Source organism: Pseudomonas sp. SJZ078 (genome assembly GCF_007828255.1).
Taxonomy (GTDB): domain Bacteria; phylum Pseudomonadota; class Gammaproteobacteria; order Pseudomonadales; family Pseudomonadaceae; genus Aquipseudomonas.
The window spans coordinates 1-56,827 of sequence record NZ_VIUG01000018.1; the positions used below are offsets into that span (position 1 = coordinate 1).

At 63.1% G+C, this 56,827-nt stretch carries 51 protein-coding genes (1 of these 51 cut by a window edge); 33 read left to right on the forward strand and 18 right to left on the reverse strand.

The genetic code is table 11. From position 1 onward, the window contains the following. Positions 1 to 166: 166 nt before the first annotated feature. Positions 167 to 2,032, forward strand: a complete 1,866-nt coding sequence (exaA, locus tag FBY02_RS16615; protein ID WP_371921425.1) for a quinoprotein ethanol dehydrogenase — start codon at positions 167 to 169, stop codon at positions 2,030 to 2,032. Between the two features lie 141 nt (positions 2,033 to 2,173). Next, positions 2,174 to 2,815, forward strand: a complete 642-nt coding sequence (locus FBY02_RS16620; protein ID WP_144929312.1) for a pentapeptide repeat-containing protein — start codon at positions 2,174 to 2,176, stop codon at positions 2,813 to 2,815. 80 nt (positions 2,816 to 2,895) lie between these two features. Here the strand turns inward: FBY02_RS16620 and FBY02_RS16625 are convergent, their stop codons facing one another. Together FBY02_RS16625 and FBY02_RS16630 are read right to left on the reverse strand one after the other, a co-directional pair. After that, positions 2,896 to 3,534: a response regulator transcription factor gene (locus FBY02_RS16625; protein ID WP_144929314.1), complete on the reverse strand. Its 639-nt coding sequence runs from the start codon at positions 3,532 to 3,534 to the stop codon at positions 2,896 to 2,898. Beyond that, complete coding sequence (locus FBY02_RS16630) at positions 3,531 to 4,790, reverse strand: histidine kinase (protein WP_144929316.1); 1,260 nt, start codon at positions 4,788 to 4,790, stop codon at positions 3,531 to 3,533. The genes FBY02_RS16625 and FBY02_RS16630 overlap by 4 nt, the downstream gene beginning before the upstream one ends. Positions 4,791 to 5,200: 410 nt before the next feature. Between FBY02_RS16630 and FBY02_RS16640 the strand changes: the two genes are divergently transcribed. From FBY02_RS16640 to FBY02_RS16665, 6 genes are all read left to right on the forward strand, one after another. Further along, entirely contained in the window at positions 5,201 to 6,367 is a 1,167-nt protein-coding gene (locus FBY02_RS16640; protein ID WP_144929320.1) for an ABC transporter substrate-binding protein, read from the forward strand. Positions 6,368 to 6,394: 27 nt separating this feature from the next. After that, complete coding sequence (locus tag FBY02_RS16645; RefSeq protein ID WP_144929322.1) at positions 6,395 to 7,384, forward strand: YVTN family beta-propeller repeat protein; 990 nt, start codon at positions 6,395 to 6,397, stop codon at positions 7,382 to 7,384. Further along, positions 7,381 to 8,112, forward strand: coding sequence for an ABC transporter ATP-binding protein (locus tag FBY02_RS16650; RefSeq protein WP_144929324.1), 732 nt, complete (start codon positions 7,381 to 7,383; stop codon positions 8,110 to 8,112). The genes FBY02_RS16645 and FBY02_RS16650 overlap by 4 nt, the downstream gene beginning before the upstream one ends. Beyond that, the gene (locus FBY02_RS16655; protein ID WP_144929326.1) at positions 8,109 to 8,900 is read left to right on the forward strand and encodes an ABC transporter permease; all 792 of its coding nucleotides are present in this window, start codon (positions 8,109 to 8,111) and stop codon (positions 8,898 to 8,900) included. The genes FBY02_RS16650 and FBY02_RS16655 overlap by 4 nt, the downstream gene beginning before the upstream one ends. A gap of 249 nt (positions 8,901 to 9,149) precedes the next feature. Continuing rightward, positions 9,150 to 9,683 (forward strand): PQQ-dependent catabolism-associated CXXCW motif protein, encoded by a 534-nt coding sequence (locus tag FBY02_RS16660; RefSeq protein ID WP_144929328.1) that lies wholly within the window; start codon positions 9,150 to 9,152, stop codon positions 9,681 to 9,683. 55 nt (positions 9,684 to 9,738) lie between these two features. Beyond that, positions 9,739 to 10,404, forward strand: a complete 666-nt coding sequence (locus FBY02_RS16665; RefSeq protein WP_144929330.1) for a response regulator transcription factor — start codon at positions 9,739 to 9,741, stop codon at positions 10,402 to 10,404. Between the two features lie 68 nt (positions 10,405 to 10,472). Here the strand turns inward: FBY02_RS16665 and nahK are convergent, their stop codons facing one another. From nahK to FBY02_RS16690, 5 genes are all read right to left on the reverse strand, one after another. After that, positions 10,473 to 13,115: a hybrid sensor histidine kinase/response regulator NahK/ErcS' gene (gene nahK, locus FBY02_RS16670; RefSeq protein WP_144929332.1), complete on the reverse strand. Its 2,643-nt coding sequence runs from the start codon at positions 13,113 to 13,115 to the stop codon at positions 10,473 to 10,475. Next, positions 13,045 to 14,208 carry a nitric oxide-sensing protein NosP gene (gene nosP / locus FBY02_RS16675; protein WP_144929459.1) on the reverse strand — a complete coding sequence of 388 codons (1,164 nt, stop codon included), beginning with the start codon at positions 14,206 to 14,208 and terminating at the stop codon, positions 13,045 to 13,047. Before nosP ends, nahK begins: the two co-directional genes overlap by 71 nt. 221 nt (positions 14,209 to 14,429) lie before the next feature. Next, positions 14,430 to 15,614, reverse strand: coding sequence for a porin (locus FBY02_RS16680; RefSeq protein WP_144929334.1), 1,185 nt, complete (start codon positions 15,612 to 15,614; stop codon positions 14,430 to 14,432). A gap of 252 nt (positions 15,615 to 15,866) precedes the next feature. Beyond that, the gene (locus FBY02_RS16685; protein ID WP_144929336.1) at positions 15,867 to 17,141 is read right to left on the reverse strand and encodes a glucarate dehydratase family protein; all 1,275 of its coding nucleotides are present in this window, start codon (positions 17,139 to 17,141) and stop codon (positions 15,867 to 15,869) included. Continuing rightward, positions 17,138 to 18,535 (reverse strand): MFS transporter, encoded by a 1,398-nt coding sequence (locus FBY02_RS16690; protein WP_144929338.1) that lies wholly within the window; start codon positions 18,533 to 18,535, stop codon positions 17,138 to 17,140. The genes FBY02_RS16685 and FBY02_RS16690 overlap by 4 nt, the downstream gene beginning before the upstream one ends. A 107-nt stretch (positions 18,536 to 18,642) precedes the next feature. Here FBY02_RS16690 and FBY02_RS16695 point away from each other — a divergent pair, with 107 nt between their 5' ends. Continuing rightward, the gene (locus FBY02_RS16695; RefSeq protein WP_144929340.1) at positions 18,643 to 19,539 is read left to right on the forward strand and encodes a LysR substrate-binding domain-containing protein; all 897 of its coding nucleotides are present in this window, start codon (positions 18,643 to 18,645) and stop codon (positions 19,537 to 19,539) included. A gap of 157 nt (positions 19,540 to 19,696) precedes the next feature. Continuing rightward, on the forward strand, positions 19,697 to 20,131 hold the full coding sequence (locus FBY02_RS16700; protein ID WP_144929342.1) for a nuclear transport factor 2 family protein: 435 nt from the start codon (positions 19,697 to 19,699) through the stop codon (positions 20,129 to 20,131). A 133-nt stretch (positions 20,132 to 20,264) separates the two neighbouring features. Here FBY02_RS16700 and FBY02_RS16705 read toward each other — a convergent pair whose 3' ends face one another. After that, positions 20,265 to 21,188 (reverse strand): LysR family transcriptional regulator, encoded by a 924-nt coding sequence (locus FBY02_RS16705; RefSeq protein ID WP_144929344.1) that lies wholly within the window; start codon positions 21,186 to 21,188, stop codon positions 20,265 to 20,267. A gap of 128 nt (positions 21,189 to 21,316) precedes the next feature. Here FBY02_RS16705 and FBY02_RS16710 point away from each other — a divergent pair, with 128 nt between their 5' ends. Next, entirely contained in the window at positions 21,317 to 21,523 is a 207-nt protein-coding gene (locus tag FBY02_RS16710; RefSeq protein ID WP_025213530.1) for a 4-oxalocrotonate tautomerase family protein, read from the forward strand. 302 nt (positions 21,524 to 21,825) lie between these two features. After that, on the forward strand, positions 21,826 to 22,560 hold the full coding sequence (locus FBY02_RS16715; protein WP_144929346.1) for an SDR family NAD(P)-dependent oxidoreductase: 735 nt from the start codon (positions 21,826 to 21,828) through the stop codon (positions 22,558 to 22,560). Between the two features lie 131 nt (positions 22,561 to 22,691). Here the strand turns inward: FBY02_RS16715 and FBY02_RS16725 are convergent, their stop codons facing one another. Further along, the gene (locus FBY02_RS16725) at positions 22,692 to 22,970 is read right to left on the reverse strand and encodes a hypothetical protein (RefSeq protein ID WP_144929348.1); all 279 of its coding nucleotides are present in this window, start codon (positions 22,968 to 22,970) and stop codon (positions 22,692 to 22,694) included. A 328-nt stretch (positions 22,971 to 23,298) separates the two neighbouring features. Next, positions 23,299 to 24,711, reverse strand: coding sequence for a PLP-dependent aminotransferase family protein (locus FBY02_RS16730; RefSeq protein ID WP_144929350.1), 1,413 nt, complete (start codon positions 24,709 to 24,711; stop codon positions 23,299 to 23,301). 135 nt (positions 24,712 to 24,846) lie between these two features. Here FBY02_RS16730 and FBY02_RS16735 point away from each other — a divergent pair, with 135 nt between their 5' ends. From FBY02_RS16735 to FBY02_RS16810, 16 genes are all read left to right on the forward strand, one after another. Then, on the forward strand, positions 24,847 to 26,013 hold the full coding sequence (locus FBY02_RS16735; RefSeq protein WP_144929352.1) for an MFS transporter: 1,167 nt from the start codon (positions 24,847 to 24,849) through the stop codon (positions 26,011 to 26,013). Between the two features lie 115 nt (positions 26,014 to 26,128). Next, entirely contained in the window at positions 26,129 to 26,800 is a 672-nt protein-coding gene (locus tag FBY02_RS16740) for a GntR family transcriptional regulator (RefSeq protein WP_144929354.1), read from the forward strand. Between the two features lie 139 nt (positions 26,801 to 26,939). Further along, positions 26,940 to 27,851 (forward strand): hypothetical protein, encoded by a 912-nt coding sequence (locus tag FBY02_RS16745; protein WP_144929356.1) that lies wholly within the window; start codon positions 26,940 to 26,942, stop codon positions 27,849 to 27,851. A 115-nt stretch (positions 27,852 to 27,966) separates the two neighbouring features. After that, positions 27,967 to 28,899 carry a 4-hydroxyproline epimerase gene (locus FBY02_RS16750; protein ID WP_144929358.1) on the forward strand — a complete coding sequence of 311 codons (933 nt, stop codon included), beginning with the start codon at positions 27,967 to 27,969 and terminating at the stop codon, positions 28,897 to 28,899. Further along, on the forward strand, positions 28,896 to 30,014 hold the full coding sequence (locus FBY02_RS16755; RefSeq protein WP_144929360.1) for an FAD-binding oxidoreductase: 1,119 nt from the start codon (positions 28,896 to 28,898) through the stop codon (positions 30,012 to 30,014). The genes FBY02_RS16750 and FBY02_RS16755 overlap by 4 nt, the downstream gene beginning before the upstream one ends. Before the next feature lie 35 nt (positions 30,015 to 30,049). Next, positions 30,050 to 30,286, forward strand: coding sequence for a 2Fe-2S iron-sulfur cluster-binding protein (locus tag FBY02_RS16760; RefSeq protein ID WP_144929361.1), 237 nt, complete (start codon positions 30,050 to 30,052; stop codon positions 30,284 to 30,286). After that, positions 30,283 to 31,539, forward strand: coding sequence for an FAD/NAD(P)-binding oxidoreductase (locus FBY02_RS16765; RefSeq protein ID WP_144929363.1), 1,257 nt, complete (start codon positions 30,283 to 30,285; stop codon positions 31,537 to 31,539). The genes FBY02_RS16760 and FBY02_RS16765 overlap by 4 nt, the downstream gene beginning before the upstream one ends. A 173-nt stretch (positions 31,540 to 31,712) precedes the next feature. Continuing rightward, positions 31,713 to 32,462: an AraC family transcriptional regulator gene (locus tag FBY02_RS16770; RefSeq protein ID WP_144929365.1), complete on the forward strand. Its 750-nt coding sequence runs from the start codon at positions 31,713 to 31,715 to the stop codon at positions 32,460 to 32,462. Positions 32,463 to 32,692: 230 nt separating this feature from the next. Further along, positions 32,693 to 33,511, forward strand: coding sequence for a transporter substrate-binding domain-containing protein (locus FBY02_RS16775; RefSeq protein WP_144929367.1), 819 nt, complete (start codon positions 32,693 to 32,695; stop codon positions 33,509 to 33,511). A 10-nt stretch (positions 33,512 to 33,521) separates the two neighbouring features. Beyond that, a complete protein-coding gene (locus tag FBY02_RS16780) occupies positions 33,522 to 35,300 on the forward strand; it encodes an aconitase X (RefSeq protein ID WP_144929369.1) in 1,779 nt (592 codons plus the stop codon). Then, a complete protein-coding gene (locus FBY02_RS16785) occupies positions 35,293 to 35,958 on the forward strand; it encodes an amino acid ABC transporter permease (RefSeq protein WP_041024839.1) in 666 nt (221 codons plus the stop codon). The genes FBY02_RS16780 and FBY02_RS16785 overlap by 8 nt, the downstream gene beginning before the upstream one ends. Before the next feature lie 9 nt (positions 35,959 to 35,967). Beyond that, entirely contained in the window at positions 35,968 to 36,618 is a 651-nt protein-coding gene (locus FBY02_RS16790; protein ID WP_144929371.1) for an amino acid ABC transporter permease, read from the forward strand. After that, on the forward strand, positions 36,611 to 37,333 hold the full coding sequence (locus tag FBY02_RS16795; protein WP_144929373.1) for an amino acid ABC transporter ATP-binding protein: 723 nt from the start codon (positions 36,611 to 36,613) through the stop codon (positions 37,331 to 37,333). Before FBY02_RS16790 ends, FBY02_RS16795 begins: the two co-directional genes overlap by 8 nt. 117 nt (positions 37,334 to 37,450) lie before the next feature. Continuing rightward, positions 37,451 to 38,479: a proline racemase family protein gene (locus tag FBY02_RS16800; protein WP_144929375.1), complete on the forward strand. Its 1,029-nt coding sequence runs from the start codon at positions 37,451 to 37,453 to the stop codon at positions 38,477 to 38,479. An 80-nt stretch (positions 38,480 to 38,559) separates the two neighbouring features. Continuing rightward, positions 38,560 to 39,477: a dihydrodipicolinate synthase family protein gene (locus FBY02_RS16805; RefSeq protein ID WP_144929377.1), complete on the forward strand. Its 918-nt coding sequence runs from the start codon at positions 38,560 to 38,562 to the stop codon at positions 39,475 to 39,477. 150 nt (positions 39,478 to 39,627) lie between these two features. After that, positions 39,628 to 40,185 (forward strand): DinB family protein, encoded by a 558-nt coding sequence (locus FBY02_RS16810; protein WP_144929379.1) that lies wholly within the window; start codon positions 39,628 to 39,630, stop codon positions 40,183 to 40,185. A gap of 63 nt (positions 40,186 to 40,248) precedes the next feature. Here FBY02_RS16810 and FBY02_RS16815 read toward each other — a convergent pair whose 3' ends face one another. The 5 genes from FBY02_RS16815 to FBY02_RS16835 form a co-directional block, all read right to left on the reverse strand. Then, positions 40,249 to 41,313, reverse strand: a complete 1,065-nt coding sequence (locus FBY02_RS16815) for a 2,3-butanediol dehydrogenase (RefSeq protein WP_256662518.1) — start codon at positions 41,311 to 41,313, stop codon at positions 40,249 to 40,251. 80 nt (positions 41,314 to 41,393) lie between these two features. Beyond that, positions 41,394 to 42,506 (reverse strand): acetoin dehydrogenase dihydrolipoyllysine-residue acetyltransferase subunit, encoded by a 1,113-nt coding sequence (locus FBY02_RS16820; RefSeq protein WP_144929383.1) that lies wholly within the window; start codon positions 42,504 to 42,506, stop codon positions 41,394 to 41,396. Beyond that, positions 42,506 to 43,522, reverse strand: a complete 1,017-nt coding sequence (locus FBY02_RS16825) for an alpha-ketoacid dehydrogenase subunit beta (protein WP_144929385.1) — start codon at positions 43,520 to 43,522, stop codon at positions 42,506 to 42,508. Before FBY02_RS16825 ends, FBY02_RS16820 begins: the two co-directional genes overlap by 1 nt. A 35-nt stretch (positions 43,523 to 43,557) precedes the next feature. Next, positions 43,558 to 44,535, reverse strand: a complete 978-nt coding sequence (locus FBY02_RS16830) for a thiamine pyrophosphate-dependent dehydrogenase E1 component subunit alpha (RefSeq protein ID WP_047702923.1) — start codon at positions 44,533 to 44,535, stop codon at positions 43,558 to 43,560. A 3-nt stretch (positions 44,536 to 44,538) separates the two neighbouring features. Next, on the reverse strand, positions 44,539 to 45,621 hold the full coding sequence (locus FBY02_RS16835; RefSeq protein WP_144929387.1) for an ATP-NAD kinase family protein: 1,083 nt from the start codon (positions 45,619 to 45,621) through the stop codon (positions 44,539 to 44,541). Between the two features lie 345 nt (positions 45,622 to 45,966). Here FBY02_RS16835 and FBY02_RS16840 point away from each other — a divergent pair, with 345 nt between their 5' ends. Next, a complete protein-coding gene (locus tag FBY02_RS16840) occupies positions 45,967 to 47,847 on the forward strand; it encodes a sigma-54-dependent Fis family transcriptional regulator (protein WP_144929389.1) in 1,881 nt (626 codons plus the stop codon). Between the two features lie 28 nt (positions 47,848 to 47,875). Here FBY02_RS16840 and FBY02_RS16845 read toward each other — a convergent pair whose 3' ends face one another. The 3 genes from FBY02_RS16845 to FBY02_RS16855 all read right to left on the reverse strand — a co-directional run bounded on the left by FBY02_RS16845 (position 47,876) and on the right by FBY02_RS16855 (position 49,930). Next, a complete protein-coding gene (locus tag FBY02_RS16845) occupies positions 47,876 to 48,205 on the reverse strand; it encodes a hypothetical protein (protein WP_144929391.1) in 330 nt (109 codons plus the stop codon). A gap of 123 nt (positions 48,206 to 48,328) precedes the next feature. Then, positions 48,329 to 49,567: a cytochrome c biogenesis protein DipZ gene (locus tag FBY02_RS16850; RefSeq protein WP_144929393.1), complete on the reverse strand. Its 1,239-nt coding sequence runs from the start codon at positions 49,565 to 49,567 to the stop codon at positions 48,329 to 48,331. A gap of 99 nt (positions 49,568 to 49,666) precedes the next feature. Further along, complete coding sequence (locus FBY02_RS16855; RefSeq protein ID WP_144929395.1) at positions 49,667 to 49,930, reverse strand: DUF2790 domain-containing protein; 264 nt, start codon at positions 49,928 to 49,930, stop codon at positions 49,667 to 49,669. Between the two features lie 232 nt (positions 49,931 to 50,162). On the opposite strand from FBY02_RS16855, the gene FBY02_RS16860 reads away from it, so the two are divergent. The 4 genes from FBY02_RS16860 to FBY02_RS16875 all read left to right on the forward strand — a co-directional run. Then, positions 50,163 to 50,903, forward strand: coding sequence for a response regulator (locus FBY02_RS16860; protein WP_144929407.1), 741 nt, complete (start codon positions 50,163 to 50,165; stop codon positions 50,901 to 50,903). Next, on the forward strand, positions 50,900 to 52,222 hold the full coding sequence (locus FBY02_RS16865) for an ATP-binding protein (protein WP_144929408.1): 1,323 nt from the start codon (positions 50,900 to 50,902) through the stop codon (positions 52,220 to 52,222). Before FBY02_RS16860 ends, FBY02_RS16865 begins: the two co-directional genes overlap by 4 nt. A 176-nt stretch (positions 52,223 to 52,398) precedes the next feature. Then, on the forward strand, positions 52,399 to 54,198 hold the full coding sequence (locus tag FBY02_RS16870; RefSeq protein ID WP_144929409.1) for a thiamine pyrophosphate-requiring protein: 1,800 nt from the start codon (positions 52,399 to 52,401) through the stop codon (positions 54,196 to 54,198). A gap of 143 nt (positions 54,199 to 54,341) precedes the next feature. Continuing rightward, positions 54,342 to 56,827: the 5' portion of an EAL domain-containing protein gene (locus FBY02_RS16875; RefSeq protein WP_144929410.1), read on the forward strand. The gene runs 88 nt beyond the window's last position; the window shows 2,486 of its 2,574 coding nt (coding positions 1-2,486); its start codon is at positions 54,342 to 54,344; its stop codon lies off the right edge, out of view.

Consider the following 56,827-nt stretch of genomic DNA (forward strand, 5'->3'; position numbering starts at 1 on the left):
AATGGGCATAAAAAATCCGATACCAGAGGACTGGTATCGGATTTTCTAGAAAGCCCGGCTTGGACTCAAATGCTTAAGTGAACAGCATTACGGCAAAGGCGGGACTTTTTCCGTATCGGCGGGCCCCGGCGCGATCCAACCTAGTCAGGCCAAAACCTCACTGGGAATGCCCACCATGACAATAAAAAATCCATCCGCCCTCTGCGCCCTTAACGCCGCCTTGCTGCTGGCCGGCGGCCTGTCGCTCAGCCCCTTGGCCAGCGCTGCCGTCACTTGGGAAGACATCGCCAACGACCACCTGACCACCCGGGACGTGCTGCAATACGGCATGGGCACCAACGCTCAGCGCTGGAGCCCGCTGGCCCAGGTCAACGACAAGAACGTGTTCAAGCTGACCCCGGCCTGGTCCTATTCATTCGGCGACGAGAAGCAGCGCGGCCAGGAATCCCAGGCCATCGTCAGCGACGGCGTGGTCTACGTCACCGGTTCCTACTCCCGGGTGTTCGCCCTCGACGCCAAGACCGGCAAGCGCTTGTGGACCTACAACCACCGCCTGCCGGACAACATTCGCCCGTGCTGCGACGTGGTCAATCGCGGCGCGGCCATCTATGGCGACAAGATCTACTTCGGCACCCTGGATGCACGCGTGGTCGCCCTGGACAAAAACACCGGCAAGGTCGTATGGAACAAGAAGTTCGGCGATCACGCCGGCGGCTACACCATGACCGGCGCCCCGGTGCTGATCAAGGACAAGACCAGCGGCAAGGTCCTGTTGATCCATGGCAGTTCCGGCGATGAATTCGGCGTGGTCGGGCAGTTGTTCGCCCGCGATCCCGACACGGGCGAGGAAGTCTGGATGCGTCCCTTCGTCGAGGGCCACATGGGCCGCCTCAACGGCAAGGACAGCACCCCCACGGGCGACGTGAAGGCGCCCTCCTGGCCCGACGACAAGACCACCGAGACGGGCAAGGTCGAAGCCTGGAGCCACGGCGGTGGCGCGCCCTGGCAGAGCGCCAGTTTCGACCCCGAGACCAACACCATCATCGTCGGCGCGGGCAACCCCGGCCCCTGGAACACCTGGGCCCGGACTGCCAAGGATGGCAACCCCCACGACTATGACAGCCTCTACACCTCCGGCCAGGTCGGCGTCGACCCGAGCACGAGCGAAGTGAAGTGGTTCTACCAGCACACACCCAACGATGCCTGGGATTTCTCCGGCAACAACGAGCTGGTGCTGTTCGACTACAAGGACAAGGACGGCAAGGTCATCAAGGCCACCGCCCATGCCGACCGCAACGGTTTCTTCTATGTCGTGGATCGCAACAACGGCAAGTTGCAGAACGCGTTTCCCTTCGTCGACAACATCACCTGGGCCAGCCACATCGATCTCAAGACCGGTCGCCCCGTGGAGAACCCCGGCCAGCGTCCGGCCAAGCCGTTGCCCGGCGAAACCAGGGGCAAGCCGGTGGAAGTCTCGCCGCCATTCCTGGGTGGCAAGAACTGGAATCCCATGGCGTACAGCCAGGACACCGGGTTGTTCTACGTCCCGGGGAACCAGTGGAAAGAGGAATACTGGACCGAAGAAGTGAACTACAAGAAGGGCTCGGCCTACCTCGGCATGGGGTTTCGCATCAAGCGCATGTACGACGATCACGTTGGCAGCCTGCGAGCGATGAACCCCACCACCGGCAAGGTGGTCTGGGAACACAAGGAGCCGTTGCCATTGTGGGCCGGCGTACTGGCAACCAAGGGCAACCTGGTGTTCACCGGCACCGGTGATGGCTTCTTCAAGGCGTTCGATGCCAAGACCGGCAAGGAGCTGTGGAAATTCCAGACCGGCAGCGGCATCGTCTCCCCACCCATCACCTGGGAACAGGACGGCGAGCAGTACATCGGCGTGACCGTCGGTTATGGCGGCGCCGTGCCGTTGTGGGGCGGCGACATGGCAGAGCTGACCAAGCCGGTGGCACAGGGCGGCTCGTTCTGGGTGTTCAAGATCCCGGGCTGGGACAAGGCCACGGCGCAGAAATAGCGCGCCTTCAAAACCTCAACCCAATTCCCCATTTGTGGGAGCGGGCTTGCTCGCGAAGGCGTCGGGTCAGCAACATCGATATTGACTGACCCGGCGCCTTCGCGAGCAAGCCCGCTCCCACAGTCGATCGAGTCTACTGCCATGAACTACCTGCCTCTGGCATGGGTGCTGCTCGTCTTCAACGCCCACGCCGACGACACCGAAGCCCCCCTGACCCTCAACGGCTGCGTCATCGCCGAATCCAGCCAATGCCCCGGTGCCGATTTGCGAGGTGCCCAACTGGCGAACCAGGACCTGCGCAAGATGAACCTCAGCGGCGCGGACCTGCGGGGTGCCGATCTGCGCCATGCGCGGCTGGACCTGGCGAATCTGGAGAAGGCCCGTCTGCAAGGCGCCAACCTGACCCGCGCCAGCCTGCAACAAAGCAACCTGCGCCTGGCCGACCTGACCAACACCACCCTCAAGGCTGTCCAGGCCTGGGGGCTGTTCGCCCAGGGCGCACAGTTCCAAGGCGCCGATCTGAGCGCCGCGTACCTGCAATTTTCCCGACTGTCCGGCGCGCGCCTGCATGATGCCAATCTGCAAGCCGCCGACCTGGAAATGGCTTGGCTGAGCAAGGCCGACCTCAAGGGCGCCGACCTGCGGGACGCCAACCTGCAGGAAGCCAAGCTGGGGGAAAGCAACCTGGAACAGGCCAACCTGAGCGGATCACGCCAGCATTATGGGAATTTCCAGGGTGCGAATATGCAGGGTTGCAAGGGATGCCCGGAATCCTGGGAATGATGAAGGACTTTCGCCAGACACAGTCCCCTCGCCACAAGGTATTCATATTCAGGGACCAAAGAGTGATGCCTATGAACCTCTCACCCCGCCACCCGCACCACCCCCAGATCAATCCCCAAATGCACCAATTCGGCATGGGAGCTGACCTGCAGCTTGCTCTTGAGCAGCGTCAGGTGGTTGGAGACGGTCTTGGCACTGATGCACAACTGCTCGGCGATCATGCGTGCAGGGGTGCCTTTGGCGAGCATGACGAAAATTTCCAGCTCGCGCTGAGTCATGCATTGCAGGCGCGGGTCGGCCTCGTGCCGGGAGCTGGCACAAGCCAGCTGGGTCGCCAGGGATTGTTCGATATAGGCGTGGCCGGCCAATACCCGTCGCACCGCCTCCACCAGTACCTGAGGTGCCGAGTTCTTGGTCAGGTAACCCGCGGCGCCGACGTCCAGGGCCTGGCGCACCAATGGCAATTCATCGTGCATGCTGAAGAACAGCACACGCAGTTGCGGCAGGCGTTGACGCAGGCGCCGGGTGGTTTCCAGGCCACTGATGCCGGGCAGGCCGAAATCCATGATCACCAGGTGCGGCACCTGTTCCTGCACCTGGCTCAGCGCCTCTTCGCCCGTGGCCGCTTCGCGGACTTGCAGATCAGGCATCAAGGCCCGTAGCAGGCTGGCGAAGCCCTGCCGGACCACTGCATGGTCATCCACCAACAAAATGTTCATCGTGCCTCCAGAGGGATATTCAAGGCCAACGCCCAGCCGGCACCGGGACGGCAGAGAACACGCAGCTCGCCGCCCAGGCTGCGAGCCCGTTCGGACATCGAATGCAGGCCGACACCCGGTCGGGGCGGCTGCGTCGCCCCCAGGCCGTTATCGCGCACCCACAGGTGCAAATGTCCGCCGTGCTGGCGCAGGCGGATCCGAACCCGGGTGGCGTTGGCATGCCGGGCAACATTGGTCAATGCCTCCTGGACCAGGCGATACAGCTGAGTCTTGTCTGGCCCTGACAACGGCGGCAAAGCGGAATCGATCCGCAACTCGCAGGCGATGCCATGGGTGTCCTGGCATTGGCGCGCCAACAATCCGATGGCTTCGTCCAGGGGCAAGTGCTGCAGTACCACCGGGTACAAGTCGTGTACCAGCGCCCGGAACCCCTGCTGCAAGTGCTCGCAGTGATCTTCGAGCTGGCTGACCGTCTGCTCCAGTACCGACGGCTGGTCAACCACCAAGCGTAACAGGCAGGCCCGGGCGCGTATGCCAGCCACGTATTGGCCCAGATCATCGTGCAGGGCCTGGGCCAAGTGCGTGCGCTCCTGTTCCTGGACAGCCAACAGCGCCTGGGTGAGTCGGGTGTTATCGGCCTGGGACCGGGCCAGGGCGGCGGTCATCCGGTTGAAGTGCCCGGCCAGTTGCCGCGCTTCCGGGATGCCTTCGGTAGGCAGGCACACCCGCAGATCGCCGGCCGAGACCTGGCGCAACGCTTCGAGCAGTTCATCCAGCAACCCCATGCCCCGGTGCACCGCCCAGCGAATCACCAACAGACTGGCCAACAGGGCCATGGCACAGACGCCCAGCAGTTGCACCAGCGAATCGAGGATTTCCTCGATTTCGTCCCGTGGGTCGACGGCAATCCAGGCCTGACGACCGTCCCGCAGGCCGACCACCTGAGGCGTCGGGCCATCGACGAGCAGTTGATGGCCGAGCCAGGCCTTCAGCCCACTGTCGACACCCGTCGGCAGGTGCTCCCCCGGCGCCAGCCAGCGCACCCGCACATGACGCAGGCTGCCGGTCAGGCGCTCCTGGAGGCTGGTCGGATCGTGCTCGGCGGTTTCACGCAGGTATTGCACCACGGAACCGGCCGATTGCAGCTCGCGCCTTACGTCGGTCATGGCCTGATGCAGCAACAGGCTTCCACAGGCCAGGGTGACCAGGCCGAAGAAGGCCACCACCCACAGATTGATCCGCCAAAGCGCCGACATGATTAGCGGCCTGTAGTCGGAGTGTGCGTGCAATCTGTATGCACGCCGTAGATCCCTTGTGGGAGCGGGCTTGCTCGCGAAAGCGGTGGGTCAGCTTGCATCGGTATCGACAGGTCTGCCGCCTTCGCGAGCAAGCCCGCTCCCACAGGAAATTGCGGATATTTGAAGGTTCTATACCTGGCAGAAAACCGATCCACCTCAATCAAGCTCAGTATCAGCAACAACGGCAGCAGCAAGGCCTTGAAAGTCTGCATGGTCTGTCCGCTCCCTGATGAATGACGATGGTCTGCATCCTAAAACCCCGACATCGACGGCGAGCTACTACCTTGGTACTGCCCCGGCGGTACTTTCTGCATATTTCCCCCTGACCAAGGGCTTCCTATGCTGGCGCTACCCGCAATGGAGGTGTTATGCGCCGGCTCGTCAGTTTCACCTTGATCGCTCTGATGGCAGCCACCACCGTCCAGGCCGAGGACGCGATGCCGTTGCAGGTGCGCATCGGTTACCTGGGGTACCGGCCCGATCCGGGGCCGCTGTTGTCCAACGTCATTGCCGAGCCCGCCGACGCAGGTTTGCGCGGCGCCGAACTGGCGATCATCGACAGCAACAGCACCGGACGTTTTCTCAAGCAGGATTACCGCCTGGAAAGCGCCAGCGTCGACAGCCCCGAAGCCTTGCTTGAGGCCGCCCGCGCGCAGCATGAACAAGGCCTGCGGCTGTTCGTGGTCAATGCCCCCGCCGCGAGCCTGCGCCAACTCAGCGCCGCCCTGCCCGACAGCCTGCTGTTCAATGCCGGCAGCCCCGACGACAGCCTGCGCACCACCGACTGCCTGGGCAACGTGCTGCACAGCCTGCCCGACCGGGCCATGCTCGCCGACGCCCTGGTGCAATTCAGCGTCGTGCGCCAATGGCAGAAAGCGTTGCTGATCATCGGGCGGACGCCCGAGGACCAGGCCTATGCCGGCGCCCTGCGCCGGGCCATGAAACGCTTCGGCATGAAGACCGTGGCCGAGAAGACCTGGCAGTTCGACAACGACCAGCGCCGCAGCGCCCAGGCCGACATGCCGCTGTTCACCCAGACTGCCGAATACGACGCGGTGCTGGTGGCCGATGAGCGTGGCGACTTCGGCGAGTACTTGCCCTACCAGACCTGGTACCCGCGCCCGGTGGCCGGCACCCAGGGGCTGACCCCCACCGGCTGGCACAAGGCCGTGGAAACTTACGGCGCGGCGCAATTGCAAAAACGCTTCGAAGCCTTGGCCGGACGCTGGATGAACGACCGTGACTTCGCCGCCTGGATCGCCGTGCGCAGCGTCGCCAGCGCGGTGAGCAAACTGCGCCAGGCCGACCCGTTCGCCATTCGCCAACTGGCCTTGAGCGATCAACTGCCGCTGGACGGCTTCAAGGGTCGCAAGCTCAGTTATCGCCCCTGGAACGGACAACTGCGCCAACCGATTCCCCTGGTCCAGCCACGGGCCCTGGTCAGCACCTCGCCCCAGGACGGCTTCCTGCACCCCACCAATGAAATGGACAGCCTGGGCTACGACCGGCCCGAAGTGAGCTGCCGCTACCCCTGATCGAAAACAACAATAAGGAAAACCGCCATGCGCCGCCCGCCGTTCCAATCGATCCTGCTGCGCCAGGTACTCGCCCTCGGCGCGGTGCTGCTCGCCACCGGCCCTGCCGCCGCCAGCACCGCCTGGGTTTCGAACGAGAAAGACAACAGCCTGAGCCTGATCGACATGCAGAGCCTGGAAGTAGTGGAAACCCTGCCGGTGGGCCAGCGTCCGCGGGGGCTGCTGCTGTCCCACGACAATCGTCTGCTGTACATCTGCGCCAGCGATTCGGACCGGGTCCAGGTGATGGACGTCGCCACCCGCAAGATCATCAAGGAACTGCCGTCCGGCAAGGACCCGGAGCAGTTTGCCCTGCACCCCAACGACCGTTGGCTCTACGTCTCCAACGAAGACGACGCCCTGGTGACCGTCATCGACACCCAGACCTCCGAAGTGCTGGGCCAGATCGGCGTCGGTGTCGAGCCCGAAGGCATGGCCGTCAGCCCCGACGGCAAGTGGACGGTCAATACCAGTGAAACCACCAACATGCTGCACTGGATCGACACCAGCACCCAGACCCTGGCCGACAGCACGCTGGTGGATCAGCGTCCGCGCTTCGTCGAGTTCAATCGCGACGGCAGCCAGCTCTGGGCCTCGGCGGAGATCGGCGGCACCGTGACGATTCTCGATGTCGCCACGCGCAAGGTGCTCAAGACCCTGAACTTCCAGATCAAGGGCGTTCATCCGGACAAGGTCCAGCCGGTAGGCATCAAGCTCAGCGCCGACGGCCAGTTGGCCTTTGTCGCCCTGGGCCCGGCCAACCATGTGGCGGTGATCGACGCAAAGACCTTCGAGATCCTGGATTACCTGCTGGTAGGGCGCCGGGTCTGGCAACTGGCATTTACCCCGGACCAGCGCCAGTTGCTGGCCACCAACGGCGTCAGCGGCGATGTCTCGGTGATCGACGTGCAGAGCCGCAAGGTGCTCAAATCGGTGAAGGTCGGGCGCTACCCCTGGGGCGTGGTGGTGACGCCATGAACGCCCTGGAGGTCAATGACCTGAGCTTTGCCTACGGGCCGCGCGAAGCCCTCAAGCAGATGAATTTCAGCCTCGCCGCCGGGCGCTTCGCCGCGCTGCTGGGCCCTAACGGCGCCGGCAAATCGACGCTGATCGCCCTGCTCACGCGTCTTTACGATGTGCAGCGTGGCGAGATCCGTGTCGGCGGCCATTCCTTGCAGCATTCGCCACGGCCGGCCCTGCAGCAGCTGGGCGTGGTGTTCCAGCAAAGCACCCTGGACCTGGACCTGAGTGTCGAACAGAACCTGCGTTATCACCTCGCCCTGCACGGTTTGTCGCGGCGCGAAGGGATGGCCCGGATCGACGCCGAACTGGCCCGGCAACAGTTGACCGAGCGACGCCATGAACGGGTCCGCGATCTGAACGGAGGGCATCGTCGCCGGGTGGAAATCGCCCGGGCGCTGTTGCACGAACCTCGCCTGTTGTTGCTGGACGAACCCAGCGTCGGCCTCGATCCGGCCAGCCGCCAGGCCCTGGGCCGGCACATTCGTCAACTGTGCGACGAACAGGGCATCAGCGTGCTCTGGACCACCCACCTGCTGGATGAAGTACAACCCTGCGACGATCTGCTGATCGTGCACCAGGGCCGCCTGGTCGCCAGCGGTCGCGCCGAGGCCGTGAGCCAGGAACATGGCGGCACCCTGGGCTCGGCCTTCACCCGCTTGACCACTTCGGGAGCCCAGGCATGAACGCGTATTGGCAATGTTTCAGCGGCATCGTCATGCGCGAATGGCTGCGCTTCGTATTGCAGCGCACACGGCTGCTGAGCGCCCTGGTGCGCCCGCTGCTGTGGCTGCTGGTATTCGCCGCCGGTTTTCGCGCGGCATTGGGTATCGCGATCATTGCGCCCTATGACACCTACATTCCCTACGAGGTGTACATCGTGCCTGGGCTGGCCTGCATGATCCTGCTGTTCAACGGCATGCAGGGTTCGCTCTCGATGGTCTACGACCGGGAAATGGGCAGCATGCGGGTGCTGCTGACCAGCCCCCTGCCCCGCGCCTTCCTGCTCGCGAGCAAACTGCTGGCGACCTCGTTGATCTCGTTGCTGCAGGTCTACGCCTTCCTCGCCATCGCCTGGCTGTATGGCGTCCAGCCGCCGGCCATAGGGTTGTTGTTGGCGCTGCCGGCTCTGCTGCTGGTGGCGCTGATGCTCAGCGCTCTGGGCTTGCTGCTGTCCAACGCGATCCGGCAACTGGAAAACTTCGCCGGGGTGATGAATTTCGTGATCTTCCCGATGTTCTTTCTGTCCTCGGCGCTGTATCCGCTGTGGAAGATGCTCGAGGCCAGCCCGTGGCTGTACTGGCTGTGCGCGGTGAATCCGTTCACCCACGGCGTGGAACTGGTGCGGTATGCCTTGTATGGACAGTTCAACCTGCTGGCGATGACGGTGTGCGTGGGGTTGACCCTGGTGTTCGCGCTGGCAGCGGTGTGGACTTTCAACCCGCAACATGCGGCGCTGCGCAAGACCGGATAATCCAGACAACTCGAATCCCGTTGTGGGAGCGGGCTTGCTCGCGAAAGCGTCGGGTCAGTCAATATCCATGTTGCTGCCCCACCGCTTTCGCGAGCAAGCCCGCTCCCACAAGGGGCCTCGTCCACTTCCAATGCGAAGTGAATTCAAATTGCAAATTACGACTTTAGTACTGGTTTTCCTGTCCATGGTCGCATTCCCAAGACCGCGACCCTGTCATGTAATGGACGCATAACAACAAGGATCAATCCCATGCTCCGTTTACTGGCGGTCGTCTTGCTGGGCCTGTCGATGAATGTCGCGCTGGCCGACACGGCACTGTTTTCCCCCCAGGGTTATCGCATCGACCGGTATCGCAGCCCCACTCCCGACGCCGTGGAAGGCGCCCGGACGATCGATACCCCGGCGTTGCAGCAATTGCTCGAACAGACACCCGTCCCGGTGCTGATCGACGTCTACCGTCGACCCTGGGTCCAGGGACGCTTCATCGACAACGAACCCCATGCCAATCTGCCCGGCAGCCTCTGGCTGGCCAATACCGGTGATGGCGAGCTCGACCCGACCTGGCAGGACTACCTCGCCTACCACCTGCGCCAGGCCACCGCCGGGCGCACGGAGCAACCGTTGGTCTTTTATTGCCGCTCCGATTGCTGGCTGAGCTGGAACGCGGTAAAACGCGCCGCAGCCATGGGCTATAAGCATCTGTATTGGTACCGCGACGGCGTCGATGCCTGGGAGGCTGCCCACCTGCCCGTACAAGCGGCGCGGCCTGAACCTTTTCCCTGATCTTGAACGTGCGTGCAACTGCTCCAGCCCCAACACAATAATGAGGTGAATGGCCATGTATAAAATCCTGATAGCCGACGATCACCCACTGTTTCGCGAAGCCATCCATAACGTCATCAGCGACGGTTTTCCTGGCAGCGAGATCATGGAAACCGCCGATCTGGACAGTGCCCTGGCCCTGACCGCCGAGCACGACGACCTGGACCTGATCCTGCTGGATCTGAACATGCCCGGCATGCACGGCCTCAATGGCCTGATCAACCTGCGCAACGAGGCCCCGACCATTCCCGTGGTGATCGTCTCCGCCGAGCAGGACAAACAGATTGTCCTGCAGGCCATCACCTACGGCGCGGTGGGGTTCATCACCAAGTCCTCGCCACGCTCGCAGATGACCGATGCCATCGAGCAGATCCTCAACGGCAATGTGTACCTGCCACCGGACATCATCCGTACCCAGAAGAACCCGGTAGGCCGCCGGCTGAACGAAACCCCGGCCTTCCCGCCCGAACTGCTCCAGGCCCTGACCCGCAAGCAACTGCTGGTGCTCGAACGCATGACCAAGGGCGAATCGAACAAACAGATCGCCTACACCCTCGACATCGCCGAAACCACAGTCAAGGCCCACGTCTCGGCGATTCTGCGCAAACTCAACGTGCACAACCGGGTGCAAGCGATCCTCAGTGCGGGGGATATTGATTTCGGGGCTTACCTGCGGCGTTGATGCGGTTCAAGTCAGGCCCATGGCCGTTGTGGCGAGGGAGCTTGCTCCCTCGCCACAACGGGTTCGGCTTAGTGGCTCTGGGGCCCGCCTAACAAATGACTCATCGCAATCTTCAGCTTCATCGGCCTTACCGGCTTGTGCATCAGGGTATGCCCGCGCTCGCGGATCTGCTGCTTGAGTTCGTTACTGTAGTTGGCGGTGATCAGCATGGCCGGGATCGCTGACTTGCGCCGGGCGTTGATCCGGGCCACGGCGTCGACGCCGTTCTGATCGTTGTCCAGGTGATAGTCGGCGATCAACAGGTCCACCTCGGCGTGGTCGTTGTCCACCTGGCGCGCCAGGTCCTGCTCCGACAGCGCAGTGACGACCCGACAGCCCCAGCCTTCCAGCAACGTGCGCATCCCCGCGCAGATCGCCGCGTCATTATCCAGCACCCAGATCCGCGCCCCGCGCAAGCGCTCGAGCATCGGCTCGCTCATGTCCACGCACGGCACCGGCTTGGGCGCAGTGGCGCTCAGCGGGACGTCGATGGCGAACATCGAGCCCTTGCCCGGCCACGAACGCACCTGGATCCGATGGCCGAGGATCCCGGCGATCTTCTCGACAATCGCCAGGCCCAGGCCCAACCCGCGATCCTGGTCGGGACGCTGCACATCGCCGCGCTTGAACTCCTGAAAAATTTCTTCCAGGCGCTCCTCAGCGATGCCGATACCGGAGTCCCAGACCTGGATCGACACTCGCTGCCCCTGGCGCCGGCACCCCAGCACCACCCGACCGCTGGGGGTATAGCGGATGGCATTGCTCAGCAGGTTGCGCAGAATCCGGGCGAGCAGCTGCATGTCACTGCGCACCAGCACCGAGCACGGCACGAAGCGCAGCGTCAGCCCTTCACTGCGGGCGACCTGGACGTACTCGGCGGCCAGGTTACCGAGCAGTTCGCTGAGGGCGAACGGCGCAATGTCCGCCTTGATCACCCCCGCATCGAGCTTGGAGATGTCCACCAGGGTACCCAGCAGGTTCTCCACGTCTTGCAAGGAATTGCTGACGTTGCGCACCAGGTGAGCATTCGCCACCGGCTCACGCCGTTCGAGCAAGGCACTGGTGAACAATCGCGCGGCGTTGAGCGGTTGCAGCAGATCGTGGCTGACCGCCGCCAGGAACTTGGTCTTCGACAGATTGGCCTGCTCGGCCTCGCGCTTGGCTTCGCGCAGGCGCAGTTCCACGCGGCTGCGTTCGTCGATCTCGCGCAGCAACTGTTCGTTGAGGGTGGTCAGTTCCGCCGTGCGCTCCTGAACCCGCTGTTCCAGGTTCTGGTAGGCCTGGTGCAACGCCTCGGCGGTGCGGCGCCGTTCGGTAATGTCGCGGATCAGCACGAAGATCCCCACCACCTCGCCATTGGCCAGGCGGTTCGGCACGTAGGAACGCAACATGTAGCGTTCCTGGTTGTTGATGTTGGTTTCGGCGAACTCGAACGTCACGCTCTCCCCGGCAAGAGCCCGGGCCACGTAAGCTTCCAGGCGCTGGTAATGCTGCTCGCTGTGGGCTTCGCGCAGGCTCTGGCCGAGCATCACGCCACGAGGCCAGCAATACCACTGTTCATAGACCTTGTTGGTGAATTCGTAGACCAGGTCGGCATTGAGGTAGGCGATCAGTGCCGGCACATGGTCGGTGATCAGGCGGATCCAGCGCTCGCTTTCGCTCAACGCCTCGGCGTGCTGATAGCGCTCGGTGATGTCGGTGAAGGTGTTGACGTAGCCGCCAGTGGGTAACGGATGGGTGCGGATTTCCAGGACCCGTCCGTCGGAGAGGCGCTGCTCGCGTTCATGAATCAATCGACCGTTGCTGTCGCGGCTGGCCGGGGTCAACAGTTGCAGTTCGCTGTCGGCAATCACTTCGTTGAACGGTCGGTGGGCCGCCACCGGGGCCAGGCCGCTGAGTTCCAGGAAGCGCCGGTTCCACAACTCCAGCACGCCCTGGGCGTTAACCATCGCCACGCCCTGGGAGAGGTTGTCCACCGCACGCTGCAACAGATGGGACTTCTGCGCGATGGCCTGCTCGCGGCGCACGGTTTCACTGAGCTTGACGTCGGTGATGTCGGTGAACAGGATCACCCGTCCACCCTCCTGGGTCGGCCGCTCACTGACCTGCAACCAGCGACCGTTCTGCAGGCGATACAGCACATGCTCATCATCCTGGCCGCGGTTTTCCTCGCTGAACAGTCCGTTGGCGGTCATCAGGCGCTTGACCTCGCCCAGGCGCATCCCGGCGATGATGCGCACCCGACTGTGGGCCCAGAATGCCTTGAAGCGGCTGTTGAACAGGACGATGCGCTGTTGCGCGTCGAACAGCACGAATGCATCGGAAATGCTCTCGATGGCGTCGATCAGGTGCCGATGGGCCGTTTCCGCCCGCAGCCGGGCCTCACCGAGCAAATGATTGCCGGCCTTGAGCTCGGCCATGGCCTGGTTCAACGCATCGGTGCGTTCGCGCACCTGCTCGGCCAGCACCACCGAATGCTGGAACGCCGCATACGGGTCGCTGCCCCGGGTCACACCGGACTCCACCCGCTCGATCAGCGCAGCATTGATGCGCCGCAGTTTGTGGTTTTCGTGCTGCAGTCCGGCAATCTGCGCCTGCAGATCAGCGATGGCCGGGGACGCGATGTCGGGCAATGGCAACTCCGGTAAAGGTCTGGTTGATGTGCATGCCATTGAACTGTTCTCCATAGGTGTTGAAACCCATCACCCGTTGTTTGCGCAAGAACTGGCCGATCTGCTCCAGGCCACCGCGGTCTTCCAGCTCCAGACGCCTGAGGAAACAGTCGCAGCCGATGGTCAGCAACAGATCGCCGAGACGCGCCTGCAAGCCGTCGAAGAGGTTTTCCAGGTTGTTTAGCAAGGGGCCCGGGGTCATGGCCGTGAGAACGATGCCGTTCTCCACCGCGCAGTAGAAACTCAGGCTCAGGTCCGGGTGCACCTGCTGGACGGCCCGCACGTAATACTGGTCGTTGATGCGCACCGCCAACGGATGGGCGGCGAACACCCGATAGTCGAGGGCGCTCACCGGCACGCCGATATGCCGTGCGTACTCCTCAGCGGCCGGTTCGGCGTTGAGCTCATAAACCCGGCGCGAAGTGCTGTCGGCGCCGGTCACCACCAGTTTCTCTTCCCGGGGCAGGACGTGATGGGTGGTGAACACTTCGAATTCCAACCAGGTATTGATCAGCACCACCACGGCCGCGCCGCTATGGAACTGGCCTTCGAAATACACGTGGGTGTGGGTCAGGTAGTTGTCGTCGCCGGCCGAACCGCCAAAATGCGGGATGTCGCCCAGGGCAGCGCTCAGCGCCGCGAGCACCATCTCTTCGCGGCTGGAGAGGCCATCGAGCAGGGTCAGTGCGAAGCTGTGGCCCTTGATCGGTGCCAGGGCATTACTGCGGCAGCCGCTCGCCAGGCGTTCGACCATCTGCTGGGCGTCGATCAGGCTGAAGTCGCCCATTTCGCCGATCAACTCGGCGGCAATGGAAAAGTGCCGGTGGTCGAACCCCACCGCACTCACGCAGTTGCGACCATAACCCTGGGCGGTGATTTCCCCGGCGCTGGTGCAACCCACCAGGCGAATCCCGCCGAAGCTCCGGGACAGTGCCTGGCCCAAGGCCGGCAGATCGTATTCGGCGGAACAGAAAAACAGCACGAAGCCCAGGTACGGATGCAGCAACTGCCGCGCCAGTTCCTGAGCCACTTGCTCGACATCCGTTGCCTGGGACATCGCGCTTACCACGCCTTCGCTCTGGGCCTGCTGCATCTTCGCCTCCGTGACAGGAGCCTTGAGTGTACGAAGCCGCGCCGCGCCCACGAATGCTACTTGGGTAGCGGGTGTGCGCTTCCATGGGATGAGAACGGTGGCGGCCCGGGCCGCGATGCGCACGGCTGGGGCCACCACAAAACATGCCTGAACCAGAACTGGAACACCCCTGTGGCGAGGGGATTTATCCCCTCGCCACAGGGGTTGTGTTGCCATAGGTACTACCAGGTCAACACAGCCCCCACCGCAAACGTATCGGTGTCTTCATTCTGCGCGCTGGTATCGTGGCCGTTGATTTCGAACTGGTTGTACTCGGCCACGAGCTTGAGGTTATCGTTGACGTCATGGAACAGCGCAATGCCGCGGGTTTCGTAATCGGCACCGCTGCCCACCACGCCGTTGCCGTCGTCATCGGTCTTGCCATAGGACAGCGCCAGGCGGTTCTTGCCCAGCTTGTACGAGCCTTGCAACAGATAGCCCTTGCTGTCGACGTTGCGCAACGTGGCTTCGCCGGCGTTGTTGGTGAAGAACGGATTGATGCCCTTGGCCTGGAACCCGGAGCCGGTGAGCGACAGGCCGCCCATCTTCGCCTGCACGCCATAACCCAGGCCTTTGGAGGTCACCGATTCGACAGTGGAATCGGTGTTGTCCGAGGTCTGGTAGCTACCGTTGAGCCAGCTGTAGATCTTCGCGCCGCCGAGGTCGAACTGGTAAGTGATCTCGCTCTCGGTGCGCGGGTTTTCCTGGTAGGCCTTGCCGGTGGCGCTGTTGTCGTTGGTGTCCACCGGATCCATGATCCCCACTGCCACCCGCAGCCCGTCCATGACCGGGGTGCGATAGGTGATCTGCGAGGTCGGGAATGGATAGGGATAGCCGCTGCCGATGTTGCCGAACGACACGCCACCGCCGTCCACCAGGCCCAGGGTGTCGCTGACCTGGCCATAGCCGGCGAGCAATTCGTCGAGCAGGATGTTGGAACGGGCGAACAGGCCGAAGTCCTTGCCGATCAACACCTCGCCCCACTCCGGGTTGGCGACGGTGCCGTAGAACTGGCGCACGTCGATGGCAGTGTCGGTGCCGTTGGTCTCGCTGTCGTTGATGGTCACCCAGAACGACGCGCGGGCGCCGAGCTTGAGGTCATCGACCTGTTTGCTCATGTTGAAGCCCAGGTAGTTGGGCAGAAAACCCATCTTGACCCGCGCCTGGCGCCGGTCGAACTGATCCCCCGCCCGGTCCACGTCGCTGTTGACGTAGAAGGCGTTGATGTAGCCATCGGTGGAAAAGGTGGTCTGGTCCTTGTCGTACAGCATGATTTCAGCCTGGGCCCACGACGTCAGGCCGAGGGTCGAGAGGCTGGCGATGACCGCAGGCATAAAACGGCGACGGGTATTTTTATTGTTGTGCATGGCGCGCTCCGCAACAGGGGACGGGATGTCGGAGGCGATTATCGAAAGGCTACAGGCCCCGCCATACGCTGCCTTGGAGGCAATTGGCGGGTGCTTTGGTGGCGCGGGTTTGGAGCGACAGTTTCGGTGTACGACCCTGGTGCTCGGGGGAGCAATACTTCGGGCCCAACCCTATCCCACAAGATTGATGTCCACCCGTGGCGAGGGAGCTTGCTCCCGCTGGCCTGCGCAGCAGGCCCCCTCGACCTGAACTCAGAACCGCGGCTTGACGGTCTTCCAGTCCGGCCGGTAGCGCTGCATCTGCCGCACATCGTCGCGCTGGCGAATGCCGCAACGCAGGAACTGTTCATGCAACATGCCCAGTTGATCCCGGTCGAGTTCCAGCCCGAGTCCCGGTGCCCGGGTAATCTTCACGCAGCCATCGACAATCGGCAGCTTGCCGCCCTTGATCACCTCCTCATCCGGCTCCTGCCACGGGTAATGGGTGTCACAGGCATAGTCCAGGTTCGGCACCGCGGCCGCTACGTGGGCCATGGCCATCAGGCTGATGCCCAGGTGCGAGTTCGAATGCATCGATACGCCGAGGCCAAAGGTGTCGCACATTTTCGCCAACGCCTGGGTGTCCCGCAGGCCGCCCCAGTAATGGTGATCGGCCAATACGATCTGCACGCTGTTCAGCGCGACACTGCGGCGGAACTCGTCGAAATCGGTGACCACCATGTTGGTCGCCAACGGCAGGCCGGTGCGCTTGTGCAGCTCGGACATGCCCTCCAAACCCGGCGTCGGGTCTTCGTAATACTGCAGGTCATCGCCCAGCAGCTCAGCCATGCGAATGGAGGTTTCCAGCGACCAGTTGGCGTTCGGATCGATGCGCAACGGGTAGCCGGGAAACGCGCGTTTCAGCGCTTTGATGCACGCCACTTCATGTTCCGGCTCCAGTGCGCCAGCCTTGAGCTTGATGCTCTTGAAACCGTAGTCGGTGATCATGCGCCGGGCCTGGGCGACGATCTGCTGTTCGGTCAGCGCCTCGCCCCAACTGTCCGGCGGATACGGCGAATCGATGTGCTCGGCGTACTTGAAGAACAGGTACGCGCTGAACGGGATCTCTTCGCGAATCGCCCCGCCCAGCAGATCCACCAGCGGTACATTGAGGTAATGGGCCTGCAGGTCCAGACAAGCCACTTCGAATGCCGAGTAGGCGTTGCTCACGGCCTTGCTCGCATGGGAGCCCGGCGCCAGTTCGGCGCCGGCGACACTGGCGGGCCGTTGCGCGGCGACGGTGGCCTGGACGATGCTCCGCAACTGGTTGAGGTTGAACGGGTCCAGGCCAATCAGTTGGTCCTGCAATTGCTGCTGGATCGCCAGGGCCGGCGCATCGCCGTAGCTCTCGCCCAGACCGATGTAGCCGTTGTCACTCTCGATCTCGATGATCGAGCGCAGCGCAAACGGCTCATGAATGCCGCTGGCGTTGAGCAATGGCGGATCGCGAAAGGCAATGGGGGTGACGGTGACGCGTTTGATCTTCATACAGCGGCTCCCGATGGGCCAGGGTTCAGGGCTTGGGTGTTTTCCGATGGATGGGCCTGCGCGACGATTTCACGCTTGCCGGACAATGAGTTGGGCGTGTCGCGCCCCGGTGAGGTACGGGCGAAGAAGATCACCACGGCGGCGACCAGCGAGGTAATCGCCAGGCCATACAGGCCGCCCTCGATGGAGCCGGTGGTCTGCTCCAGGAAACCGAACGCCGTCGGCGCGACGAAGCCGCCAAGGTTGCCGATGGAGTTGATCAGAGCAATCACCGCCGCCGCGATGCGGGCGTCGAGGTAGCTTTGGGGAATCGGCCAGAACAGCGCCGACGCGGCCTTGAAACCGATGGCCGCGAAACAGATGGCGACGAAGGCGAAGACCGGCCCGCCGGTGGTGGACATGAACATGCCGAACGCCGCGATCACCAGGGTTGCCGCCACCCACGCCTGCTGGAACTTCCATTTGCCGGCCAGGGCCGCGAAACCGTACATCGCCACGATGGAAATGATCCATGGGATGGAGTTGAGCAAGCCGACCTGGAAATCCCCCAGGCTGCCCATTTTCCTGATCATACTCGGCAGCCAGAACGTGGCGCCGTAGATCGTCAGGGCGATGGAAAAATAGATGAAACAGAACAGCGCGATCTGCCGGTCGGCGAGCAGCTTGAACATCGACGGCTTGATCACCTGGGCGGCTTCCCGGGCCCGTTGTTCTTCGGCGATGGTGACGGTCAACACGGCTTTCTCTTCGGCGCTCAGCCATTTGGCCTGGTTGGGGTGCGATTGCAGCCAGAACCAGACAAACCCGCACAGCACGATGGAGGCAAAGCCTTCGATCAGGAACATCCACTGCCAGCCATGCAACCCCATGCCGCTGACATGCAACAGGGCACCGGACACCGGCCCGGAAATCACCGAAGCGATGGCCGAACCGCTGAGGAAGATCGCCATCGCCTTGCCGCGCTCGTTGGCCGGCAGCCACTGGGTGAAGTAGTAGATGATGCCGGGAAAGAAGCCCGCCTCCGCCGCGCCGAGAATGAAGCGCAGCACGTAGAAACTGGTTTCGCCGCGCACGAAGGCCATGGCCATCGCCGCCGCGCCCCAGGTGAACATGATCCGCGTCAGCCAGGCGCGGGCACCGTAGCGTTGCAGCAACATGTTGGACGGCACTTCGAACAGCGCGTAGCCGACGAAGAACAACCCGGCGCCAAGGCCATAGGCGGCGGCACCGATGCCCAGGTCGGTTTCCAGGTGGCTGCGCACGAAGCCGATGTTGACCCGGTCGATGTAGTTGACGATGAACATCACCACCACCAGGGGCAGTACATGACGTTTGACCTTGGCCGCGGCGCGCGCCAGGGTACTGTCATGCGTGGAGTCCGGTACGTTATTCAAGGGAGCCTCCCAATCGTTGTTTTTGTGGGGAACGGCTCGATGATGGACGGGGTGTATTGTTCCCGTCTAATCTAACTTGGCACTTGATTGATACCTGGATTGAATCAATGTTCGAACTGGCCCAACTGCGCTGCTTTACCACCGTCGCGACGGAGCTCAATTTCCGCCGCGCCGCCGAGCGGTTGAACATGACCCAGCCACCGCTGAGCCGGCAGATCCAATTGCTGGAGCATCACCTGGGTGTCGAACTGTTCACCCGCAGCACCCGCAGCGTGGCCCTCACCGCCGCCGGCCGGGCGTTCTTCATCGAGGCGCAGAACCTGCTGGAACAGGCGCAACAAGCCGCCACGGCCGCCCGGCGCTTCGCCCAGGGCGACATCGGCTCGGTCACCATCAGCTTCGTCGGCAGCGCAGTCTATGAGTTTCTGCCCAAGGTCATCGCCGAGGCGCGGCTGAAACAGCCCCAGGTAAAAATCGTCCTTTCGGAGATGAACACCTACCAGCAGCATGAAGCCTTGCGCGCGCGGCGCATCGACCTGGGCATTGTCCGCTCGCCGCTACTGGAAACCGGCTACGCCACCGAATGCCTGGTACGCGAACCCTTCGTGCTGGCAGTCCCCGCCGGACATCCGCTGGCGACTGCCGACACGGTGCGCGTCCAGGATCTGGATGCCCAACCGTTCCTGATGTATTCCCATTCCGCCTACCCACCCTTCAACGAATTGCTCACCGGCATGCTCCGCTCGGCCCGGGTCGCGCCGCAATTCGTGCAATGGCTGGGGTCGTCACTGACAATCCTGGCGCTGGTCAACGCCGGCATGGGCCTGGCGCTGGTGCCGCGTTGCGCCACCAGCGTGGTGTTCAAGCAGGTGGTGTTTCGCGAGATCGATCTGGGTGAAGGGGTACAGAGCGAGTTGCATCTGGTGTGGCGCGAGGACAATGACAACCCGGCGTTTACCATGTTGCTGGAAGGGATTCGCGGGGCGGTCCGCGAGGGAGTTTGATGCGTTGTCTGCCGAAGTATTTTGTCGATTACGCATTTGTGGCGAGGGGATCCAGCGACTCAGCTGTTCCCGCCACGCCAAAGTAGTTGTACGATGACAGATGAGTGCATTTGGAAGCACTCATTTCCTCATACTTACAACAACAAGGAAACACCCCATGAAAAAAGCGACATTGGCCATCAGCTTCCTGTGCCTGTTCAGCGGTTACGCAGCGGCGGCCACTTCATCCGCCGAACAAGAGGTGGCCCAGGCCGTCGATCACCTGACCCAGGCCATGCTGCACAAGGACATCCCCCAGCTTCAGGCCCTGGCCGCCGAGAACCTGACCTACGGGCATTCCAGTGGGAATATTCAGGACAAGAAGGCCTTTATCGCTGACATCGAGACCGGTAAGAGTGCGTTCAAGACCCTGGAAATGCAGAACCAGAAAATCACCCTCTCAGGTGACACCGCCCTGGTGCGCAACCATTTCTCGGCCCAGGCGATCAAGGGCACCGATATCGTGCCGACGGAAATCGAGAACTTCCAGATCTGGCAGAAGCAGAAAAATGGCAAGTGGCTGCTGATCGGGCGGCAAGCGTTCAAGTTCTAATCGCCCCACAGGGCTTGTCGGCTGACAGTGATCTTGCGGTCAGCCTTGAACTCAATGTGGGAGCGAGCCTGCTCGCAATGGCGTCAGCCCAGTTACTACGCTATCGCGAGCAGGCTTCCCACAGCAATTGCACCTAGATGCCTGCCCACTGCTCCCGCTGCTGCATCAGGAAATCGACGAAGGCGCGGACCCGTTGGGGCATGTAGCGGCCATGGGGATAGAGCAAGGTGAAGGGACGTGAGCGGCCACTGAAAGGCTGCAGCACTTCCACCAGGCTCCCGTCCGCCAGTTCCTGCTCGACGATGAAGCGGTAGGTCTGGAACAGCCCCGCGCCATGCTTGGCCAGTGTCACCCCGCCCAGTACATCGTCCGAACAGCAGTAGTTGCCCTGGCCGAACACCTCCCGCTCCTTGCCATCGACATTGAACAACCAGGAAATCCGCCGGCCGCTGCTGGGCAAGTCGAATTGAATGCATTCGTGATCACCCAGGTCTTCGAGGGTCTGCGGCGTGCCAGCCTTGCTCAGGTAATCCGGAGACGCGACCACGACCAGTTTGGCGTCCTCCAGCAAGCGGGCGATCAGCGAAGAGTCCGGCTGGGCCCGCACGCGAATCGCCAGGTCGTAGCCCTCGGCGACGAAGTCGATGTTCCGATTGCTCAGGTGCACGTCCACGCTGACTTGCGGATACTGCGCACGGAAGGCCGGCAGCAAGGGCAGGATCCGGTGATGCCCGTAGGTAGTAGGCAGGCTGATGCGCAGTTGCCCGGACGGCACCGATTGCGCCCCCATCACTTCCTGTTGAGCCTCCACCAATTGCGTCAACGCCTGCCGGCACTGCTCGAAATAGGTCTTGCCGGCGTCGGTCAGGCGGATACTGCGGGTGGTGCGCACGAACAGGCGCGAACCCAGACGTTCCTCCAGGCGAAAGATAGAACGGCTCACCGCCGCCGGGGTCACGCCTGCCACCTGTGCCGCCGCCGTGAAGCTGCCCGCTTCGGCCGCCAGGCAGAACAGTTCTATGCTGCCCAACTGCAGGTCTTCAAAGTGCCGCTTCATGATTCGTTACACCGCGTATCAACTGAATATGCCAGCTGCCTGTTTATCAGCCGGCGGCGTATAAATACAGTGGACTTCGGTTGCGCAGGAATTTTCCCGCGCTCATTTCTCATCAGCAGGAGTGCAACATGCCATTCGTTAACGTGCGGATTACCCGTGACGGCGTCACCCGCGAACAAAAAGCCCAGGTCATCTCGGAAATCACTGAGACCCTCCAGCGTGTACTGGGCAAGGATCCGCACCTGACCCATATCGTGATCGAGGAAGTCGATACGGATAACTGGGGTTATGCGGGGATGACGACGACGGAGTATCGGAGTCTTCCCAAAGAGTGAGGGTTTGCCTTTCCAGGCCCGGTCCAGTTGACCGGGCTTTTTTCTGTCTGGTGCGTGCCCCTGTGGGAGCGGGCTTGCTCGCGAAAGCGGTGTGTCAGCAATGGATATGTGGCTGGTACACCGCTTTCGCGAGCAAGCCCGCTCCCACATTGATTATCTGTGTCTCAGACAGGATTGATTACACCAGGTATCAACTCAAGTACCAGAACCCCCATTTATCAAGTCCAGGTGCAGCAATAACCTGATCTCAACCAGCGCCTACCGGCGCCGCGGTTCAACTCAATTTGATCAGGAGTCAAATCATGAACAGCAAGAAAACCGTCCTCATCACCGGCGCGTCCAGCGGAATCGGCCTGGGTCTGGTCCAGGCGTTTCTGGATCGGGGTTATAACGTGGTGGGTAACGCGCGTTCCCAGTCCGGGCTGGATCAGGTCGCTGCGCGACTCGGTCATCCGGCCGGCTTCATCGGGGTGGCCGGCGATATCGCCGCACCGGCGACTTCAACCGCGCTCATCAGCAGAGCCATCGAAGCGTTCGGCGCCGTTGACGGGCTGGTGAACAATGCCGGGTTCTTCCTGCCCAAACCCTTCATCGAATACAGCCCCCAAGACCTGGAGTCATTGCTGGATACCAACCTCAAGGGACTCGTCTACGCCAGTCAGGCGGCTGCCGCACACATGATCGATCGCCGGCAGGGTTTCATCATCAACATTTCCGCCGCTGTGGCCCTGCAGCCGAATATCCAGGTGCCGGCCGCGCTGCCGGTGTTGATCAAGGGGGGCGTCAACCAGATGACCCGTGCCCTGGCTCTTGAGTTGTCGCCGCACAACATCAAGGTCAACGCCGTCGCGCCCGGCATCATCGACACGCCGATGCATGATCCGGCCCATCGCGAATTCCTCAATAATCTGGCCCCGGCCGGCCGCGTGGGTACCATAGGGGAAATCGCCGAGGCGGTGTTGTATCTGGCAGGCGCCGATTTCACGACCGGCGTGGTACTGCCGGTGGATGGCGGGATGAGCACGGGCAAGTGGTAGGAGTCGCCACAGCCCATTGTGGGAGCGAGCCTGCTCGCGATGAGGCCCCTCCAGCCGATATTTTCTTCGACTGACCTGACGCTATCGCGAGCAGGCTCGCTCCCACAGGGTCATGATTTAACTGACGGGTCCTATTCCAGGTCAGAGGCCATCGCATGCAATCGGCGACCAATGACATCAAGCAGATCGCACCCATCGCGCAAGGGAATGGCCAGTACTTCGGCAAAGTCATGCAGGATCACTGCATCGCTGCTGATCTCCGAGCGCATGGCCAGATTTTCCAATAGTTGTGTCACTGCGGCGATTCGATAAGCCGCCGTATCGTGCAACACATCCAGCGGCGCCTCAGTGTCGATCAATAGAGCGTGGTAGTTGTTTTCGATCCCAGTGATGGGCATGTAACGATTCATGGGTGAAGCTCCTTTAGCAGTTCAATTAACCACCAACCTCACTTCCACATGAAGGTGGCAGCCGTACGCGGGTGTGGAAGACCGGGGCTAAAGGAACCCGGCGCACCCTAAAGTGCCCCGCGCAAAGCTGCCATAACGCCGCAATGTTGACACAGAAAGCGGTCAACATCAGCTCATGGACGCTTAGCGCCTTTAGCTAGAGAACGGACTTCCACATCCGGTCGCTACATCGGTAGCGACGAACAGAATTTAGCGGCGAACCCCATCACCGTACAGTCAGCGAAAGACGTCACAGCCTGCGGGAAACGTCCGAGATTCCGACCAACTCTCAAACAGCTTCATTCCTCTGTTCCGCCTGCCCCACCAGCGACGCCTCTTCTATCCGCCGAAAAAACGTCTGCGCCCGAATATCCTGGACGAAAGCCACGTTCAGCCGCAACCAGTCACACGTCTCCCTCGCCGGCATGAAACTGGCGCCTTGGGAGAGCTGAACCTGCGCTTCACGGGCGATCTGCTGCACCCGTCCGCTCTCCACATGCCGGGGCCTGGCCCATACGAACAGGCCCCCGGTCGGCTCGGCGAAGACCTCCCAGTGCGCCTGGTCAAGTTGGCGCAGCGTGCTCGCCATCTGCTTGTTCAAACGCTGGCGCAGGCGTTGCAGCAACTTGCGATAAGCCCCGTTGGCGAGCAGTGTCGCCACGACATTTTCCGCCAACAGCGAGCAGCCGATACCGGTCACCATCTTGACCTCGGCCAGCCGGTTGATGATGTCAGGTTGAGCGACCACGTAACCGATGCGCAGCGAACTGGACAGTGTCTTGGAAAAGCTCGCCAGATAGATCACCCGGTCCAAACCGTCGAGGGTCGCGAGGCGAGACGTCGGCCCATTCTGGAAGTCAGCGTAGATGTCGTCTTCGATGAGGCGCAAATCGTGTTGGTTGGCCAGTTGCAGCAGACGATACGCGACGCTCGGCGCGAGGCTGGTGCCGGTGGGGTTCTGGTACATGCTGTTGATGAAGAAATAGACGGGTTTGTACTGGCCGAGCAAGCGCTCGAGGCTGGTGATATCCGGCCCTTGGGTGCCCCTCGGAACCGCCAGGGTCCTGACTCCGTGCAACTTCAGCAGATTGAACAGATTGTAGTAGCCGGGGCTTTCCACCAGGACCAGGTCACCAGGCTTGAGCAGCGTGCGCACCAACAGGTCGAGGCCATGGCTGGCGCCTTGGGTGGTGAGGATCTGCGCAAGATCGGCATGTATGTCGATCAGCCCCAGCCGTTTCTGGATGTGCTGGCGTAGAGGAACAGAGCCCAGGGGCGTGCTGTAGTTGAACAGTGCGTGGTTGTCGCTGCGCACCACCTGGCGGATCGCCTGACCCAGATCGGTGTCGTCGCGCCAGGAGTCAGGCAGCCAGCCGCAGCCGAGCTTGAGTAGCGTGGACTCGTTGTCGAATAACGTCCATGCCCCCTCGCTTGTTTCAGCATCCGGCTCCACGGGCCGGGACACCTGCTGGGCGACAAAGAAACCCGATCCATGCCGCGATTCCAGCACCCCGCTGGCAACCAGTTGGTCATAGGCCTTGATCACACATGACAGGCTGACATCATTCTCCTGGGCCAATTGCCGGATGGAAGGCATTCGGGCACCGGGGCGGATGTGATGGCTGCTGATCCAGCCCACCAGCTGAGTCATCAGTTGCCGGGTCATGGGCTCGGCGGCATTGCGGTCGATATTCAGGTCCATGTCGGAGGCTCTTGAAGTGTTCTCCAATTTCGAGCGAACAGTTAATCACAAAACCCCTCGGCCTGTTCCTTGTTCCCGCGAAGCCCGGCAGTGATAGTCCCGTAGACGCCATTTGACGACTTTCGGGGAGCACGCTTGAACGCACAGCATCGACATTCATGGGGACTGGCTTTCGGCCTTTGCCTGATCACCCTGGCGGTCAACCTGCAGGCGCCGCTCTATACCACCTACGCCCAGGCGTCCGGCCACGGGGCCGGTGCTACGGCGGTGGCGTTCTCATGTTATGTACTGGGGGTGTTGCCGGTGCTGCTGGCCTTCGGCGGGCTGGCCGACCGGGTAGGACGCCGGCCGCTGATAATGCTTGCGTTGGGTTTGTCGATGCTGGCGACAGTCATCACCTCGATCTGGCCGAACCTCGTCGCGCTGGGTCTGGCGCGGCTGATGATGGGGGTGGGCACGGGCCTGGCGTCGGCAACGTCGACGGCCTACATGACTGAACTGCTGGCGGGCAGCGATACCCGCTCCGCCGCCAATCGGATCACCGCCAGCACCTCCCTGGGCTTCGGCCTGGGGGCGGCGTTGACCAGTCTGTTCCTGTCCGTCCACCACAGCGTGGTGCCCGGCAGTTTCTGGTTGCAGTTGTGCCTGGCCGCTGTCGCGTTCATCGTGGTGTCCAGGCTGCCGGACCCTGCGGCCAGAACAACTCGGGCGCCGATGCTGCGCCTGCCGCTGTTCCCCGCCGGCAGCTTGCCCTATGGCTTCTCCATGCTGCTGGCCTGGGCGACCTCGGGCCTGGTTATCGCGATACTGCCCTCGGTGCTGGCACGTCACAATCTGCAGCAATGGTCGGGCCTGTCGACCTTCACCGTGATCAGCTGCGGGCTGCTGTTCCAGCCCTGGGTGCGTCGCCTGCAACCGGCCAGGGCCACCGGGTTTGGCTTGCTGGTGCTGCCCTTGAGCTATGCGCTGCTGGCCTGGGGCGCGAGCAGCGGTTCGCTGATCGCAGTGCTGCTTGGGGCGCTGGGGGCCAGCAGCGCCTGCTATGGTTTTCTGTACCTGGGCGGGCTCTCGGCGATCACCGCAATGGCCGGCCTGGAAAAGGCCCGGGTCAGTGCCGGGTTCTTCCTGTTCGCGTACATCGGGTTCAGCATTCCGGTGGTGGTGACCGGCCTGTTGGCTGACCGGTTTGGCGCCGATGTGGCGTTGGTCCTGTTCGGGCTGGCGTTGTCGTTGGGTGCGTTGGTGACGGGGTGGGTCATCGTTCGGACAGAAGCGTATGTAATCCGCGTATCCCACGGCTGAACACGGACCCCTCGCCACAAAGGGCTCACTCGTCTGGAGGGTAGCGTCAAGATCCGAGACACCACCTCCGCCAAGTCGTATACCATATCCCCAACTCAGCAACCGACCCGCCGCCGTGACTTTATCCAAGTTCAAACTGCCTGACCTGGGCAACACCCCCTCCACTTCGGAAATCATCACCCGGCACCTGCGCGAGGCCATCGTGGCCGGGCATTTTGCCGAGGACGAGCCGATTCGCCAGGACGATATCGCCCGTCAGTTCAACGTCAGCAAGATCCCCGTGCGTGAAGCTCTCAAGCGTTTGGAGGCCGAAGGCCTGGTGATGTTCCAGCGCAATCGTGGCGCGATGGTCACGCGGATGTCCGAGGTGGAGTTGGCGCAGATGTTCGAAGTGCGGATGTTGCTGGAGGACAAGGTGCTGCGCCTGGCGATTCCCAACATGACCGAAGACACCTTCGCTCGCGCCGAGGCCATTTGTCGCGAGTTCATCGGCGAGGATGACGTCGGGCGCTGGGCCGAACTCAACTGGCAGTTGCACGCCTGCCTCTACGAGCCGGCACAACGGCCTTTTTTGGTCAGCCTGATTCGCTCGGTCCACGACAAGCTGGAGCGCTACCTGCGCATGCAGATGAGTTTGTCGGCCGGCAAGGAGCGCGCCGATCACGAGCACCGGGAAATCCTCGATGCCTGCCGGGCCGGTGATATCGAACGGGCGGTGAAACTGCTGGACGAGCACATCGCCGGCGTCTGCAAGACGCTGTTCGAGTTCCTGCCTTCCAGCCATTGAGGTTGATCGCTCAAAAAATGCCGGGCCGCTGAGCGACCCGGCATTTTTTTTTTGCGCATATACATATGTACCACCAGGGCCCAGCAACGCGGCCGCAGAATCGGAGCCTTCTTAATCAGAGACAAAATGCCCCTCAATCATGACCGATACCATTGTAGACACCCTGACTGTGACAGCCTCGATCACCAACGAAAACTGGGCCGGCACCGACGACACCCTGTATGTGTCCATGGGGCCTCTCAGTCAGATGCAATTATTCTGTGAAGCCCCGCGAGTCGGGCAGACCATCACGGTGGAGATCGACCTGCCAAGACTGTTCGGCCGCCCCCGGATCTCATTGTCCGAAATCGACGGCCTGACCTTCTACCAGAGGCCCGAAGCCCACCCGATCGCCACCGATGACTGGGAGCTGGACTCCGTACTGATCAAGGCCAATGACATCTACACCAACCTGTCCTTCAAGCAGGTGCACCGTTGGCTCAGGAATTCATCCTCGCACTTGCTCGCCGTATGGTCGGGCCATGTGCATTTTTCCGATTGGATGAATTCCGACAAGCGATCGATTGACCTCAACGCCCAGACCTACCCGATCAGGTGGATGCCCTTCATTGGCGATCTCATGCACTGGCGTTGCTATGATCCGTCGAAAATCGACGGCGTCGGTCAACTGGTGGGGATGTGGGACGGCCAATTGATCGGCAATCAACTGAAATCGCAAACCAGCGAAATACTCTCTCCCAACGACCAGTCCAACAGCTACACCTGGGTGTATACCCCGGAAAACTCCATCATTTATAAACGCTGGGAACATGCTGATCGGGCCAACTACATCCGGCACAGCCAACTCGGCAGCGGCAGGCCGGTCATATGCGCCGGGGAATTCAGGATCAGGGAGCATCGCATGGAGCACGTCATTGCCATGGTCAACGATGCGTCGGGGCATTACCGCCCCGACGGCGGAGCCTGCCTGCGCTACGTGGCGGAAAAGTTCGAGGCCCTGGGCATCAATACGGAATACATCGAGTGGCAGTGGAGAGACACCTCCGACTGATGATCACGGCTCTGCACTGTGCCGATTTCGTCATGGGTGACAGATAAAACCATCAAGCCGCCGCCCCCTGTTGCGGGCCACGCTTGCGCTCACTTATCTGAACGGACGTGGCCCCATGAAGCGCATCACTGTGATCGATTCCCACACCGGCGGTGAGCCGACCCGACTGGTCACCGACGGTTTTCCCGATCTCGGCCAGGGCAGCATGGCCGAGCGCAGGCAGCGCCTGGCCTCGCAGCACGATGACTGGCGCGCCGCCTGCGTACTGGAACCCCGGGGCAGCGACGTGCTGGTGGGCGCGCTGCTGTGTGAACCGGTCGACCCGAGCGCCTGTGCCGGGGTGATCTTCTTCAACAACAGCGGCTACCTGGGCATGTGCGGCCACGGCACCATCGGCCTGGTGGCGTCGCTGGCTCATCTGGGGCGGATCGGCCCGGGCGTACACAGCATCGAAACCCCGGTGGGCACCGTCCAGGCCACTTTGCATGAGGATCGCTCGGTCAGCGTGCGCAACGTCCCCGCCTATCGCTGGCGCAAGGCACTGCGCCTGGAAGTGCCCGGCATCGGCCCGGTGGAAGGCGACGTGGCCTGGGGCGGCAACTGGTTCTTCCTGATCGCCGACCACGGCCAACGGGTGGCGAGCGACAACCTCGACGCGCTGACCGCCTACACCTACGCCGTGCAGCAAGCATTGGAACAGCAAGGCCTGCGTGGCGAGGACGGCGGGCTGATCGACCACATCGAGCTGTTTGCCGACGACTTGCAAGCCGACAGCCGCAACTTCGTACTTTGTCCCGGCAAGGCCTACGACCGCTCCCCTTGCGGCACCGGCACCAGCGCCAAGCTGGCGTGCCTGGCCGCGGACGGTAAGCTGCAGCCCGGCCAGATCTGGCGCCAGGCCAGTGTGATCGGCAGCGAGTTCGAAGGCTCTTATGAGCAGGCGGGCGAGCGCATCGTGCCGACGATTCGCGGCCGCGCCTATATCAGCGCCGAAGCCACGCTGATCATCGAAGCGGATGACCCGTTCGCCTGGGGCATTCGACTGTGACCGAGGGCCTGATCGCCGACGTGATCGTCATCGGTGCGGGCATCGTCGGCGCGGCCTGTGCCCGGGCCTTGTCCCAGCGTGGCTTGAAGGTCGTGGTGCTCGATGCCGGCTGGCACGGCGCCACCGCGGCCGGCATGGGGCATCTGCTGGTGCTGGACGACAACCCGGCGGAACTGGCCCTGAGTCAATATTCCTTGCAGCGCTGGCGCGAGCTGGCCCCGGCTCTTCCCGAAGGCTGTGGGTGGCGCAACAACGGCACCTTGTGGCTGGCGGCCAATCCGGAGGAAATGGCGGTCGCCAACAGCAAATACCTGAATCTGCTGGCCCACGGAGAAGACTGCGAGCTGATCGGACGCGGGGCCCTGCGTCAGCGCGAACCCGAATTGCGCGAAGGCCTGGAAGGCGGCCTGCTGATCAAGGGCGACGGCATCCTCTATGCCCCCGCCGCCACGCGCTGGATGCTGGGCGGCCCCCACATCCGCCAGCAACGGGCGCAAGTTGCCGAAGTGGACGGCCCGCGGGTACGCCTGGACGACGGGCGCTGGTTGAGGGCCGAAGCGGTGATCCTCGCCAACGGAGTCCAGGCCACTGAACTGTGCCCGGAGCTGCCGATCGAGCCGAAGAAAGGCCACCTGCTGATCACCGATCGCTACCCCGCCACCGTCACCCACACCCTGGTCGAACTGGGTTACGTCACCAGTGCTCACAACGCCAGCGGCCCATCGGTGGCCTGCAACATCCAGCCGCGTCCCACCGGGCAGTTGTTCATCGGCGCCTCGCGCCAGTTCGGCACCGTCGACCCGCAGGTGGAAGGCTGGATGCTGGCGAAGATGCTCAAGCGCGCTGTCGACTACATGCCCGGGCTGGCACAGCTCAACGGCATCCGTGCCTGGACCGGCTTGCGCGCCGCCAGCCCCGATGGCCTGCCGCTGGTGGGACAGCACCCGCAACGCAAGGGTCTGTGGCTGGCGGTGGGGCATGAAGGACTGGGAGTCACAACGGCCCCCGCGACGGCTGATTTGCTGGTAGCGCAGCTGTTCAACGAAGCCTCGCCGTTGGCCCTTCAAGCGTACCTGCCGGAGCGTTTTCTGGGGGAGCCCGTGCATGTCAGCTAAATCTTCTAGCCACAGTTTTATACGGAGCCCGATAGATGCCTGAATTATTCCTGGACGGCCACCCTCTCACGGTCACCCCCGGCACCAGCGTCGCCGCCGCCCTGGCCTTGGGTGCGGACGGTTGCAGTCGCACCTCGGTCAGCGGCCAACGGCGTGCGCCCCTGTGCGGCATGGGCATCTGCCAGGAATGCCGGGTGATGATCGACGGCCAGCGGCGCCTGGCCTGCCAGACCCTGTGCCGCGACGGCATGCATGTGCAGACCCGACCATGAACGAAACCACCGACCTGCTGATCATCGGCGCCGGCCCCGCCGGCATGGCCGCCGCCCTGGCCGCGGCACGCCGCGGCGCGTCTATCGTACTGCTGGACGACAACCCGTTGCCTGGAGGGCAGATCTGGCGCGACGGCCCCCAGGCCAGCCTACCCGCCGCGGCACGCCGCCTGCGTCAGCGGTTGCAGGCCTGTGCCAATGTGCGCTGCCATGCCGGTACCCGGGTCATCGCCTGCGCCGCCGATAAAACCCTGTTGGTGGAGAATGCCGAGCGCGGTTGGCAGATCACCTACGAGCGTTTGATCCTGTGCACCGGCGCCCGGGAGTTGCTGCTGCCCTTCCCCGGCTGGACCCTGCCCGGCGTCACCGGCGCCGGCGGTTTGCAGGCATTGATCAAAGCGGGCCTGCCGGTACGGGATGAACGCCTGGTGATCGCTGGGAGCGGGCCACTGTTGCTGGCCAGCGCCGCCACGGCCAGGCACCAGGGTGCCCACGTGCTACGGGTGGCCGAACAGGCAAGCCGTGCCGCCGTGGCCGGTTTCGCCGCGCAATTGCCGCGCTGGCCGGGCAAGTTCCTGCAAGCGTTCGCTCTGTTCGATAGCCATTACCGCACCGCAAGCCATGTGCTGGAGGCCTTGGGGCAAGAGCGACTCGAAGGCGTGCGTTTGCTGCAACAGGGCAAGGTTGTCGAACTGGCCTGCGACCGGTTGGCGTGTGGTTTTGGGCTCATCCCCAATACCCAGCTCGGCCAGGCCCTGGGCTGCGAGCTCGCCGAGAATGCCCTCGCGGTGGATGCCTGGCAGGCGACCACTCGCCAGGGCCATTACGCCGCCGGCGAATGCACCGGTTTCGGCGGCAGCGAGTTGGCGCTGGTGGAAGGCGCCATCGCCGGTCACGCGGCGGTCGACGATACCGCGGCCGCCCGACGCCTGTGGCCGCGTCGGGAACGCTGGCAGGGTTTCGCCCGAGCACTGAACAAAGCCTTCGCCCTTAATGAGCGGCTCAAGTCCCTGGCCAGGGCCGACACCCTGGTCTGCCGCTGCGAAGACGTGCCCTACGGCGACCTGATCGGCCACGTGAGCTGGCGCGAAGCCAAGCTCGCCAGCCGCTGTGGCATGGGCGCGTGCCAGGGCCGGGTCTGCGGTGCGGCCCTGGAGTATCTGTTCGACTGGACGCCACCCACTCCGCGCCCGCCGTTCAGCCCGGCACGGATCGAAACTTTGCTGGGGCTGGAAGAAACCCCGTCCACTTGAGCCAGACAGCGATTCATTTGTGGGAGCGGGCTTGCTCGCGAAGAGGGGGTACATTCAAGATCAATGCAAACTGAAGCACCGCTTTCGCGAGCAAGCCCGCTCCCACTGGAATCGATGTGTTCATACCGCAACTGTGGGAGCATGCTCGCTTCAACCAGAGATGATGCCAACCCATGTATCCCTCGCTCACATCCTTCACCCCCTGCGACCTGGGCACTCTACTGCACAACCTGCAATCCATCGCGCCGCTGCTCGACACCCTCGCGGACGTGGTGTTTTTCATCAAGGACACTCAGGCCCGCTACGCCTTCGTCAACCAGACCCTGGCCCGGCGCTGCGGCTTCAAGCACAGCAGTGATCTGCTCGGCCGCACCGCCGAGCAGGTGTTCCCCGAGCGTTTCGGCCCGCTGTACACCGAACAGGATCGACGGGTGCTGGCCAGCGGCCGGGAGCTGGCCGACCAACTCGAACTGCACCTGTACTACGGCAATCAACCGGTGTGGTGCCTGACCCATAAAATCGCCCTGCGCGAGCCCAACGGCCAGATCACCGGCCTGGCCGGCATCTCCCGGGACCTGCAACTGCCGCAGTCCAGCCACCCGGCGTTTCAGAAACTGGCGGCGGTGGATGCCCATATCAAACATCACTTTGCCCGCCCCATCAGCCTCGCCGAACTGACCGCCATCGCCGGGTTGTCGGTGGCGCAACTGGAGCGGCACTGCAAACGCATTTTTCAGCTCACGCCCCGGCAAATGATTCACAAAGCCCGACTGGAAGAAGCTTCGCGCCTGCTGCTGGACAGAGACCTGCCTATCACCGAGATCGCCTTGCGTTGCGGCTACACCGACCACAGCGCGTTCAGCCGCCAGTTCCGCGCCTTGACCAGCCTGTCGCCGAGCCAGTACCGCGAAAGCCAGGAGTGAATCTGTTCCCTTAAAGGGCGACGGAGCCCCCACTGCTCCCATCTGTAACACCTGCCTGAAGCGATCTTGAGTACCGCTCGAACCCTCTACGCCCTATTACTGTTTGTTATCAACGAGTTATCCATTCAAGCGAGCGTTTTGTGAGACAGGCACGTGGATTGCTTATCTAATATCGTATACGAAATCCTCAATACGATATCTCACCGCATTTATTCGACAGCGAGGCATTTATGAAAAATCCTGCATTGGCCGTAGCGTTAAGTGTTGTCCTGGCCCCCCTGTTCATCACCACCGCCCATGCCGACAAGCTCGATGACATCATCGACTCCGGCAAGCTGCGCTGCGCCGTGACCCTGGACTTCCCGCCCATGGGCTTTCGTGACGAAAGCAACAAACCGGCGGGCTTCGACGTGGACTATTGCCACGATCTGGCGAAGGTCCTGGGGGTCGATGCCGAAGTCGTGGAAACACCGTTCCCTGATCGGATCCCGGCACTGATTTCCGGCCGCGCCGATGTCATCGTCGCCTCCACCTCCGACACTCTGGAGCGGGCCAAGACCGTCGGCCTGACCGTGCCCTACTTCGCCTTCCAGATGGTGGTGCTGACCCGCGACAACACTGGCATCAATAGCTTCGCCGACCTCAAGGGCAAGGCCGTGGGCAATACCAGCGGCACCTATGAAGCCATCGCGCTGGAGAAAGACCAGAAGAACTGGGGCAGCGGCAGCTTCCGCGCCTACCAGTCGCAGAACGACACGCTGCTGGCCGTCGCCCAAGGGCATATCGATGCGACGGTGGTCACCAACACCGTGGCCGCTGCGACCATCAAGTCGGGCAAATACAAAAACCTGAAGATCGCCGGTGACGCACCTTATGTCATCGACTATGTGTCCCTTGGCGCCAAGCGCAACGAGTTCGGCCTGATCAACTACCTCAACCTGTTCGTCAACCAACAGGTGCGCACCGGCCGCTACAAAGAGCTGTTCGCCAAATGGGTCGGCACCGACATTCCGCCGGCCAACCTGACCGTCCCGCAGGTCTATTACTGAGGATCGGGGCATGCCAAGCACGCCTATCCGTGTCATGGGCCGCAGTCTGGTGGAGGGTGCCGCCCAGGGTGCCCTGCTCTTTGCCGATGTGGGCTTGAGTTTCTGGGGCGGTGTGGATCCGGCCAGCGGTGAAGTCATCGACCGGCATCACCCGCTCAGCGGCGAGCGCCTGGCCGGGCGCGTGCTGGCAATTCCCAGCGGGCGCGGCTCGTGCACCGGCAGCAGCGTCTTGATGGAGCTGATCAGCAACGGCCATGCACCCGCAGCGCTGGTGCTGGCCGAAACGGATGAGATCCTGACCTTGGGCGTGCTGGTGGCGCAATTGATTTTCCAGCGTTCCCTGCCGGTGGTGCAGGTCGGTCGTGAAGCCTTCGACGGCTTGCGCGGCCAGGGTTTCGTGCGCGTCGAAGGCGATTGCCTGACCTTGTCCGGTCGTCGTCCCAACGATCGCTGGGATGGCGCCGACGTCCCCTTGCAGCCGCCCATGCCGTCTACCGTCAGCCTCACCGAACAGGACCGGACGCTGCTCGACGGCAGCCACGGCAAGGCCGCCCAGGTGGCCATGCAAGTCGTCTTGCGCATGGCCGAAATCCAGGGTGCCACGCAGTTGCTGGACGTAACCCAGGCCCACATCGACGGCTGCATCTACACCGGCCCGGCCAGCCTGCGCTTTGCCGAGCAACTGGTGCAGTGGGGCGCCAGGGTGCGCGTGCCCACTACCCTCAATTCCATTTCCGTGGACCAGCGCCGCTGGCGCGAACTGGGCATCGACCCGGCCTTGGGCGAACCGGCGAGTGCCTTGGGCGATGCCTACATGACGATGGGCGCACAGTTGAGCTTCACCTGCGCGCCGTATCTGCTGGATACCGCGCCCAGGGCCGGCGAGCAGATCGTCTGGGCCGAGTCCAACGCGGTGGTCTACGCCAACAGTGTGCTCGGGGCTCGCACGCAGAAATATCCGGATTTCCTGGATATCTGCATCGCCTTGTGCGGCCGGGCGCCCTTGACCGGTTGTCACCTGGACGATCAGCGCAAAGCCAAGCTGATCGTCGACGTGCCGGGATTGGGCACTGTCGACGACAGCTTCTATCCGCTGCTGGGCTATCACATCGGTGGCCTGACGGGCCGGCGCATTCCATTGATACGCGGCCTGGAGCACGCCGCGCCGACACGGGATGACCTGAAGGCCTTCGGCGCCGCGTTCGCGACCACCAGTGCCGCGCCCCTGTTCCACATCGCTGGGGTCACACCGGAAGCCCTCGACCCGGCCGATGTCGTGGAGGTGGATTGTCCAATACCGATGGTAACGGTGGATGCCGCGGGGCTGCTTGCCAGTTGGCGTGAGCTCAACAGTGCCCGGGACAACCGGGTGGACGTGGTTTCCCTGGGCAATCCGCATTTCTCCCTCAGCGAATTTGCCGCCCTGGCGACTCTTTGCACCGGCCGGAGTAAGCACCCGGACGTGATACTCGCCATCACCTGCGGCCGTGCGGTACTGGAACAGGCCCGCCAGGCGGGCCACCTGGACGCCATCGAAGCCTTCGGCGCGACGCTGGTGACCGACACCTGCTGGTGCATGCTGGGCGAACCGGTCATCCCACCCGCTGCCACCACCCTGATGACCAATTCCGGCAAATACGCCCATTACGCGCCCGGCCTGGTGGGGCGCGGGGTGCACTTCGCCAGCCTCGCGGCCTGTGTCGACGCCGCCTGCATCGCCACCGCCAGCGGCCAACCGCCGCTCTGGCTGCAACCTGTCACCCGCCGGGGGAATCCCTTCCATGTTTGACTACAGCTTCCAATGGCGCCCGGCCCTGCGCGCGTTGCCCGACATGCTCGCCGGGGCCTGGGTCACGTTCGAGACCGCGGCGCTGTCGATGATCTTCGGCGTGCTGATCGCGCTGGTGCTGACGGTGATGCGCCAGGCGCGTCATCCATTGCTGCGCGGCATCGGCAATGGCTGGGTCTCCATCGCCCGCAACACGCCGTCGCTGTTCCAGATCTACATCCTCTACTTCGGCCTCGGCTCCCTCGGGCTGCACGTCAGTTCCTGGCTGGCGTTGCTGGCCGGGATCACCTTCAACAATGCCGGTTACCTGGCGGAGAACTTTCGCGGTGGCCTCAAGGCCGTACCCGGTACGCAGATGCGCGCCGCCCGTTCCCTGGGCATGAGCGCGTTCCAGGCCTATCGGATGATCATCGTCCCGCAACTGCTGCGCATCGTCTTCTACCCGCTGACCAACCAGATGGTCTGGGCGGTGCTGATGACCTCGCTGGGCGTGGTGGTCGGCCTGAATAACGACCTCACCGGGGTGACCCAGGAATACAACGTCAAGACGTTCCGCACCTTCGAGTACTTCGCCCTCGCGGCCGCGCTGTATTACCTGATCGCCAAGCTCATCGTCGGGCTCGCCCGGCTGTTGTCCTGGCGGCTTTTCCGTTATTGAGGGCCGGTCATGTTTACAACAAGCCTCACCGTCAACGACCTGCTGTTCTTGCTCGACGGGGCCTGGGTCACGCTGCAACTGACTGTTTGGTCGATCCTGCTCGGCACCCTGGCCGGGTTGCTGTTCGGCCTGCTCCGGGCACTGCTGCCCCGGGCCAGCCTGCCGCTGGCCTGGGTACTGGACGTGTTCCGCAGCGTGCCGTTGTTGATCCAGTTCGTGCTGTTCAACTCCCTGAAAAGTATCGCCGGGCTGAACCTCAGCGCCTTCGCCGTCGGCTGCATCGTGCTCGGCGTCTACGCCGCCGCGTATTTCACCGAAATCGTCCGCGGCGGTGTGCTGGCGGTGCCACTGAGCACCCGGCGGGCCAGCCGTTCCCTGGGCTTGAGCTACCTGCAGGACCTGCGCTTCATCGTCCTGCCGATTGCCACGCGCGTGGCGTTTCCCGGCTGGCTGAACCTGGTACTCGGAGTGATGAAGGACACCGCGCTGGTGATGTGGATCGGCATTGTCGAGCTGCTGCGTGCCTCTCAAACCATCGTCACGCGCATTCAGGAACCCCTGCTGGTGCTGTGCATCGCAGGCCTCATTTACTACGTCATGAGCCTGGTGGTTGCCCGCCTCGGCGCACGTCTGGAAAGAAGGTGGCAGGAAAATGATTGAGATCGAGAACGTGCATAAATCCTTTGGCGACCTGGAAGTGGTCAAGGGTGTCAGCCTGACCGTGGACAAGGGCGAAGTGGTGTCGATCATCGGTGGCTCGGGTTCCGGCAAGTCGACCCTGCTGATGTGCATCAACGGCCTGGAGCCGATCCAGCAAGGCAGCATTCGCGTGGACGGTGTCGAGGTCCATGACCGCGCCACCGATCTCAATCACTTGCGGCAGAAGATCGGCATTGTCTTCCAGCAATGGAACGCCTTCCCGCACCTGACCGTACTGGAGAACGTGATGCTGGCGCCGCGCAAGGTGCTGGGCAAGAGCAAACAGGACGCCGAGGCCCTGGCGGTTAAGCAGCTGGAGCACGTGGGCCTGGGGGACAAGCTCAAGGCCTTCCCGAACAAGCTGTCCGGCGGCCAGCAACAGCGCATGGCCATCGCCCGGGCCCTGGCGATGTCGCCGGACTACATGCTGTTCGACGAAGCCACCTCGGCCCTGGACCCGCAACTGGTGGGCGAGGTGCTGGACACCATGCGCATGCTCGCCGAGGACGGCATGACCATGGTGCTGGTAACCCACGAGATCCGCTTCGCCCGGGACGTGTCCGATCGCGTGGCGTTCTTCTGCAATGGCCGGGTCCATGAGATCGGACCGCCGGACCAGGTGATCGGCAATCCGATGCAGCGGGAGACGGCGGCGTTTCTCAGGTCGGTGAAATAGGCGCTGGTCCCTTCGCGAGCAAGCCCGCTCCCACAGGGTTCGGTGCTGTCCACGAATCCCATGTGGGAGCGGGCTTGCTCGCGAAGAGGCCCGCATGAACAACATAAGGAGCATCCCATGCGCTCATCCAAAATCATCCACATCGTCAGCTGCCACGCCGAAGGCGAAGTCGGCGATGTGATCGTCGGCGGCGTTGCCCCTCCGCCCGGTGCCACCGTGTGGGAACAGTCGCGCTGGATTGCCCGGGACGAGACCCTGCGCAACTTCGTCCTCAACGAACCCCGTGGCGGCGTGTTCCGCCACGTTAACCTGCTGGTACCGGCCAAGGACCCGCGGGCACAGATGGGCTGGATCATCATGGAGCCCGCCGACACGCCGCCGATGTCCGGTTCCAACTCCCTTTGCGTGGCGACTGTGCTGCTGGACAGCGGCATCCTGCCCATGACTGAACCCCAGACCCGCCTGATACTGGAGGCCCCTGGCGGGTTGATCGAAGCCGTCGCCGATTGCCGCGACGGCAAGGTGCAACGGGTGGAGATCAGGAACGTGCCGTCCTTCGCCGACCGTCTCGATGCCTGGATCGAAGTGCAGGGCCTGGGCTCGCTACAGGTGGACACCGCCTATGGCGGCGACAGTTTCGTCATCGCCGACGCCCAGCGCCTGGGCTTTGCCATCCGCCCTGACGAGGCCGCCGACCTGGTAGATATCGGGCTGAAAATCACCCGGGCCGCCAATGAACAACTGGGTTTCGAACATCCGCTGAACCCGGACTGGTCGCATATCTCGTTCTGCCAGATCGCCGCGCCCATCGTCATGGAGGCAGGTGTCGCGACCGGCGCCAACGCCGTGGTGATCCAACCCGGCAAGATCGATCGCTCCCCCACCGGCACAGGGTGCTCGGCACGCATGGCGGTGCTGCAGGCCAAGGGGTTGATGCAGGTGGGTGAACGGTTCATCGGGCGCTCGATCATCGGCTCCGAGTTCCACTGCCGCATCGACTCGCTGACCGACGTGGCCGAACGCCCGGCGATCTACCCGTGCGTTGCCGGGCGAGCGTGGATCACCGGGACCCACCAACTGCTGCTGGATCCGGCCGATCCGTGGCCCCAAGGCTATCGGCTTTCGGATACGTGGCCTGGCGCATGAACATTCCGAATTTCACACCCACCCCTGTGGCGAGGGGATAAATCCCCTCGCCACAGTACTATCATCAACCGGAGACAACCATGAGCAAACGCATCAACTGGAGCGGCGTATTCCCCGCCGTTACCACCCAATTCAACGATGACTTCTCCATCAATCTGGACAAGACCCATGAGGTCATTTCCAACGTCATCCGTGACGGCGTCTCGGGCCTGGTGGTCTGCGGTTCGGTGGGGGAAAACACCTCGTTGAGCGCCGAAGAAAAAATCGCCGTGACCGAAGTCGCGGTGGACGCCTCCCGGGGCCGGGTGCCGGTGATCTGCGGCGTGGCCGAATTCACCAGCGTACAGGCGGCCAAGGTCGCCAACGCGGTGCGCAAGGTCGGCGTCGACGGCGTAATGCTGATGCCAGCATTGGTCTATGGCTCCAAGCCGTTCGAGACCGCCGAGCACTTTCGCTATGTCGCCCGGCATGCCGACGTGCCGCTGATGGTCTACAACAACCCACCGATCTACAAGAACGACGTGACCCCGGACATCCTGATTTCCCTGGCCGATTGCGACAACGTGGTGTGCTTCAAGGACTCCTCCGGCGACACCCGGCGGTTCATCGATGTGCGCAATGAAGTAGGTGATCGCTTTGTCCTGTTCGCAGGCCTCGACGACGTGGTGCTGGAAAGCCTCGCCGTGGGCGCCGAAGGCTGGGTCTCGGGCATGTCCAACGTGTTCCCGAAGGAAGGCGAAACCATCTTCCGCCTGGCCCGCGATGGCAGGTTCGCCGAAGCGATGCCGATCTATGAATGGCTGATGCCGATCCTGCACCTCGACGCCCGCGCCGACCTGGTGCAATGCATCAAGCTGTGCGAAGCCATCGCCGGCCGCGGCAGCGCCCTCTCCCGCCCACCACGCCTGGCCCTGCCGGAAGAGGACCGGCTGTATGTGGAACAGATCATGGCCAAGGCCCTGGCGAATCGGCCGGTGCTGCCGGATGTGGGGCTCTAGGACCGTCGTTGAAATCAGGATGGCCTGTGTGGGAGCGGGCTTGCTCGCGAAAGCGGTTTGTCTGATAAGACTATGCTGGATAGTCCGCCGTCTTCGCGAGCAAGCCCGCTCCCACAGGATTCCAGGCGGCCACATCAAGGAAGGCTTCCCATGAACTATTTCCTGGCCCAGGCCCTGAATAACCAGTGGGCCAACCACCGCCTGCTCAGCACTTGCGCGCAATTGAGCGAAGACGAATACCTGACACGCCGCACCGGGTTCTTTCCATCCATACAAGCCACCCTCTGCCATATCCTGGAGGTGGATTGCTATTACCTCACCGCCCTGGAAGGCGATCGTGACGGTCAGACCAAGGATTTCTCCGAGACCCTGGCCTTTGCCGATCTGGTGCAAAGCCAGGCCCGCAGCGACCAGCGATTGGTCACGTTCTGCGAATCCTTGCGGGAGAAAGACCTCGCCCGGTCCGTCGAGCTGGTACGCGCCGACGGTGCGGTGGTGCCCGAGCGTATCGACCGGTTGCTGCTGCACCTGTTCGAACACCAGATTCACCACCGTGGCCAGGTCCACACGATGCTCAGCGACACCGACATCGAGCCGCCACAGCTCGACGAGTTTTTCCTCGACTGCGACCGCAAGTTCCGGCAAACGGAAGAACAGCAATTGCAGCTCGACGAAAGCCGGGTCTGGCGGGCCTATCTGCCGGATTGAATCCAAAGCATAAAAAATGCGATGGCCGCTGCCGGCCATCGCCAATCGCCCACATCGGAAAAGTCAGCTCCGGGCCGGTGACACGATGATCTTCACGTTGTGTTCCTTGTTGTTGACCAGTTCCTCGAACCCCTGTCCGACAATCTGTTCCAGCTGGATGCGCCCGGTCACCAGGGGCGAGATGTCCAGGCGGCCATCGGCGATGAACGCGATGACGTCGGCAAACTCGCCGTTGTAGGCCAGTGCGCCGAGCACCTGTTTCTCGGTGGATACCAGCTCGAAGAAATTGAATTCGCTCGGCTCCTCGAAAATCCCCACCAGCACGCATTTGCCAGCCTTGCGGATCAGGTCGATGGCGAACTTGGCGGTGTGCTTGTTACCGATGCATTCGAAGCTGACATCGGCACCCAGCCCTCCGGTCAGGCGGCGCACCTCGGCCAGCGCATCGCGCTGGTTGGGATCGATGACATGAGTGGCACCGACCTCCAGGGCCTTGGCCTTGCGCGCCCCGGACATCTCCAGGGCAATCACCTGGGCCGCCCCGGCGGCCTTGGCGCACATGATAGTGCACAGGCCGATGGTCCCGGCGCCAACCACCACGACGTTCTGGCCCAGCAGGCTGCCGGCCTTCTTGACCGCGTGCATGCCCACCGCCAACGGCTCGATCAGCGCGCCGGCCTCGGCAGGAAAACCGGCGGGCAATTTATAGAGCAAGTTGGCCGGCACATTGACCAGTTCCGCGAACGCGCCGTTGTTCATCAAGCCGGTGAACGCCAGGTTCTCGCAGATGTTGTAGAGCCCGTGGGTGCAGTAGTAGCAGGTGCCGCAGTGCTGGCAGGCATCCGCTGCCACCGGCTCGCCAACGCTGAAGCCCTCTACCCCGGCACCCAGCTCGACGATTTCACCACAGAATTCATGACCGAGGATGCACTGGCCCTTGATACCGGTCAGCGGGTGCGGCGCGTCCACCGGGATGAACACCGGCCCGGCCACGTACTCATGCAGGTCGGAGCCGCAGATGCCGCACCACTGCACGCGGATCTGCACCCAGCCGGCAGGCGGCGAAACGGGCAACGGTACGTCTTCGACGCGGATGTCGTTACGGCCATGCCAGACGGCGGCGCGCATGCTGCGGGTGGGCTTGATTGAGGCGTTCATAGCGTTCTCCAGAATGCTTGGGGGCGACGACTCGCGCGTCGCCCGTTTGATCAGTGCTGCTCAATGAACTCAAGGATCAATCGATTGACCTGCTCGGCCGCTTCCATCTGCACCATGTGGCCCTGGCCGGCCAGTACCTCGACCTGGGCGTCCAGCCCTTCGCCATGGGTCGCCGGGATGATCGCGTCATCGCTGCCCCAGACCACCAGAGTCGGCACGTGACCAGCCTGCACCACCTCGCGCAAGTCCACCTGTTGGCGACCCTCGGCGAACAAGGTCGCCGACAGCTGCTTCAACGCTACCTCCACGCCCTCCAGGCGCTTGTACTTGAGCATGTCTTCGAGCATCTGCCGGTTGACCAGCTCGGCATTGGAGAACAACTGCACCAATTGCGGCTTGAGGGCGTTGCGGTTGGAGGCCTCGACAAAGCCTTGCAGGTAGCCGCCGTTGATCTCAGGGCCGAGGCCGGCGCTGCCGATCAGCGTCAGGGAACGCACCCGCTGGGGCATCAAGCGTGCGCTGTTCAGCGACACGGCGCCGCCCATGGAATGCCCCACCAGGTGCGCGACGCTGATGTCCAGGTGATCGAGCAAGGCCAGCACCGCGCCGCTCAGCTCGTCCAGGTCGCCCCGTCGCAGGGTCTTGCCGGACTCGCCATGGCCCGGCAGATCCAGGGCGATCACCCGGCGGTCGGCCGCCAGGGCCTCATGGTTGAACAGCCAGTTGTTCAGGTCCCCGCCAAAACCGTGGACCAACACCAATGGCACGCCCCCTTGGCCGCGTTCAAAGTAGCGGATCACCCGACCGTTCAGCTCGACCTTCTGCGGTTTCGCGCCGGTGTCTTCGTCACCGCTGTCGCCCGGCACGAAACTGGACTGGAACTGCTCGATGACCGCATCGATCTCGGCGTCACTGGCCTCGCCTTCGACGACAATGCCCAGCAAGGCGCCGACCGCCAGGGTTTCGTCCTGGCGCGCGATCTGCCGACGCAACACACCGGAGAACGGCGCTTCGACGCTGCTGGAGATCTTGTCGGTCTCCACATCCAGCACGTCGTCGCCCTTGGTAATGGCCTGGCCCTCCTCCTTGAGCCAGGCATCGACCCGGCCTTCAGTCATCGACAGCCCCCACTTGGGCATGGTCAGGGTATGAATCTGGCTCATCAGCGCTTGCTCCACTCGATCACGTTGAGCACGGCTTGTTCGATCTTCGCCGCGTCAGGGATGTACAGATCTTCCAGGGAATCGGAGAACGGCACCGGCGTGTGCGGCGCGGTGACCATCTCGATCGGCGCCTTGAGCGCGCCGAAGGCTTTCCGGGCCACCAGCGCCGAAACATCGGTGGCCATGGAGCAGCGTGGGTTGGCCTCATCGATGACCACCAGGCGCCCGGTCTTTTCCACGCTTTCGAGGATGCTGTCCTCGTCCATCGGACTGGTGGTGCGCAGGTCGATGACCTCGCAATCGAGGCCGCGCCCGGCCAGGCTACGTGCTGCGTCCATGGCGGTGTTGACCATGCGGCCGTAGGACACCAGGGTCACGTCCTTGCCGTCGCGCAGGAAGTTGGCCTCGCCGAACGGGATGGTGTAGAGCTCTTCGGGCACCTCGCCCTGCATGCCGTAGAGCAATTTGTGCTCGCAGAAGATCACCGGATCGTTGTCGCGGATCGCCTGAATCAACAAACCCTTGGCATCGTAGGGCGACGACGGGCACACCACCTTCAGCCCGGGGATGTGCGTCCACAAGGACGTGAGCATCTGTGAATGCTGGGCTGCGGCGCGCAGGCCGGCACCGACCATGGTACGGATCACCAACGGCGTGGCAGCCTTGCCACCGAACATGTAGCGAAACTTCGCCGCCTGGTTGAGGATCTGGTCCAGGCAGCAGCCGGCGAAGTCGACGAACATCAGTTCGCACACCGGGCGCACACCACAGGTCGCGGCCCCGACCGCTGCGCCGACGTAACCGATTTCCGATAACGGGGTGTCGAGCACACGACCGGGGAACTGGTCGTAGAGGCCCTTGGTGACGCCAAGCACACCGCCCCAGGCGTCGTTCTCACCGGGCGCGCCGGCGCCACCGGCCACGTCCTCGCCCATGATGAACACGCTGCTATCGCGGCGCATTTCCTGGGCCAGGGCTTCGTTGATTGCCTGCTGATAGCTGATTTTTCTCGCCATGATGGAATTCTCTGTTCTTGTTTTATAAGGGGCGTTCAGGGGTAGGAGACGTAGACGTCAGTGAGCAGATCAGCCGCCGCAGGCTTGGGATCGGATTTGGCCTTGCGCACGGCGTTTTCGATCAGCAGTTCCACTTCCCGGTCGACCTGGTCCAGTTGCTCGGCCGAAAGCAACCCGGCCCGGGTCGTGCGCTCGCGAAACTGCATCAGGCAGTCCTGGTTTTCACGGAAGTGCTTGACCTCATCCGGTGCCCGATACGTCTGCGCATCGCCCTCGAAATGCCCGTAATAGCGGGTCAGCTTGACCTCGATCAGCGACGGCCCTTCCCCGGCCCGGGCACGCTCGATGGCCGCCCCGGCGGCTTCGTGGACGGCGAAGAAGTCAAAACCGTCCACGGTCACCCCCGGCATGCCGAACCCGGCGGCACGGTCGGCGATGTGATCGCACGCCACCGACCAATTGGACGCCGTGGCCTCGGCGTAGCCGTTGTTCTCGGCGATGAACAGGCACGGCAGGTTCCACACCGAAGCCATGTTCATGGCCTCGAATACCGCGCCTTCGTTGGAGCCGCCGTCACCGAAAAACACCACCGCGACGCTGTCGGTGCCCTTGAGCCGGGCCGCCAGCGCCGCACCGACCACCAGCGGCGCACCGGCGCCGACAATGCCGTTGGCGCCGAGCATGCCCTTCTCGAAATCGGCGATGTGCATGGAGCCGCCCTTGCCTTGGCAGACCCCGGTTTTCTTGCCGTAGATCTCGGCCATCATTCCGTAGACATCCACGCCTTTGGCGATGCAATGGCCGTGGCCGCGGTGGTTGGAGGCAATGCAGTCGTCATCGCCCAGGTGGGCCATGACCCCGGCGGCCGAGGCCTCTTCGCCGGCATACAAGTGGACGAAACCGGGAATCTCGCCGGTGGCGAATTCCACGTGCAGGCGCTCTTCGAACGCGCGGATGGTGCGCATCACCTGGTAGGCGTGCAGCAGTTGATCGTGGGTGAGCGGTGTCGACATTTTTTATTCTCCAGGGGTGTCTTGAAGGGTGATTTGCAGGTTCAGGGGGTGTTGCGGGTGTTCACGGCCGATGCCCAGCAAGCGCTGTTGCGCGGCGTAGGCCAGCACCGCGTCGACATCGATGCTCAGCGGGCCGCCGGCATCGAGGGTGACTGTGGGACGGTCGTGCGGGTTGAATTCGATTTCCCGTTCGCCATCCAGGGCCAGCGTGCCGCTGGACAGCGCCAACGGGTGGGCCACGCCTGGCTCCAGGCGGCCGGCCGCGAGCACGCCGCAGCCCTGCAACAGGCCTGGGGCCAGCGGCACCAGCAGCGCTTCGGGCGATTGCGGGTCCAGGCGCATCCAGGCGCCGCCCGGCTCCTGCCGCGTCACCGGCAGCCACAAGCCACACAAGGCCGACAGGCCAATGGATTGCGGCTCGGCAAAGGTCACGAAGACTCCGGCCAGATCCGCCGCCCGGCTGATGGCACGGGCGCCGACGAAGCGCAGCGGCGACACGGCAACGTCCACCAGGGCGATTTCCCGCAGGCCGCGCTGGGCCTCGCACACCAGCAAGCGTTTGTTGCGCCGCAAGCCGATCTGCCCGGGAATGCGGCCGCTGGCGTACAACCCGCCGGCGAGCCCTGCCGTGGTGGCCTCGCGCAGCTCGGGGAAAGCGTTGTTGGTACCGGTGGACAGGGTCAGCAAGGGGATATCGCCCACTTCGGCGGCGACGGCCTTGTGGGTGCCGTCACCACCGAGCACGGCGATCAGCGCCACCTCGCGCTCGGCCATCAGCCGCGCGGCCCTGCGGGTGTCTTCCACGGTCTGGCGCAAGGTCAGGTCGAGAAACTCCAGGGCCGGCCAATGACTGTCGCGGGCGTGGCGGCTGTGGCTGTTCTTCAGCACGGCGGCGGCGATGCCGGTCATGTCGGTGGGCATCAGCACCTGTTCGATACCGGTGGCACCGAAAGCCGCCAGCAAGCGCTGAATCACCGAGACCTTGTCAGTGCTGGAAAACAGCCCGGCGTTGGCGGTCAGGCGCCGAACGTCGCGGCCCGAGGCTGGGTTGGCGATGATGCCTACGGTCAGGGGGCGGCGACTCATGGCGCCACCGCGGACGTGACGGGCAAATGACCAGGGCAGGAAGACATGGCGTACCTCGTTTCTTATTATTGGAAGGCCCGTCGTGCGGGTACAGGGCCTAGAGCAAGGGCGGTGCCAGTTGCGCGAAAATCCCGGCAGACGCCCGGACCAGAGCCTTCGCAGCGAGATAAACCACGAACCGGGACAAGGCCCCGTGAGACGCCACATATCAGCCTGCACGAGCCATTGGCGAGACCGTGAGACGTGGCGTCTCACGCCGGCACCTGATCCCGTCAGGCTTGTCTGTGTCCGGCGAACGGCGCTTAATGAGCGCACAACGATAAGAAGCTGAACCGGAGGCCAGTCATGCTTTCCGCTCACTCCCGGGCCCATGTGGATTGCGTCAGCCGCGTCGTGAAGAACGCGGACCAATTGCCGCAGCTTCCCGTCCCGAACCTGATCCTCGACTCCTGGCGTCGGTCCATGGAGCAGCATCGCCTCGACCCTGGCTCGCTGCAGGGCCCGCGCATCCTGTCCGAGGATGTGCTCAAGCAATGCCGCGAGCGCTCCGAACTGTTCCTCAATATCGCCAGCGAAGAAGTGGCGCGCCTCCATGGCCGGGTACGGGACGCCGACTACTGTGTGCTGCTGACCGATGCCCAGGGTCAGACCATCGACTACCGTGTTGAAACCGCCATTCGCAATGACTGCCGCAAGGCCGGACTTTACCTGGGCACCTGTTGGTCGGAGGGCGAGGAAGGCACGTGCGGCGTGGCGGCAGTGCTCACGGCCAAGGCGCCGGTGACGGTGCACAAGCGCGATCACTTCCGCGCCGCCTTCATTGGCCTGACCTGCTCCGCCGCGCCGGTCTTCGATCCTCAGGGAGAACTGCTTGGGGTGCTGGATGTGTCAGCGGTTCGCTCACCGGATGAGCGCCGCTCGCAGCACTTGATCCGCCAGATGGTGGTGCAGAGCGCCCGGGAAATCGAACAGGCATTCTTCATGAGCAGCGCCCAGGGTTATTGGGTACTGCGAGCCCACCGCAACGCCGGCTACGTCGACAGCCAGCCCGATTATCTGTTCGCCTGGGACGACGATGGCTGCCTGCAGGCCCTGAACCCCGCCGCACGCCAGTACCTGCTGCAGCAATACGGCCAGTTGCCGCAGCACATCAGCCAGGTCTTCGATCAACAATGGTTGCACCGTGCCCGGGACGAGAGTCTTTATCCCTTCGACCGCCAGGGGACCGAGTCGTCCCTGCATGGCCGCTTGAGCGCGCCACGGCAGCGGGCGCGGCCGCGTACACGGGCGGCTATGGCACCGGTCGACGTCGATCCACGCCTGGCCGACAGCCTGCGCCTGGCGGTGCGGGTCAAGGATCGCAACCTGCCGGTGTTGATCCAGGGCGAAACCGGCTCCGGCAAAGAGGTGTTCGCCCGCCAGTTGCACCAGGCCAGTCAGCGCCGTGAGCGTCCTTTCGTCGCGCTGAACTGCGCCGCGATTCCTGAAAGCCTGATCGAGAGCGAATTGTTCGGCTACGTGGCCGGGGCGTTTACCGGCGCCTCGGCCAAGGGCATGCAGGGCCTGTTGCAGCAGGCCGATGGCGGCACGCTATTTCTGGACGAAATCGGTGATATGCCGCTGGCCTTGCAGACTCGTCTGTTGCGGGTGCTGGCGGAGGGCGAAGTGGCGCCTCTCGGTGCATCACGCCGCAAAGCCGTGGACATCCAGGTGATCTGCGCCACCCACCGTGACCTGGAGAACCTGGTCGCCGCCGGCGAGTTTCGCGAGGACCTGTATTTCCGCCTGGGAGGCGCCCGCTTCCAACTGCCGCCGCTGCGCGAGCGCAGTGACCGGCTGACGCTGATCAACCGTATCCTCGAAGAGGAGTCGACCCGCTGCGGCGGCGCCGTGCAATTGAGCAGCGCGGCCCTGGAATGCCTGCTCGGCTATCACTGGCCGGGCAATGTCCGCCAGTTGCGCCATGTGTTGCGCTACGCCTGTGCGGTATGCGAGAGCCGGGTGATCCAGCGCGCTCACCTGCCCGAGTCGTTGCACGGCTCGCCCGTCGCTGCCCTTGCCCCAGAGCCCAGCGCCAGCCCGGAACGCCAGGCCCTGCTCGATGCCCTCGTGCGCCATCGCTGGAAACCCACCGCCGCCGCCCGGGCCCTGGGCATTTCCCGGGCCACCCTGTACCGACGGGTGCATCAACATGGCATCGACATGCCTGGTCGAAGCCCGGCATGAACGAGTATCAAGGCTTTCCGTACAGAACCTAGCGGCGCGCCAACTCGTGACGCACGCACTGCTCGTAGTAGGTCTGCTTGACCGCGGCGGGTTTGAGGCGAGACGCGCTGTCGTAGGTCTGTTCGGTGATGCCCAGGGCGGTCATACGCATCCATGGCCGGGGGAATTTGCGCACTTGCAGCTTTTTCCGGGCGCCGTACAGGGAGACACCGGAGAGCTTGGAGGCTTGCGCGCCTGCCGCGATGTCCGCCCCCCAACGACATACGGACTGCTGGTTTTGCGTCAGCGCCCGGGCCTGAGCCTCAAGCGCGACGCTGACCAGGAAAACTGTCGTTACCACCCATATAGAAACACGCATAGGTTTGTCGCCCAACTTTCTGAAATAAAAGAAGTTTGACGAGGTTCCAGAAAGCAAGGGGCCAGCACTGACGTGCGCGCCCCTGTGGCGAGGGGATAAATCCCCTCGCCACAGGTTGGTATTTTATTGGCCATTGGGTTGATGAGTAACGGCGGAGTCCGCCTTGGCCTCCTGCAGCAACTGTTGGATCACCTGCTCCTGCTCGCCGTAGCGGCCTTCACCGAAGTGGCTGTAGCGCACCTGCCCCTTGGCATCGATGAAATAGTGCGCCGGCCAGTACTGGTTGTTGAAGGCACGCCAGATCGCATACTGGTTGTCGATGGCCACCGGGTAGTGGATGTCCAGTTTGCGCACCTGCTGGCGTACGTTGTCGATGATCTTCTCGTAGCCGTATTCCGGGGTGTGAACGCCGATCACCACCAGGCCGTCCTGCTTATACTTCTTGGCCCAGTCGTTCACATAGGGCAGCGTGTGCTGGCAATTGATGCAGTCGTAGGTCCAGAAATCCACCAGCACCACCTTGCCCTTCAGCGATTCACTGCTCAGCGGCGGCGAGTTCAACCATTGCACCGCACCGTCCAGCGAAGGCATGGCGCCCTGGGACTCGAGACTCGGCAGCGGGTTGGCGCTGGCCTTGCTGACCACGTAGTCGATTGCCTGGGGCACCTTCTCCAGCACCCGCTGCTCCAGGCTGGCGGCTCCTTGGGAAGAGGTATTGGCCAACAGTCGATCATCGGCACCAGTAGCGATGGCCACGGCAGCCAGCAACACCACCACCCCACTGCCACGACGCAGCCAGGCGGTCACGGGCAAAGAAAGCTTCAGCCGCGCGGCCAAGCCACGTCCGGCGAAGATCAGGGTTCCCAGCGACAAGGCACTGCCCAGCCCGTAGGCCAGCAGCAACAGGCTGGTTCCGGCGCTGGCGCCCTGCAGCATGGCGCCGGTCAGGATCACCCCGAGTATCGGCCCGGCACAGGGCGCCCAGAGCAGCCCGGTGGCAACGCCGATCAACACCGAGGCCAACGGCCCACCCAGTCGTCCGGCGCCCGCATCGACGCGATTGCCCAGGCTGACCAACGGCCGCGCCAACCAGCTGCCAACCCGGCTGAAGATCAACGACAAGGCGAACAGCACCATCACCCCCAGGGCGACTTGCCGACCTACGCTGCTGGCGCGCAATACCCAGTCGCTGCTGACCACCGCCAGGCTCGATACCAAGGCAAAAGTCAGCACCATGCCGCCGAGGGTCAGCAACATCGAACTGGCGGTACGATTGGCCCGGGCGAACAGAAACGGCACCACGGGGAGAATACAAGGGCTGAGGATCGTCAGGATCCCGCCGAGGAAAGCGATCAGAAGCATGGCATCACCTCATGGGCAGCCAGGCCGGTTCGGGCCTGTTTATATAAAACATATACCAATTAAAACAATAAGTTATTAACCATTATTGATATTTTACTTTCAGTTGTCGTTATTGCAGTGATCAGCCAGTTTGCGATACTCCAGTGCCTGGCGATGCCCGGCCGAATCCAGGTAAGTCATGTGGGCATTGACCACGCCGCAGGCGGGGCCGCTGTCTTCGGAAACGGAGAGCACTTTCTGGATGTCCAGGTGACTGCCATAGGCATAGGTCTGCGTCTGGACGTCGCTTTCGGCCCGGGCCGACAGGGTGCAGATGTTCAGCGCGGCGAACAGGCAGGCGGCGTAGATGGCTTTGGTGTTCATGGCGGTGTCCTTGATTCATTCAATGGGTGTACTTGCTGTCGAGGCCGGGTGTGTTGCCTCGTTGGATGCCATTGAATGCCGCTGAGGTATCGCGTCTGTATCGAGCCCGGGCGCTTTTTGCATCGCTGTGTATCCGGCGGGCGCCAGATACACTGCAATACAATCCGTCGCGAGCCGGGCCCGCCGGCCCCTGTATTCTGATCACAACGAAACGCCAAGAGGGCTGAACACCATGGATCATGTCGATCACGTGTTGATAGTGGATGACGATCGCGAGATCAGAGAACTGGTGGGTAACTACCTGAAGAAGAATGGCCTGCGCACCACCGTCGTCGCCGATGGTCGGCAGATGCGCGCCTTCCTGGAAACCACGCCGGTAGATCTGATCGTGCTGGACCTGATGATGCCGGGGGATGACGGCCTGGTCCTGTGTCGGGAGCTGCGCGCCGGCAAGCACAAGAACACGCCGGTGCTGATGCTCACCGCCCGCAACGACGAAACCGACCGCATCATCGGTCTGGAAATGGGCGCCGATGATTATCTGGTCAAACCCTTCGCCGCCCGTGAGCTGCTGGCCCGGATCAACGCGGTGTTGCGCCGCACCCGCATGCTGCCGCCCAACCTGGTGGTCACCGAAAGCGGCCGTCTGCTGGCGTTCGGCCGCTGGCGCCTGGACACCACGGCGCGACATCTGCTGGACAGCGACGGCACCATGGTTGCCCTGAGCGGCGCGGAGTACCGGTTGTTGCGGGTGTTCCTCGACCATCCGCAGCGGGTGCTCAACCGCGACCAACTGCTGAACCTGACTCAGGGCCGGGACGCCGACCTGTTCGATCGCTCCATCGACCTGCTGGTCAGCCGCCTGCGCCAGCGTCTGCTGGATGACGCCCGCGAGCCGGCCTACATCAAGACCGTGCGCAGCGAAGGCTATGTCTTCTCCTTGCCGGTGGAGATTCTCGAGGCGTCGACATGAATCTGCCGCTACGGTGGCCGCGCACCCTCGCCTCGCGGCTGTCGCTGATTTTCCTGATCGGCCTGATCCTGGCCCAGGGCCTGTCGTTCGGCGTCCAGTACTACGAGCGCTACCAGACCGCCAAGTCCACCATGCTCGGCAACCTGGAAACCGATGTCTCGACCTCCGTCGCCATCCTGGACCGCCTGCCCGCCGCCGAACGCCCGGACTGGCTGCCCAGGCTCACCCGGCGCAATTACGGTTACCTGCTGAATGAAGGGCAACCCGGCCAGCCGATAGCCCGTGACGACGCGCCGATCTCGGTGAGTTCGATCGAGGACGCCATCGGTGAGGCCTATCCCCTGACCTTTATCGACATTCCGGGACCGCAGAAGCATTACCAGGCGCACCTGCGCCTGAGCGACGGCAGTCCGCTGACCATCGACGTCCGCCCAGCCATGATGCCCCTCTCCCCCTGGCTGCCGGTGGTATTGCTGGGGCAGCTGGCGTTGCTGATCGGCTGCACCTGGCTGGCCGTGCGCATCGCCGTCGGCCCGCTGACCCGGCTGGCCCAGGCCGTGGAAACCCTCGACCCGAATGCCCACAGCGTGCGCCTGGATGAACACGGCCCGACCGAAGTGGTCCATGCCGCCAAGGCATTCAACGCCATGCAGGACCGCATCGCCGCCTATCTCAAGGAGCGCATGCAGTTGCTGGCGGCGATCTCTCACGACCTGCAGACCCCCATCACCCGCATGAAGCTGCGCGCGGAATTCATGGACGAGGGCATTGAGAAGGACAAACTCTGGAGCGATCTGGGTGAAATGGAACATCTGGTGCGCGAAGGCGTGGCCTACGCCCGCAGCATCCACGGCGCCACCGAGGCCAGCTGCCGCATCAGCCTGGATGCATTCCTCGACAGCCTGGTGTTCGACTACCAGGACACCGGGCAGGATGTACAACTGTCCGGAAAGAACGCCGCCGTCATCGACACCCGCCCCCATGCCTTGCGCCGGGTGCTGGTGAACCTGGTGGACAACGCGTTGAAGTTCGGTGGCGCGGCGCGGATCGAGGTGCAGGCCGAGAACGACGGCCAACTGGCGATCCAGGTCCTGGACCGCGGGCCCGGCATCAATGAGCAGGAACTGGCCGAAGTGCTCAAGCCGTTCTACCGGGTGGAAAGCTCGCGCAACCGTGAAACCGGTGGGACCGGACTGGGACTGGCCATCGCCCAGCAACTGGCGACGGCCATGGGCGGCTCGCTGACCTTGAGCAACCGCGAAGGCGGCGGCCTGTGCGCCGAACTGCGTCTGCCCCGCGACACCTCGCTCGGCCGTTGACTCTAGGCTGACCGGCCCAGCGCAATCGTCGGATCGCCGCCCGGAGCATCAGCCAGCCATCGCCCCTCGCCTTCGAAAATCGAAACCTTGGAAGACTTGCGTCGGTCCAGTCCTGTGTAGCCACCCAACGCTGCACGCCGTTCCAAGCGGCTGCGGCCCAGCAATGAGGGACAGACATGAGCATGACCGTCGGTGATTTTCTGGTGGAACGCCTTTATGAATGGGGCGTTCGCTGTATTTATGGCTATCCGGGCGATGGCATCAATGGCGTTTTCGGCGCCTTGAACCGTGCCAATGGCAAGATCCGCTTCATCCAGGCACGTCACGAGGAAATGGCCGCGTTCATGGCCTGTGCCCACGCCAAGTTCACCGGCGAGCTGGGAGTGTGCATCGCCACCTCGGGGCCGGGTGCATCGCACTTGGTGACGGGCCTCTACGACGCCCGGATGGATCACATGCCGGTGCTCGCCATCAGCGGCCAGCAGGCCCGCGCCGCCCTCGGCGGGCATTACCAGCAGGAGCTGGACCTGGTCAGCCTGTTCAAGGATGTGGCCGGGGCGTTCGTCCAGCAGGCCAGCACACCGTCCCAGGTGCGCCATCTGCTCGACCGCGCCGTCCGCACCGCCGTGGGCGAGCGACGTGTCACCGCACTGGTCCTGCCCAATGACCTGCAAGAAATGGAATACACCCCACCGCCCCACAAGCACGGTACGGTTCACTCCGGCGTCGGCTACCGCAAACCCAGGGTCGTACCTTACGAAGAAGATCTGCGCCAAGCCGCCGAGGTCCTCAACGCTGGCAAGAAAGTCGCTATCCTCGTGGGCGCCGGTGCGCTGCAGGCGACAGACGAAGTGATCGCCATCGCCGACAAACTCGGGGCCGGCGTGGCCAAGGCGCTGCTGGGCAAAGCCGCGGTACCGGATGACCTGCCCTGGGTCACCGGTTCCATCGGTCTGCTGGGCACCGAACCCAGCGATAACCTGATGGCCGGCTGCGACACGCTGCTGATGATCGGCTCCGGTTTCCCCTATGCCGAGTTCCTTCCGCCCGAAGGCCAGGCCCGCGGGGTACAGATCGATATTCAGCCGGACATGCTCAGCCTGCGTTACCCCATGGAAGTCAACCTGCAAGGCGACTGCGCCGACACCCTGCGCGCCCTCCTGCCGTTGATCGAAGAAAAGACCGACCGCGCCTGGCGCAAGAAAATCGAGCACTGGCGAGCAGACTGGGACAAGACCCTGGAAATACGCGCCTTGGTGTCGGCCAAACCGATCAATCCGCAACGGGTCACGTTCGAGCTGTCACCCCGCTTGCCGGATCGCGCCATCATCACCTGCGACTCGGGCTCCTGCGCCAACTGGTTTGCCCGGGATATCCAGATCCGTCGCGGCATGATGTGTTCGTTGTCGGGTGGCCTGGCGTCCATGGGCGCCGCGGTGCCCTATGCGATCGCAGCGAAGTTCTGTCATCCGCAGCGGCCGGTCATCGCCCTGGTCGGTGACGGCGCGATGCAGATGAACAACATGGCCGAGTTGATCACCGTCGCCAAATACTGGCGCACCTGGGCCAATGGCACCTGGATCTGCGCAGTGTTCAATAACCAGGATTTGAATCAGGTGACCTGGGAGCAACGTGTCATGGAGGGCGACCCGAAATTCGAGGCGTCCCAGGACATACCGGACGTGCCTTATCACCTTTTTGCCGAGTCCATTGGCCTCAAGGGCATTCTCGTCGAGCAGGAGGACCAGGTCGCTGCGGCCTGGGAGCAAGCGCTGGCGGCCGAACGCCCGGTCCTGATCGAATTCCGGACCGACCCCGACGTGCCGCCCCTGCCCCCCCATATCAAACTGGAACAGGCGAAGAAATTCGCTTCGACCCTGCTCCAGGGTGACCCGAACGAGCGCGGCATCGTGGTGGAAACCGCCAAACAGGTCCTCGGCGCCCTGTTGCCGGGCCATCGCAAGGACAGGGAATAAACGCGCTACCGACTGCCATGCGCCTGCGTGCCAATATTTGACCGTCTTATCAAGTAATCGGCTGCCAGACCAGTTAAGTTAACTGGCCTGGCAGCCGATACAGAAGCGTGCGGGATATTTCGCGTTTAGCTGATGACTTGTTTATGACTGAAGATGCAGGCAACGACTCCACCAAGTTTTCCCCGGGCAAGCCAACCCGTAGTTTCACCCGACGCACCTTCCCGGCCATCATGCTCCTGCTGTTTGTCATGTCCGCGCTGGCGATTGCCCTGCTACTCAACATCACCGGGGCCCAGGACAAGCGTGCCCGGGAACAGAGCCTGTTTTTTGCCCAACGGGCCATCGACGGCATCCGCACGGGTATCGGTCGCGACCTGAGCGACTATTCCAAATGGAGCGACGCTTACCGCCATCTGCATGTAAAGGTGGATAAAGCCTGGGCCTACGACCAGGAAAATGTCGGCAGCAGCGTTTATTCGCTCTACGGTTACCAGGCCGTATTCGTCATTTCCCCCAAGGGCAAAACGGTTTACTCGGTAATCAACGGCGAAATGAGCGACGCCGATGCCAGTACCTGGCTGACGGGAGACCTGCAAAGCCTGGGAAAGACCGCCCGTACAGCGGAAAACCGTGACGAAGTCATCGTCAAGTTGCTGCACCACGACGGCGCACCCGCGTTCGTCGCCGCATCGGCCATCACCACCGGCACGGACAACAGCGTGCGCGAGATCCCGGGACCGGCCAGCCTGATGCTGTTTGTGAAAGTCCTCGACCCGGCTTCATTGGAGAATCTGGCCCGGGACTTTGCCCTGCCCGATGCCTACATCGCCCATAAGCCGGGCCCGGACGGAACGGCCGAATTGTCGCTTGGCGAGAACATCCATGAGGCCCTGGCCTGGCGACCGCCGACTCCGGGCAATGATTTGCGCAAGGTCTTGCTGCCCTTGTTGGTGCTGGCGCTGCTGATCCTGGGGATCCTGGCCCTCGCCGTGCTGCGGCATGCCTTGATGATGCTTCGGGCCCAGGAACACCAGTACGACAGCCTGTTGGCCCACCGCAAGGCGCTGGAGCGTAGCGAAGAACGCTTCCGCGACATCGCGGAGGTGTCCTCCGACTGGCTGTGGGAAGTCGATTCGGCCGGGACATTGACCTATCTGTCGGAACGCTTCGAGCAAGTGACCGGGTTCAGTCCCTCCGAGTGGCTGGGTAAGCCCCTGCATCGGCTGCTGCATCCCCACGGCGGGTCGATTTCCATTGCCCAGTGGTTGCTCGGCGGCGCCAATAATGAGTCCTCGAATTCGCTGTTGTGCGAGTACACGGCCCGCAATCAACGCATCCGCACCTGCAAAATCTCGGTCCGGGCCATTGAAGCCGGCGCCCTGGGGTTCCGCGGCACCGCCACCGATATCACCGATGAGTTGCGGGCATTGGCGCAGATCAAGCACCTCTCCCTGCACGATCCGCTGACCGGGCTGGCCAACCGCAACCGGCTGTTCGACTGCCTCAGCGAACACCTGGACCCGGTCAGCGGCGTGTCGTTGGCGGTGCTGAACCTGGACATGGACCGCTTCAAGCCGGTCAACGATTCCCTGGGCCATGCCGTGGGCGACAAAGTGTTGAAGGAGGTGGCCCATATCCTTCAACAGAACGTGCGCGATACCGACCTGGTGGCTCGTCTGGGCGGCGACGAATTTGTCATTGTCATGCCCGACCCCGGCAATGCCCACGATCTCGATCAACTCTGTGGACGCCTGATCGATTGCATGCAGCGCCCCATGCACCTGGACGGCAACACCCTGTACCTGGGCGTGAGTATCGGTGTGGCCTGGGCACACCCCGGTGACAGCCGGGCCGATGAGCTGTTGCGCCAGGCCGACATCGCCTTGTATGCGGCCAAGGCAGCCGGCCGCAACACTTGGCGCGTTTACGTGGAAGCCATGGGTAATGTGGCCCGCGACCGCCGGCGCTATGAACAGCAGCTGCGCGACGCCATGCACCGGGACCAGTTGGAGCTGCGTTATCTGCCACGTTTCGATGTCAACGCCGAGCAGTTGCACGGCTTTGAAGCCCAGACGTTCTGGCATCATCCCGAAAAAGGTGAGCTGGGTGGTTCCGACTTCATTCCGGTTGCTGAAGCGTCAGGCCAGTTGGAAGAGTTGGGGTCATGGATGTTGATCAACGTCTGTGAGGAAGCGGCGAGCTGGCCGACGCCCGTCAATGTATCCGTCGCGGTTTCGCCGAAATGGTTCAGCAGCAATTTCTTGCTCAATCAAGTGCAGACAGCCCTTGAGACGAGCGATCTGGCTCCCCATCGACTGACCCTGGAAGTGGCCGAGGGCATTCTGCTGGTCGACCACAAGACCGTCGCCACCACCCTGCATGCCCTCAAGGACCTGGGAGTGCGGATCAACATCGATAAGTTCGGCACCAACATCGCCTCCCTTCGCGAAGTCTTGAATCAACCGTTCGACGGCATCCGCTTCGATCGCAATATCCTTTCGCAACTGGGCCTGGAGCATGATCAGGAAGGCGTCCTGGCGATGATCCGGCTGAGCCGCAGCGTGGGCCTGATGGTCACCGCCGAAGGGATCGAAAACGCCCGCCAATTCAGACAATTGCGCAGCGTTGC

Excerpts from the sequence above, each read along its gene's own strand:
- exaA (WP_371921425.1), top strand. The coding sequence starts at position 167 with ATGCCCACCATGACAATAAAAAATCCATCCGCCCTCTGCGCCCTTAAC.
- FBY02_RS16620 (WP_144929312.1), top strand. The coding sequence starts at position 2,174 with ATGAACTACCTGCCTCTGGCATGGGTGCTGCTCGTCTTCAACGCCCAC.
- FBY02_RS16625 (WP_144929314.1), bottom strand. The coding sequence starts at position 3,534 with ATGAACATTTTGTTGGTGGATGACCATGCAGTGGTCCGGCAGGGCTTC.
- FBY02_RS16630 (WP_144929316.1), bottom strand. The coding sequence starts at position 4,790 with ATGTCGGCGCTTTGGCGGATCAATCTGTGGGTGGTGGCCTTCTTCGGC.
- FBY02_RS16640 (WP_144929320.1), top strand. The coding sequence starts at position 5,201 with ATGCGCCGGCTCGTCAGTTTCACCTTGATCGCTCTGATGGCAGCCACC.
- FBY02_RS16645 (WP_144929322.1), top strand. The coding sequence starts at position 6,395 with ATGCGCCGCCCGCCGTTCCAATCGATCCTGCTGCGCCAGGTACTCGCC.
- FBY02_RS16650 (WP_144929324.1), top strand. The coding sequence starts at position 7,381 with ATGAACGCCCTGGAGGTCAATGACCTGAGCTTTGCCTACGGGCCGCGC.
- FBY02_RS16655 (WP_144929326.1), top strand. The coding sequence starts at position 8,109 with ATGAACGCGTATTGGCAATGTTTCAGCGGCATCGTCATGCGCGAATGG.
- FBY02_RS16660 (WP_144929328.1), top strand. The coding sequence starts at position 9,150 with ATGCTCCGTTTACTGGCGGTCGTCTTGCTGGGCCTGTCGATGAATGTC.
- FBY02_RS16665 (WP_144929330.1), top strand. The coding sequence starts at position 9,739 with ATGTATAAAATCCTGATAGCCGACGATCACCCACTGTTTCGCGAAGCC.
- nahK (WP_144929332.1), bottom strand. The coding sequence starts at position 13,115 with ATGGCATGCACATCAACCAGACCTTTACCGGAGTTGCCATTGCCCGAC.
- nosP (WP_144929459.1), bottom strand. The coding sequence starts at position 14,208 with ATGCAGCAGGCCCAGAGCGAAGGCGTGGTAAGCGCGATGTCCCAGGCA.
- FBY02_RS16680 (WP_144929334.1), bottom strand. The coding sequence starts at position 15,614 with ATGCACAACAATAAAAATACCCGTCGCCGTTTTATGCCTGCGGTCATC.
- FBY02_RS16685 (WP_144929336.1), bottom strand. The coding sequence starts at position 17,141 with ATGAAGATCAAACGCGTCACCGTCACCCCCATTGCCTTTCGCGATCCG.
- FBY02_RS16695 (WP_144929340.1), top strand. The coding sequence starts at position 18,643 with ATGTTCGAACTGGCCCAACTGCGCTGCTTTACCACCGTCGCGACGGAG.
- FBY02_RS16700 (WP_144929342.1), top strand. The coding sequence starts at position 19,697 with ATGAAAAAAGCGACATTGGCCATCAGCTTCCTGTGCCTGTTCAGCGGT.
- FBY02_RS16705 (WP_144929344.1), bottom strand. The coding sequence starts at position 21,188 with ATGAAGCGGCACTTTGAAGACCTGCAGTTGGGCAGCATAGAACTGTTC.
- FBY02_RS16710 (WP_025213530.1), top strand. The coding sequence starts at position 21,317 with ATGCCATTCGTTAACGTGCGGATTACCCGTGACGGCGTCACCCGCGAA.
- FBY02_RS16715 (WP_144929346.1), top strand. The coding sequence starts at position 21,826 with ATGAACAGCAAGAAAACCGTCCTCATCACCGGCGCGTCCAGCGGAATC.
- FBY02_RS16725 (WP_144929348.1), bottom strand. The coding sequence starts at position 22,970 with ATGAATCGTTACATGCCCATCACTGGGATCGAAAACAACTACCACGCT.
- FBY02_RS16730 (WP_144929350.1), bottom strand. The coding sequence starts at position 24,711 with ATGGACCTGAATATCGACCGCAATGCCGCCGAGCCCATGACCCGGCAA.
- FBY02_RS16745 (WP_144929356.1), top strand. The coding sequence starts at position 26,940 with ATGACCGATACCATTGTAGACACCCTGACTGTGACAGCCTCGATCACC.
- FBY02_RS16750 (WP_144929358.1), top strand. The coding sequence starts at position 27,967 with ATGAAGCGCATCACTGTGATCGATTCCCACACCGGCGGTGAGCCGACC.
- FBY02_RS16760 (WP_144929361.1), top strand. The coding sequence starts at position 30,050 with ATGCCTGAATTATTCCTGGACGGCCACCCTCTCACGGTCACCCCCGGC.
- FBY02_RS16765 (WP_144929363.1), top strand. The coding sequence starts at position 30,283 with ATGAACGAAACCACCGACCTGCTGATCATCGGCGCCGGCCCCGCCGGC.
- FBY02_RS16770 (WP_144929365.1), top strand. The coding sequence starts at position 31,713 with ATGTATCCCTCGCTCACATCCTTCACCCCCTGCGACCTGGGCACTCTA.
- FBY02_RS16775 (WP_144929367.1), top strand. The coding sequence starts at position 32,693 with ATGAAAAATCCTGCATTGGCCGTAGCGTTAAGTGTTGTCCTGGCCCCC.
- FBY02_RS16780 (WP_144929369.1), top strand. The coding sequence starts at position 33,522 with ATGCCAAGCACGCCTATCCGTGTCATGGGCCGCAGTCTGGTGGAGGGT.
- FBY02_RS16785 (WP_041024839.1), top strand. The coding sequence starts at position 35,293 with ATGTTTGACTACAGCTTCCAATGGCGCCCGGCCCTGCGCGCGTTGCCC.
- FBY02_RS16790 (WP_144929371.1), top strand. The coding sequence starts at position 35,968 with ATGTTTACAACAAGCCTCACCGTCAACGACCTGCTGTTCTTGCTCGAC.
- FBY02_RS16795 (WP_144929373.1), top strand. The coding sequence starts at position 36,611 with ATGATTGAGATCGAGAACGTGCATAAATCCTTTGGCGACCTGGAAGTG.
- FBY02_RS16800 (WP_144929375.1), top strand. The coding sequence starts at position 37,451 with ATGCGCTCATCCAAAATCATCCACATCGTCAGCTGCCACGCCGAAGGC.
- FBY02_RS16805 (WP_144929377.1), top strand. The coding sequence starts at position 38,560 with ATGAGCAAACGCATCAACTGGAGCGGCGTATTCCCCGCCGTTACCACC.
- FBY02_RS16810 (WP_144929379.1), top strand. The coding sequence starts at position 39,628 with ATGAACTATTTCCTGGCCCAGGCCCTGAATAACCAGTGGGCCAACCAC.
- FBY02_RS16815 (WP_256662518.1), bottom strand. The coding sequence starts at position 41,313 with ATGCGCGCCGCCGTCTGGCATGGCCGTAACGACATCCGCGTCGAAGAC.
- FBY02_RS16820 (WP_144929383.1), bottom strand. The coding sequence starts at position 42,506 with ATGAGCCAGATTCATACCCTGACCATGCCCAAGTGGGGGCTGTCGATG.
- FBY02_RS16825 (WP_144929385.1), bottom strand. The coding sequence starts at position 43,522 with ATGGCGAGAAAAATCAGCTATCAGCAGGCAATCAACGAAGCCCTGGCC.
- FBY02_RS16830 (WP_047702923.1), bottom strand. The coding sequence starts at position 44,535 with ATGTCGACACCGCTCACCCACGATCAACTGCTGCACGCCTACCAGGTG.
- FBY02_RS16835 (WP_144929387.1), bottom strand. The coding sequence starts at position 45,621 with ATGAGTCGCCGCCCCCTGACCGTAGGCATCATCGCCAACCCAGCCTCG.
- FBY02_RS16840 (WP_144929389.1), top strand. The coding sequence starts at position 45,967 with ATGCTTTCCGCTCACTCCCGGGCCCATGTGGATTGCGTCAGCCGCGTC.
- FBY02_RS16845 (WP_144929391.1), bottom strand. The coding sequence starts at position 48,205 with ATGCGTGTTTCTATATGGGTGGTAACGACAGTTTTCCTGGTCAGCGTC.
- FBY02_RS16850 (WP_144929393.1), bottom strand. The coding sequence starts at position 49,567 with ATGCTTCTGATCGCTTTCCTCGGCGGGATCCTGACGATCCTCAGCCCT.
- FBY02_RS16855 (WP_144929395.1), bottom strand. The coding sequence starts at position 49,930 with ATGAACACCAAAGCCATCTACGCCGCCTGCCTGTTCGCCGCGCTGAAC.
- FBY02_RS16860 (WP_144929407.1), top strand. The coding sequence starts at position 50,163 with ATGGATCATGTCGATCACGTGTTGATAGTGGATGACGATCGCGAGATC.
- FBY02_RS16865 (WP_144929408.1), top strand. The coding sequence starts at position 50,900 with ATGAATCTGCCGCTACGGTGGCCGCGCACCCTCGCCTCGCGGCTGTCG.
- FBY02_RS16870 (WP_144929409.1), top strand. The coding sequence starts at position 52,399 with ATGAGCATGACCGTCGGTGATTTTCTGGTGGAACGCCTTTATGAATGG.